This window comes from Spirochaetota bacterium, from assembly GCA_004297825.1.
In the GTDB taxonomy this organism is placed as follows: Bacteria; Spirochaetota; UBA4802; order UBA4802; family UBA5368; genus FW300-bin19.
This window is the reverse complement of the sequence record SCSX01000019.1, coordinates 55,269-112,509: the sequence shown is the minus strand read 5'-3', so window position 1 is coordinate 112,509 and position 57,241 is coordinate 55,269. Positions and strand designations below refer to the sequence as shown.

Sequence of the window (57,241 nt, the reverse complement as noted above, 5' to 3'; positions counted from 1 at the left end):
GTCATGGTGAAATACAGCCCGTAAAACATCGTCACCCCGTGCGGGCCCGATGCCAGTTTTTCCGATCCGGGAAATATTTCATGCGCGAACTTGTGCCCCCACTCAACGTACTTGATGCAGAGAAAGGTGAGCGCGAGGAGAATCGTCACGCCCAGGAGGCCGATCACGAGCTTCCTCGCGTCCTTCCGCATCGCCTCGATCGCGATGGCCGCGGTCAGGCTGCTGGTAAGCAGCACTGCCGTGTTCACCGTCCCCATAACGAGCTCGAGCTCTTTTCCCGCCGCGATAAAATCATTCGTGTATTGATAGTAATACGTCGCGTATATGACGAAGAGCCCGCCGAATAGCATGATCTCGGTATAAAGGAAGAGCCACATCCCGAACTGGACTCCCTTGTGATCGGTATGGACGCTCATCTACGTGCCGCTCCCGGGCTTCATTTTTTCCTTCGCGGTAAAGTCATAGGGGAAAGGAAGCACCACGGGCTCCACGGCGAAATTCTGCACCGGCGGCGGCGAGGGCACCGTCCATTCGAGCGTCGTCCCTCCCCAGGGATCGGGCCCGGCGGGTTCGGCCTTGCGGAAGCTCAGGAGCAGATTCACGAACGTGAGGACGATGCCGGCGACCATGATGTACGCGCCGATCCCCGCGATGAAATTGAGGGGACCGAATTCGGGCAGATAGGTGTAGTACCGCCGCGGCATGCCTTTCAATCCCAGTATGAACATGGGCAGATAATGCATAATGAAGCCGGCGGCCATGAGCACGGCGCCCGCGTAGGCGCGCCTGAAATTGTACATGCGCCCGAAGAACTTGGGCCACCAGAAGTGCAGCCCCGCGAAGAAGGCGAATCCGGTCCCGCCGAACATCACGAAATGGAAGTGCCCCACCACCCAGTGGGTGTCGTGGATGTGCACGTTGGGACCCGCGGCGCCCTGAACGAGCCCGGTGAGTCCCCCGACCGTGAAAAGGAAGATGAAGACCATCGCGAACAGGAACGGCGGCCCCACGTGGATAGAGCCCCGGTACATGGTCGAGACCCAGTTGAACACCTTGACGGCGCTGGGCACCGCGACCGCAAAGGTCAGGAATGAGAATACGAGCACGGCCGTGTCGCTCATGCCGCTCACGAACATGTGGTGCGCCCATACGAAGGAGCCCACGACCGCAATCGCCATCGTGGCGGCCACGATGGACTTGTAGCCAAACACGGATTTTCGCGAAAAAACGGGAAACACCTCCGAGATGATGCCCATCCCCGGAAGGATCATTATGTACACCGCGGGATGGGAGTACATCCAGAACAGGTGCTGGAAGAGAATGGGGTCACCGCCCTTCGCGGGGTCGAAAAGTCCCACACCGAAGAGCCGCTCGAAGATCACGACCAGCAGGGTCACCGCGATGACGGGCGTCGCGAGGAGCTGCACCCACGCGGTGCCGTAGACCGACCAGGTGAACAGGGGTATCTGCATCCACCCCATGTCCCTGTGGCGGAGCCGATGCACGGTCGTGATGAAATTGATGCCGGTGAGCATGGACGACATCCCCAGTACGAACACCGCGAACACGGTAATGGAGACGCCCGTCTTGGTCGTGATGCTGAACGGTACGTAGAAGGTCCAGCCGGTATCGGGCGCCCCCGAGACGAAGAGCGAGATGATCGCGATAATGCCGCCGGCGACATAAAGGTACCAGGAAAGAAGGTTCAGCCGCGGGAAAAAGACGTCCTCCGCGCCGATCTGTATGGGGAGGAGAAAATTGCCGAAAATCGCGGGAATCCCCGGGATGATGAACAGGAATATCATGATCACGCCATGGACGGTGAAGAACGCGTTGTAGGTCTGCGCCTCCATGAGCGTGGAACCGGGCGACATGAGCTGGGTGCGCATGAACAGGCCTGCGGTCACGCCGATCGCGAACCAGAACAGTATCACGACGAGGTACATGAGGCCGATACGCTTGTGATCGGTGGTAAGCAGCCACGCGCCCAGTCCCTTGTAGCGCGCCGGTGACGGCGTATTGAAAAATGATGTCTCTGCGCTCATGCGGCCGGTCTCCTCGCCGAATTCTTTCTTAACAATAGGTACATGATTATCGCCAGAAAGGCGAGCATCACGGTGATCACGATCCTGATCGCGCTGAATTTATAGGTTCCGTTTTCCGGCTCGTACTGGAAGCACAGGCTCACCAGTTTCCGGACCGAAAGCGAGGGAGTGCCCTTCTCCGCCTCGGTGATCGCCATTCCTATATCAAAAGGAAGGAACGTGGGTCCATAGAGATACCGGATCACGGTTCCGTCATGCGCAAGGACTATCAGCACATTGGGATGAATGAAATCCCGTGTGCCCGTTTTTTTGAACCGGAACCCGATCGCATCCGTAAAAGCGCGGATATTCGCGGCGTCCCCGGTGAGGAAACGCCAGTCCCCCTCGGGAAATTCCTTGCGGACCAGCTTGAAATAATTCGTCTTGGCCCGGGTCGCGCTCGCCGGGTCGTCCTGCTCGTCGATACTCAGGGCGAGCACGCGGAAATCCCTGCCCGGAACGAGCGGAACGTCGCCCAGCGCCGTCGCGAGATGACCGAGCATGAGGCCGCACGTTTGGGGGCACGTGTAGTAGAGGGGAAGCACAAGCGTGGGTTTATCCAGGTACGAGGCCAGGGTGAGCTTCCGGCCATTTTCATCCAGGAAGACGGCCTCACCGGGAATCTTCGCACCCAGCTTTTCATCCATGCCCACGTCTTTCCTGTCTGCGGGGGCGCCCCCCGTATCTCCCACGACGCCGGAGCGCTTTTCCTGCATCCCGGGCGAGATGCCGGCCCCTTCATGATCTTCATGTCCGTACAAGGGGCCGCACAGGACCGCGGCCATGAACAGGGGCAGGATTATCGACCAGGTCGATCTCATGGACATCCGCCCACGCTACTGTTTCGCGCTCGCCATGAGCGTATAGGCGCCGGTAGAAAGGTTTATTTTCAGGCGCGCCCGGTACACGTGCTGCTGGGCGAGGATATCGCCGGGACCGTATGCGAGAAGCACCACCGTATCGGCGTTGGCAGTGATGGGCCGGTCGAGGCTGTCCCCGGACTTGAGCGGCATGCTGAAACTGATCTCGGTTTCGTTGTTCTCTTCCTTCCCCGCCGCGTTCGTCACGTAGCTCTTCCCACCAAGGTCCGTCACATTCTTATGCAGGTTCTTCGCGGTCCCATACTGGCTGCTCACGGTGACCTTCCCTTCCTTCACGAGGCCCATGACGAAGTTCGCGTCCTTCATGCTGTCCGTGGGGTTGAAGCCGACGCCCACCCACCCGCTCGTGGGGGCCTTCAGCTTTACGGTGAGCGTTTCGCCCGCCAGGCTCCACTGAAGCTGCATCTTGTCGGCAGCGACCTTGAAGGTGTAACCCTGGTCGCCTTTCGCCGCAGTTCCCGTTTCAAGGGGCTTGTCCGCCGGCTTTTCCTTGCCGCAATTGACCGCCGCAAGCGCGAACAGTCCGATAAACATCAGGAAGAGGATGCGTTTTGCCCTACAGCGTGATTTCATATATAATTTCTCCTTGTTAAATTATGCTCGGCACTATGATGAAACGGTTCTTCCGGGGCTCCCGGACGTGTATCGGCCCCCGGGCCCCCTTATCCTTACCTCGATCCGCCCGTTTGACCGGCGGACCCGTTGCAAGGAACCTGAGCGTGTACCTGTTACCGCGTGCGCCTATCCGAAAATCAACTGCCCGCCGATAAAGCCCATCGCGACTACCGTCAGCAGGTTGAGCAGGTAGGCGAACATGAGAATCTTTTTATCAATGTTTCCCCTGCGATACAGGAATATGGTCCCGAGCAGGAACACCAACAGCACGCACGCGAGAACGATCTTCGCGATAATGAGCCCGTTCAGTACCCCCAGGTACCGGTGCTGCCAGTCCAGCAAACCCAGCACGGCGGTCGGGGGCCAGAATATAAGCGCGAGGAGGAGGCAATAATGCGCCGATTTCGCGAGGTCTTCCCATTTGAAGGAAGCCGCCTGGAAGAAAAACGCGCCCATCACCATTCCCATGGGGATATGGGTCAATGAGGGATGAAGGGGATGGGTAAACCCGATAGCGGCAAGGGAGTTGTAGATGAAGTCGATCATGCGGCAACCTCCTTTTTGTATTTGTATATAAAATACTGAAAATTATATTTTAGTAAAGTAAAAATTCGGATAACGGTCGGGCCTTCGTTAAAAAGAACGACCATGGGATACGGCAATGGGGGCCGATGCGCCTGTACCCGTCCACCGCGCCATGGCCTGAAAGCGATCTCGGAAAAGCGGCCCCCTGAATCCCCCGGAGGGAGCGGAAACCACCAGGCGTGCGTCCGTGCTGGGCGCACCCCAAAAAAAGAAGCGGCGCTTGTGGCGCCGCTCCCTGTTGAAGACATAGTTTACTGTAAGCTTAGAACTTGACTTCCATCTTGGCGTAGAGGGTATCGTCCGTCAGCTTGACGGTTCCATCGTTCGTCGTGATGCTCTGGTATACCAGCATAACCTGAATGTCCTTGTTGAACTGATAACCTATACCGGCATAATAGGTGCTTCCATCCGCTTTTTTCACTGTACTGAGATCGTACTTCGTTTCTCCGGTCGCGTAGCGGGCATAGAGAAGGATTGGCATCCCGGCAACGGCCTGGAGATTGATATTCGCCCACATGTCCATAAGGGTGTAATCAGCCTTATCAGCAGGCGTTTTTGAATCCCTGTTTCCCATGAAGTAGTTGATGCCTACTTTGTATAATTTGTCACTCCATGCAACGCCTGCGCCCTTGTAAGTAACTTCATCGTCATCCTTCGCACCCTGGGAGAGGGCCACGATGTCCCTGTTGTGATAATAGCCGTTCACGAAAAGGCCCTTGATGGGAGTAATGCTCACAATTCCGGTATAGGCCTTGTCCGTCAGCTTCTGGTCTTCAGTGTACTTGAAGCCGTCGCCGTTCGCGTACATGCCGGTGAAGGTAACCATCTTCATCACGGTTACGTCAGCGCGAATACCCATGTCGGCCGAGGCGTAGTCCAAAGAATGTGCGACTTTAGTCGTGCCCCCCCCGGTTCCGAGCAGGTCGTTGCTCTTCTCAAGGTAGTTGTTGTATATCCAACGCGAGCCGGCCATCGAATCCGCCAGGCCGACTACAGGGGTGGACTGGATGCCATAGGTGAGCTTTACATCGATGGGATTGATGCTTTTCTTCATTTCGACGTAGGCGTTTTTTACGTATACAACGCTGCCCTTGGAATTGTTCGTCAGAACGCCATCGCCAGTGCCTTTATCGTACGTTGCATATTTGTCATACCCGGCGCCGTCCAGGGTAACCTTGGCACTCCAGACATCATCGAACTTCTTAGAGAAATTCAAATAGATGCGGTTGAGGCGCATGGTATCCTCACCGGTTTTGCTATTGTCGGAGCCAGCCGACATTTTCGACTGATCGCCCAAAAAATACGCATAATCCAAATACAGAAGGCCGCTTACATCTACCAGCGCCTTGGGCTCCTCGGCTTTAACCGGAGCGACATCTGCTACTTTCTCCGCTGCCTTTTCCTGCGCGAACGCCGCGCCGGAGAACGCGAATACTGCCGCGAGGAGCATTACAGCAAATTTTTTGCTCTTCATCAAGATTCCTCCTAAAAATTTTTGCGAATTATTATGTTCAAGCCGTCCGGAAAGCGACGACTATTTGAACCTAGAAAATAACGCGACGGTAAAATACACGAGTAGAAGACCGGGAGGCAGTCAAGTGTTTATAAGTATAATTTAAAGAAATTGTTAATTAACCGGGTCAATTGTAACTCAATCCTCCTGAGTATTTCTACATTTTTCCCACATTTTGGCACGAAATTAGCTATTTTCCATCTACGGTTAAATGGTATCCCCCGCAGCCCAGCATCTGGTAAGCTAACCGGGGGACGCTTTTCCACTCCCCCGAATGATACGAGGGAATCTCTTTTTCGCGCCCTTTAACCTGCCGTTTCAGCCTGGCAAGCCGGTCGAAGACGAGCTCCACCGCGCCTATTCCGCAGCCTTCCTCCACTTCGAGGACCGCCGCGCTCACGGTAAGGAGCGGAAATTCCCTCCACGTGCCGTACCTGTCACGGGCGCCGTAATACCCCGATGCGATCTCCTGTGCCTCGTAAAAGGTCGCCACGATCAGGTTGAACTCCTCCATGCATTCGGAGACCTTGATCCGCACCGCGTCCGCGGATAAACCCTCATCGCCGCGCACGCCCACGAAGAAATCGTCGCCCCCAATATGCCCCGCAAAACATCCCCCGTCCGTAAAATGTTTTCTCAGGATGTCCCCAAAGAGCACGATCGCCCGGTCGCCCTGCCGGAAGCCGAACCGGTCGTTGAACGGCTTGAAATTGTCCAGGTCGAAATAGATGAACCAGGACCGCACGCCGCGCTCGAGGGTATCCGTGATGAAACGGGTCACGAGGATGTTTCCGGGAAGCTTCGTAAGCGGATTAAGCTCGCGCGCCAAGGCGAGGTTTTGTTCGTTTATGAGGTGCAAGAGCGAGGTCGAGGTGAGAAAGCCCCGGTACTGCAAGTCCTCGGTTATTATCACCCCGTCCGCCCCCGGATTATTCACGAAGACCTCGAGGATTTTCTCCTGCGGGGTATTGATATCGACGATGGGGCATTTCTCCATGAAGCTTTCAAGGTATTGGTGGAGTCGCTTGCGGATGAGCAGGTCGTACCCGAAGGGAGAATACACGAACTTCTTGATCTTCCGCTCGTGCAGGATGCCCAGCGGAAACCCCTGCCCGTCCAGTACCGGGAAGAAGCTGGACCCGGAATTACGGTTAAACCGCTTGAAGATGACCTCCATCCCGTCCCCCGCGCCGATCGTCTCCAGGGGAATCATCTGCCGTCTCAGGCTCCCCGCGTCGCCGGCGGCGGCGCGCCGGTTGCTCAGCGCAAGCTCCCTTACATGTCCATACGCGTATGCCAGCCCGTCCCCCCGGTGCGCCGGTTGCGCGATATAATACCCCTGCACCAGGTCGAAGCCGAGATCGGAACACGCGCGGAATTCCTTCTCCGTTTCGATCCCCTCGGCGATGCTCACGACGCCAAAAAGCCTGGCGAGGCTCAGGATATGCGCGCAGAAGGTGCGCTTCTTCACGTCGGAGTCGATACCGCTTATGAGAAAGCGATCGAACTTGAGGAAGTCGGGCTCGGAATAATAAAAGAGCTCGAATCCCGAAAACCCGGCGCCGAAATCGTCAATCGCGATCTTGAATCCGCGCTTCCGGCACAGCGCCAGGAAATCCATGAATTCGCCGTCCGAACGGACCTTGTACCGCTCGCTTATCTCGAAGGTGATCACGCTGTGGTCGAGATTCGCATCGGCAAGGATTTGCTCGGTGATCCCGCAGGTATAATCGGACATCTCGTGGACCCTGGGGTCGTAATTATAGAAGAGCTTCACCTTGCGATGGAACGAAAGGGCTCCAAAGCGCTCGATCGCGAGTATGCGAAGGCGGATATCAAGGCCAAAGAGCGTCCCTTCGCGAAACGCGGTATCGAACATGTCCTGGATCGAGGCAAAACCCGCCCTTTCGGTACCGCGCACCAGGGCCTCGAGGCCGAACGTGATCCCGGTGAGCGGATTTACGATGGGCTGGAAGGCAAACTCCACCGAATTCATCACGCGCTCCCATTCGGACGGGAGAACCCTGGCCGCCTGATTTACGTAGTATTCCTGTTTCGACAGCATGTTTTCCATCAAGGGCACACTCCCTCCCGCCTCGTTTCATGGTGAACCGTCCTTTCCAAGGTACTCAATGAACAGGATAGTCATATCGTCAAGCTGCGCCTGGGATTTCCTGAACAGGTGCACCGAAGAGATCACTTCGTCTTTCATGCGCCTGAGGCCTTTTTCCCTGAATGCGGCGACAATCCCGCCCAGGCGCGCGATGCCGTATTCTTCGTTCGCGGGGTTGGGCTGCTCCAGGAAACCGTCCGTTACCACGATAAGCACGTCGCCGGCTTTCATTAAAAGTTTCGCCGCCCGCGGCTGGATGTCGGGTCGAACGCCCACGGGAATATTATCATCCTTCGTGGCGATCCTTACCATGGCGCCGTTCCGGAACAGGTATATCTGCGAATGACCCATGTCGAACAGGGTAAGCTCGCCGTTTCGATCGCCCAGGTTGGCAAACATCCCCGTGATGAATTTTTCGGATTCGAATGTCGAGGCTATGAACGCGTTCAATTTCAGCACGAAATTCCGCATTCCCATCGAAAAATCATACACGCTCGCCATCCCCCCGATGATGGCCGATATCAGCGATGCCGCAATTCCCTTTCCCGAAACGTCGCAGAGCATGATTGCCCAGTTTTCCGCATCATACCTGTCCAGGTAGTAGTAATCGCCCCCCACCCCCTTGGCCATTACCGATCCCGCCGCTATGCCCACCCTGTCGCCCTGGAAAGAGAACTCCCCGGGAACCATGCTCGCCTGGAGGCGCCGCGCGAGGTCTATATCCCGTTTCGTAAGCTGAGAAAGGAAAATGAGCATATCCCTGGTGGAAAATATGCCCGCGAAACGGCACGTATTGTCCGCAATGGCGAAGTAGTGATTCTTAGGCCCGTACAGTATGCTGGAAAGCTCTTCTTCCACCGAAAAGATGGTGCGATCGGCTTCGAAGACCGTGCTCGCCCGCATGACGAGGTTCACCCGCTTGTTCTTGTAGAGGTCCCGGCCGAATTGCCTGCCCAGCGTATCGAAAAGCTCCCTCCGCACGATGATTCCAATCGTGCGCAGTGCGCCGTCCACCACCCCGAGGGCGAATACGGATTCCCTGTCGGACAGGTCGTCGGCGAGGTCGGATATCAGGGCGGACTCCCGGACATAAAAAGGGCTGCACGCGATGGTCATGATGCTCATGCTGCGCGCTTTGATCGATTCGATCGTCCTGAGCGCCCTTGGCGCACTGGTGCTGCGATTGGACATACCACCACCCTTCGTCCCCGGGAGGTCCGTTCCAGCGGCCGCATCGGCCAGTGTGCTCACAATAAGCCTCCTGTATATCGGCGACACTGACAGAATGTGTCCACGGGCAGTGAAATTACTGTAAAACCGCTATATTGTTTCCGTGAATTAATCCGCAGGCTGTCCGGGGGATTTATATCTTGACAATGACGATCGGTGCCCTATAGGTGTGCAATCCCGGCCCGTTACCGGACTTGACCGCATTTCGCGCTCCGCTACCACCCGAACTGCTGCGCAAAGGCGCGGAATCGACACTGTGAGGACTCGACAATGGAATGCAGCTGCGGCGGCGTGCTCATCGAGGGCAGGAGTACCTATCGAAAGGGCTCCGAAAACTTCTTTTTCACCCTCGAAAACATACCGGCCTTCCAGTGCATGCGTTGCGGCAAGGTGCTTTTCACCGACGAGGTCGTCGAGAAGATCCGCAAGCTCGAACAGCGGCTGGAACGCGACGCCAACGAGATCGTGACGGGCAAACCCTCCGTACGGCTGGGGGATTATTAGGTAAGCGCCGGGCAGGCCGGAACGCCCGGATGATAGTGCAGGGGCGGCCCGCCGGGCCGCCGGGGAGAGTATACTAATGAGAGTCAGATTCGCGCCAAGCCCCACGGGTTTTCTCCATATCGGGAACGCGCGCACCGCGGTGTGCAACTATGTGATAGCGAAAAAGACGGGCGCGACCTACGTGCTGCGCATCGAGGACACCGACATGGAGCGAAGCTCCCTCGAATCCGAGAAATCCATTCTCGAGGATCTCCGCTGGCTGGGCATCCGCTGGGACGAGGGGCCGGACGCAGGGGGGGACTTAGGGCCCTACCGGCAGTCCGAGCGATTCGACATCTATCGCACCTATACCGAGAAGCTTCTCGCACAGGGGAAAGCCTATCACTGCTACTGCTCCCCGGAGGAGCTCGAGGCGGGACGCAGGAGCGCGACGAGCGAGGGAAGGCCGTTCGTATATCCCGGCACCTGCCGCAACCTGTCGGAAACTCAGCGCCGGAATTTCGAGACCCAGGGACGCAGGCCCACCGTGCGTTTCCTGGTACCCGACGGGGAGACGATAGCCATTAATGATCACGTCAAGGGACGCGTCGTGTTCGCGAGCGAGAATATCGGCGGCGACTTCATCATCGTCCGCTCGGACGGCACGCCCATATATAACTATATAGTGACCATAGACGACACCCTCATGAAGATCACGCACGTGATCCGCGGCGAGGACCATCTGCCCAACACGCCCAAGCAGGTGCTTATCGCGCGGGCGCTGGGGCTCCCCGAGCCGGAATACGCGCACCTGGCGCTCGTGCTGGGGCCCGACCGCGCGAAGCTCTCCAAGCGCCACGGCATCACCTCGGTAGAGATGTACCGCCGGGAAGGCTATCTGCCCGAGGCGCTGGTGAACTATCTTTCCATGCTCGGATGGGCAACCGAGTCCGGCGAAGAGATCATCCCCTTCGAAGAAATCGTCCGGCAGATCGAGCTTGAGCACCTCGCCCGCAGCGCGGCGGTCTTCGATTTCGTGAAGCTGCGCTGGATGAACGGGAACTACATTCGAAGCGCGGACCCGGGACGCATAACCGACCTCTGCATTCCCTACCTCGAGGAGGCGGGGTTCGATACCGCTTCGTTCCCGCGCCCCTGGCTCGAGAAAGTCATCGACCTTGTGCGGGGCAACTGCGAGGTGCTTTCCGATGTCACGAAATTCGCGCCGCCCTTCCTGGCAGAGGTGATGGAACCCGACGCCGAGGCGGACGCGATGCTGCGCGAGGACGATTCGAAAAAGATCATCGCCGAGGCGCAGCGCCTCCTCTCCGGCGAGCTCAACGAAGATAATTTTTCGACCGAGCTCGTCAACCGCATCAAGGCGGGAACGGGCTTGAAGGGCAAAAAGCTATTCCACCCGGTACGGGCGCTGCTCACGGGCTCGCTCGCGGGACCGGAGCTCGACCTGGCGATACCGCTTATCGGCTACAAGAAATGCAGGGCGCGGGCGGAATTCATAAAGGAGAAATACCTGGGCTGATGCGCATCACGAGCGAGTGGGACCTCCTGGGCAAGATCCGGGAACGCGTGGGGAAAACGGGCCTTCCGCATCCCGAATCTCTTTTTAAGGGGATCGGGGACGATTGCGCCGTCTTCGCCGTCGACGATTCCACATTCGGGCTTCTCACCACCGATATCAGCGTCGAGCACGTGCATTTCAGCAGGGACTTCGGCAGACCGGCGGATATCGGCTTCAAGGCCATGATGGGCAACGTATCGGATATCGCATCGATGTGCGGCTCGCCCCGCTTCGCGCTTGTCGCGATCGGCATCCCCGCCGACACGATGGAGGAATACGTTCTGGAGCTGTACGAGGGCATGATAGAGGCCGCGAACCAGTCGGGAACCATAATCGCGGGGGGCGACACCTCAAAATCGGACGTGCTTACGCTTAGCATCGCGCTCTACGGCGAGGTCCCCAGGAAAAAACTCGCTGCGCGCGACGGCGCGGCAGCGGGCGACATCGTCTACCTGACGTCCACGACCGGCGACTCGATGGCCGGGCTCGAGATACTCAAAACCGGCGACCGTGCGCGCATCGGCCGCTACCCGGACCTGGTTCGAAAACACGTGAGACCCATGGCGCGGGTCGGCATCGTCCAGGAAATTTCCCAGGTGTTCGCGCCCACGGCGATGGTGGACGTTTCGGACGGGATACTATCGGACCTCCGCCATATCTGCACGGAAAGCGGCAGGGGATTCGTAATCGATACCGACGCGCTTCCCATCTCCCCCGGCCTCAAGGCGTTCACCCGGGAAACGGGATCCGATCCCCGCACCTACGCGCTCGAGAGCGGCGAGGAATACGAGCTGCTCTTCACCTCGCCGCGCGACCTGAGCGCCACCATGAATGTCAACCTTAACGGGATCCCGGTCACCGCGATCGGCAAGATCACCGACAAGGGATACTCGCTCGTCCGCAACGGCGTAATGGTAAAGGCCGGGACGGGCGGATTCGATCACTTCAAGTAAGGGAAACGCCATGAAAAAGATCGCCGCGCTGTTTTTCGTCCTTGTCCTGCTGGGCCCCGCACCGGGATGCGGGAAGACCCCCGACCGGATTCCCCTGGGCACCTGGAAGTACAAGATGCACACGCGGGGCGTCTTTATCGGCGAGGCGGTGGTCACGAACAAAAGAGAAGGGGACCGATACATCATATCCAGCGACCTTACCATGGGGCTGGCGGACGTGAAGAACACGACCCGGCACATCATGACCGAGACCCTGGACTTCAAGCCGCTCAAATACGAATCCTACAACAAAATCGACACCGGCTCCGCCGTGCAGAACGTCGATACGGTGGCCGTGTTCAAGGGGCGGGAGATCGAGCTCCGGGAGGGCGCGAACAGGGCGGTGATCACGCTGCCCGGGGATTTCATTCTCGATGGAAATTATTTTCTTGCGAAGCTCATCGAGGGCGGATTCAGGAAAGACCTGGAGATAAGCGCCCAGGTTTACGATCCATCCATCGAACGGGACCGGAGCATAAGCATGACCGCGCGTTCGATGGGACGCGAGACCGTGGAGGTGAACGGCAGGAGCATGCGTCTCATCCATGTCAGCCAGACCATAGATGCGGTGAAATTTTCCGACTCCTACATCGACGAGGAGGGCGTCGCGGTGCTCGTCGTGGTCGAAATGCTGAACAACCGGATCGAGCTGGTACGCGCGGACTGACCCATGAAACCGACAGGAAGGATGGTTGCGGGAGCCTGCCTGGCTGCGCTTGTCGTGGGGGGGCTTTTTTTCGGGGCTTCGCGGCGCTCATGGTCGCTTGACCCGGGAAGTTACGTGGTGCCCGTACTGGGGGACTCCGCACGGATATTTTCCGAAGCGGTGACCACTTACACGCTCTCCTCCGAGGACAAGGGATTCTCTCTTCCCGATACGCCATTCCAGAAGGTGCTCGAGGAAAAATCATCAAGCGACAGGAAATTCATCACGTTACGGGCCGGCCTTCTCGAACCCGCCCCCGGTCCCGCATCGGATGACACCGCCGATACCCGCTTCCTGACCATCGCAAGCCCGTCCATTACTAAGCTCGCCGCGCAGTTCAGGGGAAAAACCCCGGAAATCCGGGAAGTCGCACGCTTCGTATATAACTATATAGACCACAAACAGCTGGGGGTACCCTTCCTGCCCGCGGAAGAGATCGCCGCATCCAGAACCGGCGACTGCACCGAACACGCCATGCTTGTAATCGCAATCCTGCGCGCGCGGGGCGTTCCGGCCCGCGCCGTTGTGGGTATGCTCTTCACCGACGAGTTCATGGGCGAGAAAAACGTGTTCGTGTATCACATGTGGGCCGAGGCGTATACGGGGAACCGATGGGAGATCGTGGATGCCACGCGCCCGGACGAGATGCACCCCAACAGGTACATAGCCTTTGCCACGCACCACCTGAAAACATCCATGCCGCTCAATTACCTAAAGGCCGTCAAGGCACTCAAAAACCTGACCGTTCTCTATTCGGGGGATTAGCCTACACCGGGAAGGCGACGCCTTCCCGCGCGGCGTCGATCTCCATGGTGAAGCCGCGCGCGCGCACGCGCTCGTTGTAATGGTACACGAGGAGATCGAGCTCCTCGTCGCTGCGCTGCGGCTCGTGGTGGAAGAAGAAGAGCTTCTTGACCCCCGCCTTGAGCGCCATATTCACGACATGATGGGTGGTACTGTGTCCCCAGCCGCGGTGCGAGGGGTACTCGGCGGGGGTGTACTGGGAATCGGACACGAGCACGTCCAGCCCGCTCACGAACTGGACGAGCTGTTCGTTCATCTCGCCGGTGACCTGCACCACCTCGGGATCGTCGTCGTTGAACACGTTGTAATACGGCTCGTTGTCCCCCAGGTAGGCGAATTCTTTTCCGTTATACGAAATCCTGTAGCCCAGGCACGTGACCGGGTGATTGAGGATATGCGTACGGATATGGAATTTTCCTATATCGAACTCCTCGGCCTTAATCTCTTTGAACGATAAATCCGCCGACAGCTCCGCGGTGCGCACCGGGAAATAAGAATACTTCATCTGCCCGTTTATGACCTCCTCCATGGTGAGCTCGAAGGTGGAGGGACCGTATACCGTCACACGGTTTCCCGGAATGTAAATGGGCGTAAAAAAAGGGAACCCGTTGATGTGATCCCAGTGCGGGTGGGAAATGAGCAGGTGGATGTCGTGTTTCTTCGAAAGGTCGAGCGAGTCGCCCAACACGCGCAGGCCGGTTCCCGCATCGAAAATAATTCGTTCCGGCTCGTCGGAAATCAACTCCAGGCAGGAGGTATTGCCGCCGTACTTGACCGTGGCCGGTCCCGGAACCGGGATGGAGCCTCTCACGCCCCAGAATTTTACCTGGAGTTCACCCATGGCTATTTCAGGAAGAGAACCGCTTTTTCGATCTCGTCGTTGATCGTGGACAGCGCCTCGAATACCATCTCTTCCTTGATGCCGAGCTGGTTCCAGAGCTCATCCGGCATATGCTCGATTTTATAATTTCCGCTGAATCCGACCTTCATGATTTTCACGAAATTGTCCGCCACCGCGGCCACCATCGAAAAAACCGCCGACTCGCCCTGTACTACGGGCTGATGGTGCCTTCCCATCGCGTAGAGGAGGTTGTTCGCGAATTTCCACTTCTTGCCGATCGCGATCCCTATCTCTTCATGCGTGAGACCCAGAACCCTCCGCTCGATCTCGGTGATGCCTTCTTCTTTTTTGAGAGCCTCATCGAGGATTATATTCATCTCCTCGGGAAAGAAATTGTTGATGAGCACCTTGCCGATATCGTGGATGAGACCCGCGATGAAATACTCCTCCAGAAGTTTGGAGTCCACACCCATCTTTCGCGCGATGAGCTTCGAGGCGACCGCTACGCCCAGGGAGTGTTTCCAGAATTCCTCGCCGTTGAGCTTCGTATCCTTGTTGAGCGAAACCTTGCCCAGGAACGCCGAGGAAAGCGCCACGTTCTTGATCGTGTTGAGCCCCAGCATGATCACGGCGGGCTTCAGGGATTTAACCTGCTGCTGGAGGCCGAAATATGCCGAATTCACCATGCGTATCACTTTGGCGGTAAGTACGGGATCGAGCTGAATTACGTCGGTGAGGTCCTGGGCGCTTGACTTCACGCTGTTTGCAACCTCGTTGATCTTGTGAATCACGGGAGAAAGGGAGGGCATGCGCTCGATGGAATCTTTGACCTTATCAACTACGCTTTTCATATCTTTCTTTCATTTCCGCACACGGTAAAGCTCAATGTGTCGCCCAATACAGGATGTCAAGCAGGAACAGGAGCCACAGGAGCGCGGTCAGTCCATACACCGCGCTCCAGGCGATTCGTTTTATTTTTTCCCGTTTCCCCTGGTACGATGGGGCCGGCCCGGATTTTATGGAAGCCGGCGACGTCATTGCAGCAGGACCCTGCCGCGCAGGGCCCGGATGATCATAACCTGCCCGCCCCTGTCGATCTGAAGGGTCACCATGGTCCCGGGTTTGCCGCGAAGCAGATTTATAACAATATATTCATGCTGGAGGCCGGTAAGCTCCTGGCCGTCCACCGAAAGAATCTTATCCCCCGCCTGCAACCCTGCAAGCTCGCCTGTCCCGCCTTTAAAAACATCGCGGATCACATAGGGCCTTTCCTTTGTGACCTTGCCTTCCCCGGTATCCACCTCTATGCCCAGTCCCCCGAACTCCTCCTTGCATGCCAACCCGGCAAGGGACAGAACGAGCGTGAGCGCCAGTAATATTCCACGTAGTTTCATTAAAAAACACCCCGAATTCATTGTTGTGGCGCCGCGCGGGGGTCGTCACGCGATGTACGCGGCGCGCCTTCCCCAATACTATTCATCAGCATCGATTTAAATGCAACAATAATTTAGGTTTTGTAAAGTCGCCCCCGGGCTCAGGGACGCTTTTTAAACTGGTTGATCATGTCGACCAGCATGGCGGTGTGCTCGGCGAGCATGTCCACTGCAATTGAAGCATTACCCAGTTCGGCGAGATTGAGATAAAGGTCAGCCAGCGCCTTACGCAGCCGGGAATCGCTTTCGAATATCTTTTCAAGAAGCTCTTTAGGGTATTGCGATTCCCCATGACTCGTCAGCTCGTTGAGGATTCGCTTGTGCACCTTGTTCAACAGATCGGTATTGTCCATTTATGCGGTATTTATTTCCCGCCGTCTCCTTTCTTTTCTTCTTTCTTATCATCTTTTTTATCTTCTTTCTTGTCTTCTTTCTTCTCCACGGCTTTCGCATCTTTTATCACATCGGTGCCCTTGCCTTCCTTGTCCTTCCCGCCATCCTGCAAGGCTCCCTTCTGCCCTTCCTTCTCCACGAAGTCCTCAACCTTAACCGTCCCCGCGAACGATTCGAGTACCGAATGCCTGGAGAGGCGCCCGTAATTGTCGGTATGGTGCGGGAGGAATGAATCGTAACCGACCGCGGTTTCCTTCGTTTCCTTCCCCCTGGCGGCCAGCACCTCGAAGGTGGCGCGTATTATCTTGAAATTGAAATCCTCCACGTAGTCCCGGATTACGTCCTCGGCCTTTTCGAACTCGGCGTTCAGGAGGTTGGACGCGACGGTCTTCTCATTGCGGAAGCGCACGCGTTTCTCGACTTTTTTCTCGAAACTCGTAAGCTCTTTTCCTTTCGTCTTTGCGGGCTCGGTTTTTTTCCCGGCGGCGTCCTTCGATTCCTCTTTGCGCGCGGGCTCCGCGTCGCCCTCCTTCTCGTACTCCTCGTAGGTCTTGTTGAGTTCCCCAAGGAAGGAATCCCCCGACTTGACCAGGAACCGGCTGTAGAACTGTCCCCCGCCCTCCCGCTCCATTTCGAAGAGATGGTTGAATATCTTCTGCTTTACCTCGTTCGGCTGGCTCTCATACAGGGCGAGGAAACCGTAGCGCTTGGCACGGCGCGCCATGTTGATCGCGTCCACGAACTTGTAGAGCTTGTATGAGTAAAGCTTGGGATTGGACGCCTCGCCGATAGTGAAATAATTCACGGCGACCGCGCGGTCGCGATACGCAAGGGTAAGGTAGAGTTTCGCGCGTGCCTGCTTGGACCGGATGATATCCGGCGCGATCTGGTCCAGTATGTCCTTGGAGTTTTCCAGGTAGGAATTCTTGAGAACGTCCGCCATAAGCTCGGCCTCTTTTTCCTGGCTGCGGTAGACGCGCTTGTATGCCCCCTTGTAATCGGACTGAAGGAAGGAAACCTCGGCGTTGAAGTGGAGCTGGTATATGTCCTTGAACTGCTCCGTCCGGGCCTCGCCGAAATTCGTTATGCAAACGTCCGCGAAGTAGACGAAATACTTGTTCTCGCCCAGAATTCTCTCGGTCGTGGTCTGGTCGGTGGACGCATTGCCGGTCTGCGCCCCCCCGGCGATCAGTGCGATTATCAACGCCAGTTTCAGGAAAATGGACGCCCGTGCTGCATTGCGCATTTGGTTTCAACCCGTAGTTTAATTTACGAAACGCCCGGTCCTAATCCGACACCTCGACGGGGTGCGTCGCGACCACCTTACCGTCGAGCAACGCCTTGATCCTGTACTTGCCCGCCTTGCGAAAGTATTCCTGGGGCAGATACGCCCCCATTTGAGGGAAACTTTTTTCGATCTCGTAGCTCACCTGTTTGTGGTGACGAAACTCGTTGTTTTCCTGCTTCTCGATCTCGATGGTAAAGAGACTGGAATCGAGGTCCTTGCTTATCCTGTTTATGAAAAAGTATATTTTGCCGCCGGTTTTGAACCGCTCGACCACGGGGTCGGAATCCGAGGTGATTTCGCGGTCGGACAGCACGAAATTGGCCTTGCCGTACTGGACCGAGAAGTAAATGAGATAGAACACCCCGATGAAGATGAGCGCCACCAGCGCCACCTTGATCACCAGGCCCAGCGAGCCCTTCTTGCCTCCCTTGACGGGTGACGGGACATTGCTCTGCTCAAACTGACCCTTGCTGTTGATCACTGTGCTACCTCCCCCCTGGGCGCCGCCCGCGGAAAACTTTAGGATGTGCTCCACTGCGGGAACGGCTCCCGATGTCCGTGCCCGAATATAGTATCGTCAAACCATGAAGTCAACAAATACCTTATTTCCGCCTTAGAAAAATAAAAATGATCGCGAACGAGGCCGCGGCGGCGGCCCCGCCAAAGATGAAGGGCGCGGCCGGGGACCACGCATAGAGAAATCCGGCGATCAGGCTCGCGGGGAGCAGGCCCACACCGGTCAACATGCCGAACAGGCCCATGACGGTGCCCCTGGACGCCGCGGGCGCGAGATCGGCGACAAGCGCCTTCTCGATCCCCTCGGTGAGGGCGTAATAGACGCCGTAGAGCGCCCAGAAAAGCCACAGGTAACCGCTGGTGTCGGCGCTCACGAAACCGAACATGATGTAGATGAACGCGTACAGGGCATAGCCGGCGAGGATGATGCGGGTACGGCCGACCCGGTCGGACAGGCTTCCCAGCGGGGTGGAGAGCACCGAGGTGACCAGGTTGAAGAGCATGTACATGACGAGCACGCCCGGCAGGCTCACACCCGCGTCCATGCTGCGCAGCAGCAGGAACTGGTTGCTCGAGTTGCCCAGGGTGAAAATAAAGACCGCGGCGAAAAATATCAGCAGGGAACGGTCCAGCCCCTTGAAGGAGAGCCTGGGCCGCGCCACGGTCCCCGGTTTCCGGGGCTCCCTCTTTTCCCTTACCGGGAACAGGACGAGAACGCCCAGCGCCGCCGGTATGAGCGAAATGACGAAGAGCACGTAAAATGCGTCCAGGCTGGTGATGGTCCGGCTCACCGGGTCGATGAATTCCATGCTTATGAAGTAACATACGATGACGCCTAACAGGGCGCCGGTATAGTCCATCGCCCTGTGGAATCCGAACGCCTTCCCCTTCGCCGCGGGATTCACCGATTCCGTAATGAGCGCGTCCCGCGGCGCGGTCCTGATCCCCTTGCCTACGCGGTCGAAGAAGCGCGCGAGCAGTATGAAGGGCCAGCCGAACCCTGCAAAAAGGTAGAGCAGCTTCGAAGCGCCGGAGAGGCCATACCCGGCGATCGCGAGGGGCTTGCGCCGCCCCAGGCGGTCCGAGATGTAGCCGGAATATACTTTAAGAATGCTCGCGGTCGCCTCGGCGATCCCTTCGATCATCCCGAGGATCGGTCCCGCCATGGTCCGTGCCGAGGCCATGACCAGGGTCACGAAGGCCTGGATGAGCGGGTATATCATCTCCGAGGATATATCGGTGAAGAAGGAGGTGAGTCCCATGAGGATGACGTTGCGTCCAAGACCGGTTTTCTTCGTGCTTTCTGCCATCGTGTCCCCCGCCCGTGGTAGTATCGGACCCACCCCCGATCCTGCATCCTGAGAAGCGTTCGTCAAATAAAAAACAATGGCGCGCACGGGCGGAGGTTCAACCGGCTACTCGCGGGCCGGGGGGCGGCCGTCCTTTCAGGCGAGGGGATGGAGCGCGCGGTAGCGGCTGTCCGCGAGCACGACCGAGGTCTCCACCTGGCGTTCCGGTATGGACCAGTATCTGGCGAGGAGCGCGTTCTTCTCGGCCTCAGGCGTCAGGACGAAACCGTTATTTTGATAGAAACGAACCGCCCAGGTCGCGTCGCGCCACGTCCCGATGAGAATGGGCCCGGTCGCGAGGGGAACGAGGCGGGCGAGCAGCCGCGTTCCCAGCCCCCGCTTCTGCGACGCGGTACGCGTGTAGGCGTGCCGGATGAGGGTCACCTCCCCCCTGTCCTGGATGCCCATGACGGCAAGGATTTCCCCGCCCTCGTCCCAGAGATGAAATTCGACACCGGAGGCGATTTCGCTTTTCAGCTCGTCCATGGGCATGTAGGGCTCGTGCCAGCGGTCCGCCGGGATCACTCCCTTGTACGCGATCGCGGCCTCATTCACCACACGGTATACCTGTTCCAGGTCGGTCTCTACAAATTTCCTGATCATAGCGTTGGTCTCCTTCGCCGCGGGGAAGCGGATTCGATTCGCGCTGCCGCGTGCATGATTGAAGCATGATCGATCGAAGTCGGGGGGTCCGATGCGCCGGCAGGCCCCCCTCGCGCGGGTCGAATGGGCGCACATTGGGACGGCACCCTTCTCTATCCTAAGCAACCGGGCGCGGACGGCGCTCCCCGCGCGTCTACTCCATCCCGCCCCGCGCTTTCCCGCGCCGCGCGAGCGCGCGAACCCGGGCGACCAGGAAGTCGATCTCCTCCACGCCCATGGCCGCGCACAGGGCGAAGTATGTCGCGCCGCCCGCCGCAACGACGACGCCCAGCATGAGCGCGCGCCGCAGGAAGGAGTCGCGCACCCAGTCCGTGTTCCACGATACGGCGAACACGACCGCGACCATTCCAAGGCTCGCCGCGAGGTACTTCGCGGCGGGCACGAACATTTCGCGGAAGCGGATCCTGCCGATCTTCCTTTCGAGAAAATACACGAGAATGCCGACCTGCACGGTCGCGGAAATCGAGTTCGCGAGCGAGAGGCCCGCGTGGCGCAGCGGCGTCTGCATGAGCGCGTATCCCGCCGAGATGTTGAGCACGAACGAGACGGCGGCGGCGTACACCGGCGTGCGCGCGTCCTTGAGGGAGTAAAAGGTCGGCGTGGTGATCCTGAGAAGTGCCACCGGCACGATCCCGAAGCTCGCGCAGAAGAGGGCGCGCGCCGTCATCTCGGCGTGATAGGCGGTGAACTGCCCGCGCATGAACAGCACCGATACGACCGCGGTCCCTACCGCCATAAGGGCCGCCGCCGCGGGGACGGCCAGAAACAGGGACGCGTTCGAGGCGCGTATGTAGAGTTTTTTAAGCGTGACCATGTCGTCCTTCGCCGTGATGCGCGACATCTCGGGAAGGATCACGTTGCCGATCGATACGATGAATATCCCGAGCACCATCTCGGTGAGGCGGTCCGAGTAATACAGGTAGCTGATGCTCCCCGAGGGCAGCAGGGAGGCGATGACGGTGCTCATGAAGATGTTCACCTGGTAGATCGCCGTTCCGAAAACCGCGGCCCCGATCATCCGGAAAATCCTCCTGATGCCGGGATGCTTCAGGTCGAGGGAGAATTTCATCCTGAAGCCCGAGCGCACCAGGTCCGGGACCTGCGTGACCGCCTGGAAAATTCCGCCCAGTATGACCCCCCAGGCCAGGCCGTGGAGCGGCTCGGAGAAGAATCCGCGGAACAGCACCGCCCCCATGATCATGCCAACGTTCAGGAGAACCGGTGAAAACGCGGGCGCGAAGAAATAATTATGCGAGTTGAGGACGCCCATCGCGAACGCGACCAGCCCCACCAGGAACAGGTAGGGGAACATGATGCGGTTGAGCCCCACCGTGAGGGCGAGCACGCCCTCGTCTTCGAACCCGTACGCGAACGCGCGGACGATCTCCGGGGAGAACACGATCCCCAGCGCGACCAGTCCCCCGAGGACGATGAGCATGATGGAAAGCGTCTTCTGTGCGAGCTCGAGTGCCTCGCGTTCGCCCTTGTTGACCAGGTAATCGGTGTACACGGGAATGAACGACACCGTGAGCGCGCCCTCGGCCACCAGGCGGCGCAGAAGGTTGGGTATTCTGAATGCGACGAAGAAGCCGTCGAGCGCTCCCGAAGCGCCAAAGTAGCTCGCGACGATCATGTCCCGCACGAATCCGAGGATTCGGCTGGCAAGCGTCGAAATCGCGACGATGCCCGTCGAACGGACAAGTGAAGAGGGTGCCATGTGCGCTCACTACAGGGCGCATGGCGGGAAGTCAACCCATTTTATCGGCGCATGCCCATTTCCGTCCCGCCGCACGCCGGTTAATTATCTTGACAAATCCCCTCCGCTGCGGATGTATACTTCCCACATGCGAGCGCACACATCCAACATGAAACCCCTGAAAATCCTCTGCATATCAACGATCGCCGCCGTGTCCCTGAGCATTACCGGGTCCGCCTATGCCGGCTACTACGATCAGGGCCTGTACTTTTACCGTGTCAAGAACTACGAGAAGGCGCGGGAGATGCTTATCAAGGCCGGAGAAACATCCAACGACGGGCACTGCTATTTTTTCCTGGGCGACATAGAGATGCAGGAAAACAATTTCGACAAGGCGCTCGAATATTTCAAGCTTTCCGTGAACCGGGTGATATCCCCAAAGTACCTGCGGCTTTCATACGCGAACATCATGATCATCCTCGAGCAGCGCGGCGATTATATGGGCGTCGTGAAGATGAGCAAAGAGATGTCCCTCAAGATGGGCGACGGGGACGCGCGGGTGCGCGTGGAGGCGCTTATCAACAAGTTCCTCTGGACGGACAATCAGGACGCCAAGGCCGAATACGAAAAGGGAATACGCTTCCGCAACCTGGGAAAAACCGACGATGCGGAATCTTCCTTCAAAGCCGCGCTAAAAACGGATTCCGCGTTCCTGGCACCCAAGTTCGAGCTGGGCCTCCTCTACCTGAAAGCGGGCAATACGACCGACGCGGTACGCTGCCTGAACGATGTCGCGGACAAGATCCCTTTTTACGGAGACGTCCAGGTGGTGCTGGGCGACATCCAGTTTCAGAAGGAATCGTACCGGCAGGCGCTCGCGCATTTCTCGAAGGCGCTCGATTACGGGTTCTTCGACGCCGGTACGCTTTACCTGATCTACATCAAGAGGGCATCATCATTCTACAATATCAGGGAATATAAAAAGGCCGGGGAGAGCGTGGCCGAGGCGCTCAAGCTGAATCCGAAATCCATGGAGGCGTTTTTCCTGCTTTCGGCAATCGATATCAAAGAAGAAAACTACGCCGAGGCGCTCAAGACCCTTGAGAGGGCCGAAGCCCTGGAGCCCGACAATACCGAGATACTATTCCAGTTGGGGAGCGTCCACTACAAGACCGCATCGAAAAAATACATCCAGTATTTCGACAGGCTGTTTGACCTGAATGCCGCCCGTCAGAAGGAAACGCCTCAGAAATACCACAAGGCATTTGCACTGCTCGCGAAGGCGTATCATGAATCCTCGCAGGACGCACGCGCGCTCGCCATTGCCGATAAGCTCCCGGAAAAGTACCTGGACACCGAAATGAAGTTCATGCTCGCCAGGACGCACGCCCAGCTTGGCAATACCGATAAGGCTATCGGCTACTTCGAAAAGCTTTCCCTCTCCTCGGACGACGATCGCTACCTGCTCTGCGCCCTCTACGGCCGTGCTGGACAAAAAGATAAGTCGAAGCGGATTCTCCTTGGATTGCCGAAATCATACCTTGAAAGGGCGCGCGGCGACGCTGCGCTCTCGGGAATCGCCAGGGATATCGACGAAGAGCGCCGCATTAAAGAGGAAGAAAAGCTTAAAAAGGAAGAGGAAGCACGCGCAAGGCGCGAAGAAGAACTGCGCATCAAGCGGGAAGCGGAAGCCCGGCAGAAGGCCGAAACCGAAGCCAGGCTGAAGAAAGAAGAGGAGAACAAGCTGAAGCTTGAGCCGAAGAAACAGCCCTGAAACCGGTCACGCGGCGATCTTCGCAGCGGCGCTCGCCGCCGCGTGCGGCGCTGTCGGCTTGAATTGTCTCTTTACCGCGTATTCCGTCCCGCAGATAGCGATGATCACGGCCGGGTCCATGGCATGCCATGTGGCGCAACGGGCCGGTTCCGGAGCCGGTAGCGTCGATTTCCTGGTTTCCGGTGAAACCGCGTTTCAATCCATGGCTGCGGTGATCGCAATCCTTTTCATATCGTCCCTTCCGGCCGTGCTTGTACCGGTAATGGTATGCGTCTCCGTTCTCGCGCGACTCTATCTCTTCCGGTTCCTTTCCCTGCGCCCCCGCGAAATCATATTCACGGGTGCGGTCATGAACGCGGTTCTTTTCCTGGCTCTGTTCTTCCTGACCGCGGCGGGAACCGAGGCGGCGACGCACGCGGCCGGGAACCTCATTCTCGGTTACGGCGCGATGCATACCGCGTCATTCATCGCGCCGGCGCTCGTCCTGGCGGGAATCCTGGCCGGATACATCCTCATTTTCGCCTTCCGAATCGAGATCGCGCTTTTCCTGCTCGGGCCCGACTATTTCGATCTGACCGGTTTGTCGTACGGAAGGGCTCGGACCGGTCACCTTGCGGCAACCGGCGTTCTCTCGGCATGCATGTTCTTCTGCGCGGGCTGGCTCGCGGCTCCCGCATCCGTCCTGTTCGGCCGCGCATCGTCCCGGGGAGGCATGGCGGGGGCTTCGGCGCTGTGTGCGGGAATCGCGCTTACCCTGCTTCTGCTTTTTGTATCGGACCATGCCGACGCCTATTACATCGCCCTCCTGGCCCTGTGCGTTCCGCTGGGACGTATGGCGGTCGACCGCTTTCGAGGCGAGGGTTCTCCGGTATGATGGAGGTCCGCGATCTCACGTACGCCCGCGGCGGCAGGATGATCCTTGATTTCCTGTCCGCGCGGTTCGAGACCGGCGCCGTCACCGCCATCATCGGGCGCTCGGGGTCGGGAAAAAGCACGCTGCTTTCCATTTTGTCGGGGACGCGGCGCACCTACGACGGAGAGGTGCTTTTACATAATCGCCCGATGCGCGCGCTCGGCCCGGCGGAACGTAATCGCGAAACCGTGCTGCACAGCGGCGTCCTCCCCGCGAACCCGGACGAGCGCGTGGCCGATTTTATCCTGCTGTCCCGTGCTCCTTATCGGGGGCGCCTGCGGTCATTCGGAGCCCTCGACAGGGAAGCGGCCCAGGAATGCATCGAGTCCTTCGATCTCGCCATTCATGCCGATAGTTCGCTGGGCGAGCTCCCGGGCGGCGCGCAACGGCGCGCGCTCCTCGCGTTCGCCTTCGCGCGATCGGCCGATTACCTTCTCCTGGACAATCCTACGGATGGCCTCGACCTGCATGGCGCTGCGATCCTTCTCCGTGCCATCCAGCGCTATACCATGAGGGGCGACAAGTCGATCCTGTTCGCGACCGGCGATATCTCGTTCGCCTCCCAGGTCGCCGACAGGATCCTTGTGATGGAAGGGGGCAAATTCGCGGAAGACCTCGCGCCCGACGAACTCGACGCCGATCTCATAAAAAAATATTTCGACGTGGATGTTTTAATTTCGCGCAACGTCTACAGCGGCAGGCCGCAGGTTCATTTCCTCTCGTAGGGCCGCATCAGGTGTAATACTTGAGCTTGAGCTGCCCCTCTTCTATCGTCTCGATGAAAATGAAATGATCGTAGATGTCCAGCGTGTCGGCGGTCTTCATGAGCTCCGGCTTCATGCCCAGGACGAGCACGCGTTTTCCCTTCTTGCGGGCGCTCACGCTCACGTCCACCATGCTCGTGAGCCCCGATACGGTGATAAGGTTCACGCGGGCCAGGTTCAATATCACGTTCGCCTTGAGGAGCAGGTCCTCGACCAATATCTCGAAATCAGCCCTGGTAAGGCTCGAGATGGGGCCCGAGAGATGTACGATCTTCACGTTTTCGCGGTCTTCAATTGAAAAATTGAGCGCGCTCATTGCGTTTCCCCGCGTGGTTTCGGGCGTGCCGTCCGTCAACCGAACAGCGCACCCAGCGTGTGCGCGAGTATACCCTCCTCCACCGGAATGTCGAATACCGGTTTTCCCGGCCCGGCCAGGAGCACCGGCCGTATCGAGCCTCCCGAATTTTTCTTATCATAGCGCATGTGGCGTACGATTTCATCGGCGCCGAAACTCACCCGGGTTTCGGCAAGTCCGAACTTGTCGATAAGGCCGAGCGCCCGTGCGCAATCGTCTTCGCGCAGCATCCCGAGCCTTCGTGAAACCAGGATTTCCGCCTTCATTCCCAGCGCGACCGCCTGGCCATGAGTGATGCCCCTGTACCCGGAAAGCGATTCCAGGGCATGCCCGACCGTGTGTCCGAAATTGAGAATCGCGCGGATCCCCTCCTCTCGTTCGTCCCGCTCCACGATCGAGCCTTTAAACCGCACGGAGTGGTACACGATCTCGTCGAGAACCTCAGGAACTCGCATGTCGGCAGCGCGTGTACGGTCAAATAGTGCGCGCAGCGGCTCGTCGCCGATAAGCGCATGCTTCACGGCCTCGGTGAGTCCGTTTTTTAATTCGAGGTCCGGGAGCGTCGCGAGCAGGGAAATATCGGCCGCCACGAACGCGGGTTGATGAAACACTCCCACGATATTCTTCCCCGCGGAAATATTTACCGCGACCTTGCCGCCCACGCTGGAGTCGACCATGGCGAGCAGCGTGGTGGGAACGTGGATTACCGGAAGCCCGCGCATGAACAGCGCTGCGAGAAAGCCTGAGAAATCCCCGACAACACCTCCCCCCACGCCTATCACCACGGATTTACGGGTGAGGCCCTCGCGCAGCATCCATTCGAAGGCGCCCTTCGCGAAATCGAGGCTTTTATGTTCTTCTCCGTCCGGCATTATAAACACGTGCCGGTCCCATTCCCCAGAGAGGTGAAGCAGGCGCTCCCCGTGCAGGCGGCGCACCGTTTCGGAGATCACGAGGGCCGTCCTCGCTCCCGCGAAGCGATCCATCGCGGCGGCCAGTTCCCCAAGGGCGCCTGAGCCGACGGCCACGTCGTACCCGGAGTCGCCGAGTACCCGAACGCGCCTTACAGGTCCATCCATCGCGCCCCCAGGTACACCCTCCCGTGGGATGAGCGCCCGAGCGCGGCGACAAGCTCGTCGTTTACCGGGGGGAATATCGTCAAATGGGAAACTTGTTCGGCGGTGAAAAAGCCGTAACTGTGAAGCCTGCGATCTTTGCCCAAGGTTATCCTGCCGCCGGCCTTTCCACAATGAAAGCAAATGTTCACGACATGGCGCCCGCTCGCCGGATTGATTGAATCGGACACGAAGGCGATATCGCCCGGCTGCACATCCAGCTGCAACTCCTCCCTGAATTCGCGCGCAAGCGCGTCGGGAAGCGACTCCGTATATTCGACGCCGCCGCCGGGAAGAAGCCAGTAAACCTTGCCGGCTTTTTGGTGCGCGATCAGCAGGACACGACCGCTTTCGATCACGATTCCCGCTACGCGAATCCTGGGACGCTTGCTTTTCCCAAGGATCATGGATTTTCCGTCCCGGCCAGCATCGCCTCAAGGGCCGCGCGCGCCGCTTCCATCTCCGCCTTCCTCTTGCTGCTCCCCGATCCGCTCGATATCCGCACGCCATTGATAATAAGGGTTACGGTAAATTCCTTCAGGTGGTCCGGGCCGGATTCCTTGACTACCTCGTAGACGGGCTTCTCGCGGTATTTTTTTTGAACATACTCCTGCAATGTGGTCTTGGGATCGCGATAGTACGAAGCACTGTCGATCCGCTCGATGTCTTTCTTGAGGAGCGAAAGTACGAATTTCTTGCTTTCCTTCAGGCCCGCATCAAGGTAGAGCGCGCCAATCACCGCTTCCAGGGTGTTCGCAAGAATCGAGTTTCGGCTGCGCCCGCCGCTGATTTCTTCTCCCCTGCCCAGCAGGATAAAATCCCCCAGCTGGATCTCCTTGGCGACCTTTGAGAGGGTGGCTTCGGATACCACGGCGGACTTGATCTTTGCGAGATCGCCCTCGACATATTTTTCGAATCTCTTGAACAGGTATTCGTTCACCACGAGCGCGAGCACCGAATCGCCCAGGTATTCCAGCCGCTCGTTGTCCTTCACGTGCGGACCCGCCTCGTTTATGTACGACCGGTGCGTGAGCGCCCTGTTCAACAGGCGCTTGTCGCTGAATTTCGTCCTGGTATTGTTTTGAAAGTGTGTGAGTTGCCGAACGCGCTGCTTCTTTTTGAGCCTGGGGTCTTTTTCCTCTGTTGTCATGAGCGGGTGGAAGGCTGTGTTCCGCTGACCGGCGTATTACTTGAGCTTGGACTGGATATATTTGAGGGCATCCCCGACGGTCTGGAGCTTTTCCGCATCCTCATCCGGTATCTCGATTCCGAACTCTTCTTCAAGGGCCATTACGAGCTCGACGGTGTCGAGCGAATCTGCGCCGAGATCGTCCATGAAAGAAGCGTCTTCGGTCACTTCGGACTCATCGACGCCAAGCTGATCTACGATGATCTTTTTTATCTTCTCGAAATCAACCGACATGACCCCTCCTCCGCATTCTCTCGTTTCTACCGGCGCGACCCCACACGGGCGCTAAAACCTGCACCAATATACCCATGAAGCATTCGCTGTCAAGCCTTTCTGCGTCATCCGTGGGCAGGGGGCACAGGATGTGCGCAAACGCACCCGGGCTCCCTTCCGCGCGGCGGGTATGACTACTTGGTTTCTTTGGTTCTTATTTTCGGTGCTACTACAAGTATGTCCTTGTAATATCCGCACGAAGGACACACCCTGTGGGGCAGTGCGTACGCGCCGCACTTGGGACAGGGACGCAGGTTCGGAGCACCAATGGCGTCATGTGAGCGGCGCATCCTGCTTTTTGATTTTGATTTTCTTCTCTTTGGAACAGCCACGGCCTAACTCCATATATCTTGATATTTATCGAATGTCGACAGTATGCAATTCTAACCAGGTGGATTGAAAGATAGGTGTAGTTATATTTACGTCCCCATTATGTCAATAGCAATTTATTCAAGGGAAGAAATTTTTGCCGGCACAAGAGACGGAAATTTCTTCAGGGCCGCGTATCCTTCTTCTCCGCGACTCCCAGCAGCATGATCCTCTCCTTGGCTTTCTGCGCGAACGGGGAGCGCGGAAATTCAGAGACAACCTTGTTAAAATACTCGCGTGCCTTGAAATGATCGCCTTCTTGCTCGCTTAATCGTCCGAGATCGTAGGAAATCTGATCTGAAATCGCGCTTTTGCCGTATTCCTTCTCGATCACGACATATATCTGTTTCGCCCCCTTAACGTCGCCCAGGTATTCGCATGAACGAGCCGCCTGCTGGAGTCCCATAGGGGCGAAAAACGATCCCGGGTTTTTATCCGTAAACCTGAGAAAGTAGTCTTTCGATTCCTTGTACCTGCTCTCGGCAAAGAACAGGTTCCCGATTATATAATATCCGAATTCGTGTACGTAGCCCCAGTAAGAAGAATCGACGATAGCAGCGAGCTCTTGTGCAGCCTTGTCAAGGGCAGCCCCACGCTCCCTGTCGTCCGCCGGAAAGCCCGCGCGATACTTGTCAAGCGCCTGTTCGAACTGAACGAGCTCGGTGCTTGCCCTGTGGTCATAGTAAACAACCATGCTCATAACGAAGATGGCGCCGATAAGCGTCCCGGCCGCACCGTATGCCACCTGTTTTCGATGGTGCCTCACGTAGTCCTTGACTGTCATGAGGGCTTTTTCGACGATGTTTCGCCTTATTTCAATTTCCCTGGATTCCATTGTCCGCGCCTATTCTCCCTGCTTCATCTTGATCAGATCGCCGATGGTAACGCGGGAGGAACCGGCGTTATTGAGGATCTTGGAGAGTACTTCCTTTTCTTCGGCCGCCTCGAGCTGCTTTATGCTGAGGGAGAGCCGCTTTCGGTCGACGTCGACGCCCAGGACTACGGCGCTAACCTGGTCCCCGGTTTTGAATTTATCCTCGAGATTCTCTATCTTGCGGCGGGAGACCTCGGATACGTGGACGAGGCCCTCCACATCGCCTTCGAGCTTCACGAATACACCGAACTGCACGACGCCGGAGATGATACCGGATACACGCGACCGGGGCGGATATTTTTCCTTTATCGCCTCCCAGGGAGAACGAGTGAGCTGTTTGATACCGCACGATATCTTCATCTCGTCCCGGCGAATTTCGAGAATCTTGAATTCGACCTCGTCGCCCGCCTTGTAGGAGTGAGCCGGATCCCTCGATGAATCTTCCCAGCTGATGTCGGACTGGTGGACAAGGCCATCGATATCGTCATCTATTCCCACGAACATCCCGAAGGAGACCACCTTTTTCACCTGGCGCTTCAGGACGGTACCTGCCGGGAAGCGCTGCTCAATGCTGTCCCACGGATTCGGAAGTATCTGCTTGAGCCCGAGTGCAAGCTTTCGCTCCCTCGAGTCGACGGACGTGACCATTACCTCGATCACCTGCCCTTTCGCAAACGTGTCCTTGGTGGAAATCATCTTCTTGGTCCACGAAACGTCATGCGCGCCCAGGAAACCCTCTATGCCGTCCTCTATCTCCATGAACACGCCCTGGTTCACAATAGTGACCACCCGCCCGTTCACCCTGTCGCCCACATGGTACTTCTCATCGATATGTGTCCAGGGATCGTCCACGAGCTGTTTCAATCCCAGGGAAATTTTCCCTTCGGGGCGATTGATATCGAGTATCACGAACTCGCGTTCCTCGCCGACTTTAATAATGTTCTTCTTCTTGAAAACACGTTTCCAGGTTATATCGTTCTTATGCAGGAGTCCCTCGACCCCTCCGATATCGACGAACACCCCGAAATCGACGAATTTCGTGACTTTGCCGGTGATCCGGTCGCCGGGTTTGAACGAGGCGGCGAGATTATTCCAGAATTTTTCCTTTTGCTCGTCCAGGTATTCTTTCCGGCTGAGGAGCAGTGATTTCTTTTTCTCATCGACGCTCTTGATCTTGAAGGTGAACGTAAGACCGGCGCTTGCATTGTTTTTTACCTTCACATCACCCGCATGCGAAAAGGGGAGAAAAGCCTGAATCCCCTCGACATCGACGATTACGCCCTTGTTGCTGGAGCTGAGTACGGTCCCCGACACATGCTGGGCGCCGCTTTTCACCAGGTCGACGAACGTCTGCCAGCCTTTTTCCCTGAGCGCGGCCTCGTGCGAGAAGATGTACATGCCGTCAACCATACGGCTGTTCTGCAGCATTATGTCGATAACATCTCCCACGGCCGGACGGTTCTTGAATTCTTCCAGGCTCACCCGCCCGTCGGACTTTGTCCCCACGTTGACATAAACAAAATCGTTGTCTATGGTGACTATTTCTCCCTGTAACATCTTACGGGGCGGGATGGATTCCAGCGCGCTCTTGGCGATGTTTTCCATGCTGATCTGTTCATCGGTCTTTTCACGTGCGTCGCTCATGAGCCGTAACCCTTGCGTCTATAGTGTTGATGAAAAAAAGCGCTGATTCATGGAGATGCTGTTCATCTCGCCCTGCCGGAGATATAATCGACCAGATATTCCACCACTTCGTCCCTGTTCATTGAGGAGGTTTCCAGGTAATGCGCATCGTCCGCTCTGACGAGACGACCGAAGGGACGCGAGGTATCCTCCAAGTCTCTCTGGATAATCTGCTTTCTTATAGCCTCTGCGTCAACCGTTTTTCCCTGTCCCTGATACTCCCTGACCCTCCTCAGAGAGCGTACCTCCGCGGTAGCGTCAAGAAATATTTTAACATCCGCGTCCGGGAAGACCACGGTGCCGATATCCCTCCCATCCATGATGATCGATGCGCTTCCCGCCCAGGATCGCAGAAGCGCGTTAACGAATCCTCGAATGCCGGGATCATCGGACACCACGCCGATATTTTTCGCGATCATTTCACTCCGTATGGGGCCGGATACGTCATCACCGTTCACAAAGGTGCTCACGGTTCCATCATCGTTAAAGCGCTGCGCAATGACGAGGTTTTTAATCTCCCCGGCATAATCGACCCCCGTCCGTAACGAATCCCTGTTTCTCAGGAGGTACCAGGTGATCGCCCGGTACAGCGCGCCGGAATCGATATAGTGCAGATGCAGCCGACGCGCCGCGTCCCTGCACACGCTGCTTTTCCCCGACCCGGCGGGCCCATCCACCGCGACCACAAGACGCCTGCCTTCCATCGCTAAATTCCCTTCCTAAGCTCCCGCGCGCGGTCGAAAAAATCCGCAATCATCCGCGGGTCCCCGTTCGCTTCGATACGGGCGATTACGTCCTCGATAATCTTGATAGTGTCCCGGGCAGCGGCCGCGATATTCGTACCATTTGCCGCGAAGATATCCGCCCACATCTCGGGGGAACCGGCCGCGATCCGTGTAACGTCGCGGAAGCCGTTTCCCATGAAATTAGTCAGGCCGGGCCCCATTGATTCCGCCAGTCCCCCGATGGCATGCATTGCGGAACAAGCCAGGAGATGGGGCAGGTGGCTGGTTCGGGCAACGACGCTGTCATGAAACGATGCCTCCGCCTCGACCACCACGGCCCCGAGAGACCGCCAGAACCCGGCCACCTTTTCTATATCCCCCCGCGCATTGCGTGCGTGCGGGGTGATTATCACCGGTGCCTGGTTATACAAGTCGTGCCTGCTCGCCCCGTATCCCGTCCTTTCCGAACCCGCCATCGGGTGACACCCGACAAACCTGTCGGCCCTTGGGTTGGCCAGGGCCGCTTCGACGATGGGCGACTTGACGCTCCCCACGTCGATCACCAGCGAGGTCGCACCGAGCCCGCTGTCATTCAGGATGGTGTTTAACAATTCGATCGAGTGAAATACCGGGGTGCAGATAATGAGGAGATCGATCCCATCGAGGCGCGCGGCCTCCATCGAGATCACCCTGTCGATGACGCGCCCGCGCAGCGCGTCTCCGAGCTTTCCGGGATCGCGCGCGAATGCGATGATTTCGCCCTGGTGCGATATGCTTCTGAGACCCCGGCAGATCGATCCGCCAAGCAAACCCAGTCCGAAGACCGCGATTCGGGAAAACATCAATAAATATCCCGATCGAGCGCCTGTGCAAGTTTCTTGAGTCCGGCTATAAGGTCAACAAGGGTCTTGAAATCGATTGTCTGCTGGCCGTCCGAATGCGCATCTTCGGGATTGGGGTGCGCCTCCAGGATAAGGCCGTCGGCGCCCGCGGCGATGAAGGCCCGCCCCGCGGCGGGTACGTAATCCTTGATGCCCATCGCGTGACTCGGATCGCACACCACCGGGAGATGGCTCAGGTCCTTGATGATAGGCACGACCCCCGCATCGAGGGTGTTGCGCGTAATATCTTCGAAAGTCCGTATGCCGCGCGGGCAGAGAACGACCTTTTTATTCCCGTTGGACAGAATATATTCCGCGGACATCAGGAATTCATTGACGGTTGCGCTCATGCCCCGCTTCAGGAGCACCGGCTTGTCGATCTTGCCGACCTCTTTTAGCAGGTTGTAGTTCTGCATATTTCGCGTGCCTATCTGCAAAATGTCGGCGTGCTCGGCGACCACGCCGACGTCGCGCGGATCCATAACCTCGGTCACGATCGGAAGGCCCGTTTCCCGTTTCGCCTTCGCAAGAAATTTAAGCCCCTCGACGCCGAAACCCTGGAATGAATACGGTGAGGTCCTTGGCTTGTACGCGCCGGCACGGAAGATGCTCGCCCCCGCCTTCTTTACCATCATCGCATGTTCGATAACCGCCTTCTCGCCCTCGACCGAGCAGGGCCCCGCCATCACCACAATTTTATTCCCGCCTATTTCGACGTCGTCCACCCTGATCACGGTGCGGTCCGGGTGCGTTTCGCGACTGACGAGCTTGAACGGCTTCAGGATGGATTTTACGGATTCGACGCCCGCCAGGGCCTCAAGGGGCTGTTCGCGGAGGACATCCTCGTCCCCGATCACCGTGATGATGGTCCGATGAACACCTTGCGACACATGAGGCTGAAGCTTGAGCGACTTGATTTTATCGACTATATGGTCGACTTCTTCCTGGGAAACGTTCGGCTTGAGTACAATGAGCATATCGGACTCCGGTGGCGAGTGATCCCCGCGCCTCGCGGGCGTGTGCTAGTTTTCGATCGGATATGACCCAAGAATCTTAAGGAATATAAGGTCATCCCTCATTTGTTCGATAACTTTAACGACGTCCTTACTATTCCTGTGACCGATGAAGTCAATGAAAAAATTGTACTCCCACATCTTTTTCTTGTCCGGCCGGGATTCGATCTTCGTCATATTAATCCCCGCATCGCTGAAGGGCTGTAACATGTTGTAGAGCGCCCCCGGCTTGTCCTTGAGGGCGCACACGATGGAGGTCTTGTCTCTTCCCGTGGGGGGATTGTCGGTCCTTCCGATCACCAGGAAGCGCGTGTGATTCTGCTTCGAATCCTCGATGCCGGTCGCAAGCACGTTCAGCCTGTTGATTTCCGCGCTCACCTCGGAGGTAATCGCCCCGGAAAGCTTGTCCCATGAAGCGGTTTCCGCCGCCAGTGCGTTCGAGTTCACGTGATGCAATTCCGCGTTTGGAAGGTTTTTCCTGATCCACTCCTTGCACTGGCCGAACGACTGCGGATGGGAATAAAGCTTCTTGATCGACTTCATGTCTTTGGCCACCGAGGCCAGGCTGTACGAAATCCGAAGGGATTTTTCCGCGACTATTTTCAAGTCGGTATCGAGCAGCTCGTCCAGGGTATAGGTTACCGCGCCCTCGGTGCTGTTTTCGACGGGCACGACGCCGCAGGTGACGCGACCCGTCTCCACCTCGGTGAAGACGTCGTGTATCGTCTTCATGGGAATCGCCTGTGCCGTTTCGCCGAAAATATCGCGCAGGGCCAGGTGGGTGAAGGTCCCTGCGGGTCCAAGATAGGCGATTGTCACCGGCTTCACGAGGTCGGAGGCGTGCGTCAGGAGCTCCGTGTAGATGCGCTTGAACAGCTCGCTCGAGAGAGGTCCCTTGTTCATCGATTCGATCATTTCGAAAAGCCTGCCCCTGTCGGCGGGCGCGAAAAGCTGGGAGGCATCGGCACCGGTCCGCTTCAACTCCTCGATGTACGCGGCGAAACGCCGCGATATGAGGTCAATGATTTGTTTGTCAAGATCGTCGTATCCGTCGCTCATTTACTCCTCGCTTTCGAACGAGAATTCTTTGATTTCCGAGAGACGCGGAAGGTCGGAGAGCTTGTTGAGCCCGAAGTAACGGAGAAACTCGTCGGTCGTCCCGTAGGCGAGCGGCCGTCCGGGCAGCTCTTTCCGGCCCACCGGCTTGATCAGGTTCCTCTTCATCAAATTTGCGACCATCATTCGGGACGAGACCCCCCTGAGCTCCTCGATCTCCGCCATCACCACCGGCTGCTTGTAGGCGATGATGGACAACGTCTCGAGCATGCCCTTGGAAAGACCCTCTTTCCTGGTAAAGCCCATTATCCGGCGGAGCTTTTCCGCATAACGGCTATCCGTGACGAACTGGTACCCGTTCGAAATCTGGACGAGCTTCAGTCCGCCGTGACGATCCTCGAATTCGTCGACCAGGGAATCAAGGATTATCTTGGCATGGGTGGAATCGACCCCCAGGTTTTTCACAAAAAACGAAAGCGGCAGGGGGTCGTTGGAAAGGAACAGGACCGCCTCGAAGAGCCCGTGCATCTCGGCCTCCTCGCTCTCCGCGGCCGGCTCCTCGTCCGCCACAATGACCGGGCGGTCTTCACGCGACCCGGCCCGGCCCGGGAGGTCCTTCTTGTCGCCCTTGCGCATTTCCGTATCCACGGTGCCGGGCATGTCTTCGTCCTTCGGGGTCTCTGTTTTTTCGTTCATTCTGTTTTATCTTCTGCGAGCCGGTCTTCCGCCGCGGGATCAAAATTCCTTACAATTCGGATGTCACCGAACACCCGGTGCTGCATCACCCGGATACGCGCGGTCTTCGCCATTTCCAGTATCGCAAGGAAGGTTGCCACGATCTCGCCGCGGCTTGGCCTGTCGGGAAATATATCGAGGAAGAGTATCTGTTCGCTCTTCCGAAGCATGTCCATGATGAATATAATCCTGTCGCTGACGAGTATTTCGTCAAATACAATTTCTTTCTGCTCAATTTCGCCCCGCGAATCCATGATATCCGCGAATGCGCTCAGGAGATCGAAAAGGGAAACCTCGATCAGTTCTTCTTCCCGGAACATGCCCTTGAGCTCGTTTTCCCGCACGTAGGAATCGGCCTGCATCTCGAAATGTGTGCGCAGTTCCCGCGACGCGGTCTGGTATTTCTTGTATTCGAGCAGTTTCTGGATAAGTTCCGGAGGCAGGGGCGGGACAAAGTATTCGTCCTCCAGGTCGCCCCCCGGGAGCAGGGCCTTGGACTTGTAATAGAGGAGCTCGGAGGCCATGACGATAAAATCGGCCGCGACCTGTATGTTCAGCTTCTCCATGAGCTTGAGGTATTCAATATATTGCTCGGTTATGCCGGATATTGAAATCTCGGTGATGTCGATCTTCGCCTTTTTAATGAGGCTCCAGAGCAGGTCCAGCGGCCCATCGAAATTCTCCACGTGGATGACATATCCCCCGCCGGGGGCGTCTTCCTGTGTCACCTCGATTTCTTCGGTATGTTCACTCATTGCGCGTTTTTTCAATCCTGGAATACCATAAACGGAGAGGTAATCTCTCCGTTCTTTGCAACACTTTTATTTTTCCTGTCGGGAAAAGCAGTCGGACGGGCCGCGGGTCGTTCAGGCGAGGGCTTTCTCCGCCGCCTTTTGAAGTCTTTCCGGCGGGAATGGCTTCACGACAAAATCCTTTACGCCGATTTTAATGGCCTTCGTGAGCAGGTTCTCCTGGCCCAGGGCGGTAACCATGATTATCCGGGCCTTCTGGTCGAGCACCAGTATCTCCTCTGCGGCCTGAATGCCGTCTTTCTCCCTCATGGTGATATCCATGGTGACCAGATCGGGCTTAAGCTTCTTATAGAGCTCCACGGCCTGATTGCCGTTCTCCGCTTCCCCTATCACCTCATGGCCAAGGGGTACGAGAGCGTCCTTTACCAGGGTCCGCATGAATTTCGCATCATCAACTATCAGGATCGTCGCCATTGCCCTTCTCCAATTTCAGAGATATGTCACCGCAGGGAAAACAGGCCAAGAATCGCATCTCGCGGATAACAGTGTAATCCCCTCATGTTCAGTATTCAACTAAAATTTATCGGGCCCGGGTAAATAATTCACGCAAGCCTTATTTTATTATAACGCCCCTCTATAAATGTTCAACTATTTTGCCGGGTATCTCGACCAGGGGAACGATATCGGCCACCGCTCCTATCTGTACCGCCACCCTGTTCATCCCGTATACGACCGAGGTCTCCTCATTCTGTGCAAGGGTGAAGCCGCCCTTCGTCTTGATCCTGAGCAGGCCGTCCGCGCCGTCCCTTCCCATGCCCGTCATGATTACCCCCACCGAGTTCCGGCCGAAGGCATCGGCGACCGAATCAAAAAGCACGTCAATGGACGGCCTGTGGCCGTTCACCTTGTCCGACTGGAATACGCGCAGGATATGCGCACCCCCCGCGGATTCGACGCGCATGTGGGAGTGCCCGGGGGCGATATAGCCGCATCCCGGCAGGACGCGGTCTCCCTCCTCGGCTTCTTTCACCTTGAGATGAGAGTTGTTGTCAAGGCGCTCCGCGAACGCCTTGGTGAATCCTTCGGGCATATGCTGAACGACCAGAACCGCGCTCGGCATTTTTTCCGGCAATCGCTGGAATATGCTGAGCAGCGCCGAGGGGCCGCCCGTGGATGTACCGATCGCGACGATCTTGTCGGACTTTCCGGGAGGTGCGGGCAGGGGTGCGAGGTGCAGTTCCGTCCTGGGGGTTGAAGGGTCGTGGCGCGCCAGCGCCGGGTGTCCGGGATGGGGCGCAATCTTCGAGCGCCATACCGATTTCACCTTGGAAATGAGAAGCTCCGCGATATCATCGACCGTAAGTGAAAGCGATGTGGAGGGTTTGGGAATGAAATCCACCGCGCCATATTCCAGCGCCTTGAACGTGGCCTCGGCGCCGTACTGGGTGAGCACGCTCATCATTATTACCGGCTTGGGCTTTGTCGTGATGATTTCTCGCAAAGCCTCCAGGCCGTCCATGATGGGCATCTCGATGTCCATCGTGATGACGTCCGGGTTCAGCGTTTCGTTCTTGATGACCGCGCTCTTCCCGTTGTTGGCGGTACCCACCACTTCAATTTCCGGGTCGCGCTGCAGCACGTCGCTGATTATCTTTCGAACCAGGGCGGAATCGTCAACGACCAGTACCTTGATCTTTTCTCCCATGGTTAAGCTATCTCAGCTTTTCGACCAGCTTTCTCAGCGATTCCGCCTCCGGCATGATGAGCAGCTTGCCCATGACCCTGTCATCCTGGTAATAGAATTGCGTATCCATGACCAGGGCGTAGTCATTGGAAATGTTGTGCATGACGAGTATCGAATCCAGGATCGACTGCATGTAGTCATGCACCACGGTGGGCACGTCGGGCTTGATCGGGATTCCGGTCTTTTCGGAAAAAGCGTTGATGACCGATGAACCTACGATATTGGTGACTTCCTTGAGTGCGGATTCGCCGTCCTCGTTGAGTTCGGTCGTCCCGCCTATGCCGTAAAGCATGTCGATGAGCTCGAAACCGGACCCGTCCTGAAGGCTGAACAGTATGGTTCCCCTGATGTCGCCCTTGAGCGGCATGTAGACGCCGATATACGTGCTGTCGACTTCACCCACCGACTCGGGAATTTTCTCGACCGGCATCATGGAAACCTCGGGAATGGAGAGATCCACGCGCTTGTTAATGATCTTTGAGAGCGACTCGGCCGCACTGGTTATCCCCATGTTCGCGAGGACCCTTATGCGCTCGATATCCGACGCGTCGATGCCGAGCTGCCGCGATATGTGATCCTCCATGGCGCCCCCGGTCGACTGGGCCTTGATGGCGTCCTTGAGCTCATCCTTGAAGCTTTGAAGTACATCCTTCACCCTCGCGTCGACCTCGGCGGCATCGAGCGCACGCGCCGTGCCGGATTCTTCCACCGGCAGGAATTGGTCGCTGCGGTTCTTGTCGAATATGATGTCTTCTTTAACCGCCTCGCGCGCGGGCACCGGATCCGCGTGCTTCGGTTCCGGGGCTTTGGTGTCGATAGCGGAACGCAGGTTTTCGCGCGTTTCCACTTTTAATTGGGGAGTATCTTCCTTCTTTGCGAGTGCGCCCTTATCGGCGCGCGGCGCTTCCTGCTTTACCCCTGCCGCTTTGACCGTGAAATCGCCCACATCCTTAACCACCTCGATGTCGGCTTTCCGGACGTCCTGCGCCCTGTGGCGCTGAATGCGGGAAAGACGGTCCTGTTCCAGGATGACCTTGTTTATCATGGACGCGATATCAAGTATAAGACAGATGCTCCCGTCTCCCAGGATGGAAGCGCCGGCAAGGCCTTCCACCGTCGAGTAATTCTGTTCCAGGGACTTGATCACGATTTCCTGTTTGCCCTCGAGGAAATCGACGACCATGCCTATCTTCCGGTTGCCGTAACCAACCACGACCACCGGGACCTTCTGCCCCTCCTCGAGCACGCTGTCCACGCCCACGAACTCGTTCAATCGTATGAGCGAGAGGATTTCGCCGCGCAGGTTAATGACCTCGTGGCCCTCTATCGTGGTGATGTCCGCGAGGGAAATCTTGATAGTCTCGATCACGTCGGAAAGGGGAATGGCGAACAGTTCGCGGCGTACCTTCACCATGATGGCCGGGATGATCGCCAGCGTGAGCGGGAAGGCCAGGATGAATCGCGTTCCCATCCCCGGCTCGGTCTCGATGTTCACACTGCCGTTAAGCTCCGACACGGTTTCTTTTACCACGTTCATCCCCACGCCCCGGCCGGAAATATCCGATACGACGTCGGCCGTCGAAAAGCCGGGCTGGAAGATGAAGTTGTGGATGTCCTCGTCATCCATGTTGGCGAGCGCCTCGGGACTCGCGAGATTCTTTTCGAGCGCCTTCTTGCGAATCTTCGGTGCGTTCAGGCCCCGACCGTCGTCGGCTACCTGGACAAGGATCTGGTTCCCGGACTGGAATGCGACCAGTTGCACCGTGGCGGTTTCAGGCTTGTTGATCTTGCGGCGCTCCTCGGAAGGCTCGATACCGTGATCGATCGCGTTGCGTATCAGGTGCATGAGCGGCTCGCCCAGCACGTCGATTACCTTTTTATCAAGCTCGGTCTCCTCGCCGCGCACCTCGAGCCGGACATTCTTCCCGAACTCCTTCGCGAGATCGCGCACGAGCCGCGAGAACCTGGAAAAGACCTGCCCCACGGGTACCATCCTGGTCTTCATGATCCCGGTTTGCAGATCTTTCGCGATCCGGCCCATCTGGTCCATGCGGTTTTTGAATTCGTTCGTGACGGTCTTGTTGATGCTGCTCGCCCTGAGATCCTCGTACAGGCGGTAGAAACCGGAATTCGCGATCACAAGCTCGCCCACGTTCGAGAGCAGCTGGTCCAGCTTATCGACCGACACCTTGACTATTTTCAGCGAAACGCCCTTCGTGTCCTCGCGCTTTTTCGCCGACGTCTCGGATTTGTCTATATCTATGTCGACATCGCCTTCGTCCTCGTCCTCGTCTTCCTGGAGGAGGGGGGCAGTATCCGCGCTCGCTGCGTTCCGTTTCCCCGCTGCGGCTTCGGGCTTGCCCATGGATTCCTCGAGCAGCGTTTCGCGCTCGTGGAACTTGAGCACCATCTTGTCGTCTTTTCTCATGAGGCTCATCTTTCTCAGGTCGACCCGCTGGACCTGGTCGATATCGCAGGCCTTTCTCACCTCTTCGAGCGAATTCGCCGTCACGAGGATTATTTTCATCCCGTCCTTAACCGACTCATCGGTAAGTGAATCCGCCGCGGGCTTGCTCGCCAGTACCGTGCCGGTGCGCTCCAGGTTCGCCATTATGAGCTGCGCCTTCACCCATTTCATCTGCGCCGCGGGCTCCAGGGTTACGGAAATCTCGCAGCAGGAGCTTCCGTTCTGGAGGGCGTCCCGAATCTGCTTCATGTGAGCCGCAGTGAGCTGTATCTTGGTATCGTCGCGCGCAGGCGCCGCATCGGTTGCGGTCTTTGCCACGGGGGGGGCGTTCGTGGCGGACTTCCCGCTGCTCACCCCGATGATGCGTTCCATAATCTCGCTGAAATCCACGTCGGGTTTCTTGCCGGAGCCCACCTGGTCAATGACCGCGCTTATGACGTCGAAACAGTTGAAGATCACCTCGATGATTTCCGGGGTGACCTGCATCGTGCGGTCCCGGATGCCCTGAAGGAGATTTTCCATCTTGTGCGCCAGGTCGCTCAGGTCGTTCAGCCCCACAAAGGCCGCGGAACTTTTCAGGGAATGCGCGGCCCTGAAGATATTATTGATCACCTCCAGGTCGTCCGGGTTTTTTTCCAGGTACAGGAGGTTCTGATTCAACTCCTGCAGCTGCTCGTCCGCCTCTTCCAGGAAGATGTCCTGATATTCACCAAGGGAAAACGCCATCGCAGTGACCCCGCTTCATTTATAGTGTAATGGTACGCGCCGTACCCGGCCCTTCGATAATCGATACCGCTCAGGCGATCGCTTCCTCTTCGCGCTCGGCCTTCGAGAAAAGCATGCTGTCCAGCTTGAGAATGATGATGAGCCTGTTCCTCAATCGTCCGATCCCCTCGATAAACTCCTCGGAAATTCCCTCGATGAGCTCGGACGGCTGCTCGATGTGGCTGAGGGGAAGCCGTACCACCTGGTAGACATTGTCTACAAGAAGGCCCACGAGTTTTTCGCCGATCTCGATCACGATGATCCTCGTCAGATCGGTCACCTCCACCCTTGAAAACCCGAAGCGTTCGCGCACGTCAACCACGGGGATCACGCTGCCGCGAAGGTTGATCACACCCTTGATAAAATCCGGCGTGTTCGGGAGCCGTGTGATCTCCGGCATGCGGATGATCTCATGAACCTTGAGAATATCGATCCCGTACTCCATTTCGTCGAGAAGGAAGCTCACCAACTGGACGATGTCGCCCTCCACCTGGTCGGTATCCTTGTTCTCCACGTCCTCACTCATGGTGAGATGGTTCTTTCCTTTAAGCAATTCGTGAATATTCATAAGAAAATCCCCGCTTGGGTTTAATAGGCCTTACGGACGTTTCAACGTCCATTCATATCCGCGAATCCAAGGCAATTCAAGAACTTTTTTAACGTATTAATAATAGCCCCTTTCGGCCGGATTTGACGAATTATTCTTGCGTTTGGGGGGGGTGCGGCGTGATACACTGAGCTCATGTTCGTGGGGATCGATATAGGCTCTATCAGCGCGAAGATGGCGGTGGCCGGCGCCCGGGGGGATATCCTCTATGCCGACTACCGCTTCCACCGCGGAAACCCGGCGGCCTGCCTGTCCGATATGCTTGCGCGCGCGAGAGAGAGCGGTCACCGCTCATGCAGGGCCCTCTGCACCACGGGCTCCGGGCGGACCTATGCGGGCGCGCTCCTGGACGCCGACATTGTCAGGAATGAGATTACCGCGACCTGGATTGCCGCTGCCCGTGTCGAGCCGGCCGTACGCACGATAATCGAGATCGGGGGGCAGGATTCCAAGCTTATTACCCTCGAAAACGGCGGTATCCGGGATTTCAGGCTCAACTCGGTATGCGCCGCCGGAACCGGCTCGTTCATCGAACAACAGTCCGCGCGCCTGGGTTTGACGCCGGACGGGCTCTCGGACCGCGCGATGGGGGCACGCGAAAATCCCGCGCGCTTCACCGGGAGATGCACCGTTTTCGTGGAAACCGAGATGATTAATCTCCAGCAGCGCGGTTACGGCGTGGAATCCATCGCCGCGGGCCTTTTCGACGCGGTTGTGGAGAATTACCTGAACGACCTGTCGCCCGGCGTGCGGATCGCGCCCCCCGTGCTCTTTTGCGGAGGCGTATCGCAGCTTGAAGCGGTGAAACGCGCGTTCGAGGCCCGGCTGTCCCTGGAGGTCCGGGTCCCGCCCGCGAATACCATCATGGCGGCGTACGGGGCCGCCCTCCTGGCTTCCGAATGGAGCGGGATCGAGACGCCGGGTCCCGGGCGCGGGCTTTCCGTACGCATCGATCAGGAGGGCATACCGCGCCCGGAATCGTGCACCCGCACGGACTGCCTTGAATGCGGGAACTGCATGCCGGGAAAATCGGACCGCCTTTAAGCCCGTCCGGCATCCCCCCGTGTTTCGGGCAACGCAGCGTTCCCCGCACCGGGGACCGCGCGCATCGAAAACGTGCCGACCGGTTCCTTCTGTGAGAGGTATATCGGCGCCCAAAAACAAAAACCCTCCCGATCAGCCGGGAGGGTTTCTTGATATGACTGAAGTTTTGTCTACCGCACCAGGAAGCGGTTGAAGGAAATTATCTGGCCGCTGTCAAGGCCCAGATAAATCTCGTTTCCCGTGATGCTCGCCGCCGTGTTTATCCGCGCCTGCGTCGCGTAGTTCCATTGCACGCGCCCGTCGCGATCCAGCGCGTAGAGCGTCTTATCCGCCGATACGTAAATCGCCTCGTCCGTATACGTCATATTGTTGCGGACCTGGGCGCCCAACTCGCTGACATAGAGCGGGGCCCCGTTCGCGAGCGCGAATGCCGCCACCCGGCCCTTGACCCCGGCAACGATAATCCGGTCGTAGAGCACCAGCGGCTGGACCGCCACCGATTCCCCAGCCTCCTTTTTCCACAGCACCGAGCCGTTCACCGCGCTCAGGCCGGACACGGCCCCGTAATAGCTCACCGCGTAGATGACGTTATTGGCAAACACGAACTTGAACTTGCTTCCCATGTCGGCGGCCCAGTTCTGGCGGCCGTTCGCGGCGTTCAAGGCGTACAGCATGCCGTCGGCCCCGGACACGAAGAGCGTCCCGTTCGCGAGCATGGGCGTTTCATACACGCCCGCGTCGAGTTTGCTCGTCCAGTTGACCGCCCCGTACTTGTTTATCGAATAGACGTTGCCCCGCGCGGTGGCCGCGAGCACCTCTAACGGGGTGACGACCGGCACCATGTTGTTGATTATCGCGCCCTCGAGCTTTTGCGTCCACAGCACCTGTCCGTCGTACGTGGCGACCGCGTGCAGGTTCTCGTCGGCGGTCGCGAAATAAAGCACATTGCCGTCGGCGATAATGCCCGAGGAGATGGGGCTGCCCATGTCACGCTCCCAGCGCTTGACCGCGGTGACGCGGTTGATTGCCGCGAGCATCCCCTTGTTCGTCGCGCTGATAACGTCCATGCCCCAGTAGATTACGCTGGTCACCGTCTCGCGAACGTCAAGGTTCCAGCGCAGCCGGTTGAGCGGCAGCGGACGCTGTAATGCCACCAGCTTTTCGAGCGTTTCGCCGGATTTGATTTCGTACTCATACTGCGCGTCCTGGTAACCTTCCGCCTGGATTTTCACCGTGTAGGTTCCCGGCTTGAGCTCCATTTTAATCTCGCCAGTCCCCGCCATCTCGCCGTTCACGAAAATAGACGCGTTCCCCGGATTGGCCTTGAGCCTGAGTTCGGATTTGACGACCTTCTGTTCGACAACCACCGGCTTGACAGGCTCCGCGACCTTGATCGTCTCGAACTCTTTTTTAAGCTCCTTGTTCGCCGGTGTCTCCTTTATCTCGGCGGTCTTAATGGACTTCTGGGAAGCCACCTCTTCGATCACCTTCGCGGTTTCGGCCTGCTGGAATTCCTGCTGGAGCTCCTTCTTCATCTCGGTCTTTTTCTCTTCGGTGACCTGGGCTTTCTCCACCTTCTCGACCTTATCGACGATCTTCTCGACCTTCTTATTGGTCTCGTCGACGGCCTTCGCCTCGACCTTGCACTCCTTGTTCTCGGTCACCGTAACCGCGCTCTTCTCCACCTGCTCTTCGAGCTTTTTGATCACCTCGGAGTCTTTTACCGTGGAATCCTGGATGCTCTCAAGTGCGGGAATGCGCTTTGCCACCTGCACCTTCCCGTCCATCACCTTGATCGTGGTGTCCCTGGCCGGGTCCGCCTCTACGACGAACATGGTGCCCCTCACGCCCGCGACCGCGGTCGGGGTCTTCACCGAGAAACTGTCTCCCTTGGCGAGCTTCTTGGGTTTGGCGAGGAGCGTGCCCACGGCCAGGTCGAGCGTGTTTTCCTCCAGGCCGGTTTCCGAGTTTTTATACATCCTGGCGAGCGTTACCTCGCTTGACTCCTTCACCCTGACGAGGCTCTCCCCGATCTGAATGTCGACGGAGGCCTCGGGCGCGGTTTTGATCCGGTCGTTTTCCCTGAGCGATCCGCCCATCTGCAGCGGCGCCCAGTCGTTGTTTTTAAGCTGGAACGCCTCCCCGACTATGAATGTCACCTGCGCAAGGACCTGGGGGACCTCTTTTTTCGCGCAGGAGAACGGGAACGCGAGAAGTGCGCTAACCAGCACTATGCTCAATTTCTTCATCTTGTGACCTCCTGGATGCTTGATGCCATCTTTATATACTATCTCCTCAGGCGGATAATTCCATTTCCTTCGGTTCCAAAATACACGTTGTCCGCAGTGAAAGCAACACCAGACGACGACGGGGAGGGAATCACGAACGACCATTTCACCGAGCCTTCCGCCCCGTCAAGGATGTAGTACGCCTTATCGGCAAGCACATGAATCCCGCGCCCGTCGACCTGGAGGTTGCTTTCGATCCCGTTCCCCGTGACCGCTTTCCACATCTTCTGTCCCTTCAGCGAAAACCGGAAAACCTCCCCGCCCGCCGCGGCGACAAAAAGCGCATTGTCTGCCAGGAGCGGATCGGTGACGATGGGGCTCCTCACGTTCGTCCGCCACTCGATTTCGTCGCGCTCGTAATTATAGCATAGTACATCGCCGTGAATCGTCGCGGCGTAAACCTTCCCGTCCGCAACCGCGACCGAAGCCCCCGCGGTCTTTCCCGCCTGGAACTTGAAGATGACGAGGTGCAGGTTGAGGTCTACGCCGTACACCATGCCGTCCGCGGAGGGGACGAAAATGAGCCGGCCGCTCACGGCAGGGGCGGAGCTCACCGGCGCCGGGAGCGCCATCATCCAGTCAAGCCAGCCGTTGGAAGTGAAGCTGTACAGGTACCCCTTCGCCGTTCCGGCGATCACCCGCCCGGGGGTCAGCGCGAGCCGTGACCCGGGGGAGAGCGCCCCTTCTATCCGCTGCATCCAGCGAAGGGAGCCGTCGGCGAGCGAAAGTGCGATGAGGCGCTCGTCGGTCGCCGCTACGTAGAGCAATTCGCCGTCGGAGACCGGCTGGTTATGGACGGGCGACGCGCAGTCGAATTCCCATTCAAGACGGCCTTCGGAAACCGCGGCGATGCGTCCCTGGCGGCTTACGCTCACGAGCATGCCCCGCCCGGTCGTCAGCACGAACGCGGCCCTGGACCCCGCGAGCCACTGCGCCAGATCAAAATTTCGCACCTCAATCTTTTCAAGATCGATCCGCAGCGCGTCCCCGGCTCCCACGGAGTGCTCGATCCTCTTCGGGTGGTAGCCGGCCGCGCGAACCTCTATGACGTGCATGCCCTCCGTGGTTACCACCGCCGCCGCGCCATTACCCCTGCGCTCGCCGTCCATGAGTATCTCCGCGGTAACGGGGACCGTGCTGATCTTCAGGGTCTTGAGCGCGGGCGCGCTGTCCCGAACGGTCGAGGAGCGGCTCAGGTCCCGAAGCTCGGAGAGCATTACCGGGTTGCCGAATTCCTTCTTATAAATCCGGGGGACCGATGCGCTTCCGGCGATCTCCTTCATGCGCACGGGATCGACGGGACCCGCCCCGGCTTTTTCGTCCAGGAGCGCTTGTATCCGCTCGGTCAGCCGCTCATGATCCTTGTTGTCCAGCACGCAAATTTCATTCTGACCCACGACGACGGCGCTTTGCTCCAGGTAGGTGCGAAGCGAATCGGCGGATTTACTTTTAACGGCCGCGGATGGAACCTCCAATCGTTCCGGGGGACGATTCACGACCGCGATCTTGCCGTCCAGCACCTCGTAGCGCACCGAGTCGCGATCTACCGATACGCCGAAACTCGTTCCGCGAATTCCCGCGACCGAGGTGGGCGTCTTGACCCTCGCGCTGTCCCCGTGCGCGAGCTTTCTGAAATCGAGGAGGACAGTGCCGCGGGTTAACTCCATTTCGCTCGAGAGCACCCCGTGTGCGGCGCGGATCATTTCGGAAATAAGCAGGCGTGCATGTTCCTTGACGCGTATCTTGACCTCGTCGCGGTATGCCAGGTCGGCAAAGGAAGCCTCGCCGGTCACGATCGTGTCGCCGGGCAGGAGTGTCTCGCCCCCCTGGAGGAGGGTTTCCTTTCCCTCGCGCACCAGGCGCGTGTCACCGTACGCGAGCTGGACCGACGTGCCGTCGGGCCGATCCACGGAGGGGACCACCAGATACGCCGCGGCGATCGCGCCGAAAACCAGGAGGGCGGCGAAAGCCGCACGGGTCCGGGTAACTACAAACAACGGTGAGCGGCGGGAGCGGAAGTCTATGCTTTCGTTGAGCCGCGCGCGCTCGCGCGGGGGATCGAAGGGAGGCAGCGGCTCGCCGAACCTGGAAAACATGGTTTCAAGCTTTGCCCTGTCGATGTCCGGGTAGCGCCCGCCCGCGGCGAACCCCCCCAGGATCTCCCGGATTTCCTGTATGTCTTTTCTCTCAGACATCCCCTTCACCTTCTTTTTATCAGGATGCGCGTGCGACCATGCGCACCCCGCGCGCCTAAACGATCTTCTCGTCCTTCAGCCTGTCAACGATCTTCTCCACCGCTTTCTGCATCCTCCATTTGGCGGTGCGTTCCGGGCAGTTCAGTATCGCCGAGATCTGGCCATACTGGAGCCCGTGGTCGAAGCGGAGCAGGAAGACTTCCCGGAACTTGTCCTTGAGGGAACCTACTGCTTCATAGAGCGCCTTCATATCCTCCTGCTTGAGGAACTGCTCCTCGGGAGAATCTTCCGAGGCCACCCCCTCGGCTATCAGCTGATCGCTGTCCCCCAGCATCACCTCGTAGCGGTACTTTCGCTTGAAGTTCTTGCTGCAGTTGACGGCGATCTTGTATATCCAGGAGGAGAAGACCATATCGGTCTTGAACGAATTGATGTGCATGAATACCCTAAGGAAGACATCATGGAGCACATCGCTCGACTCCTCCGCATTGCCCAAATAATAGTAAATGAGTCTTTTCAGCCGGGCCGCGTATCGTCCGTACAACTCATCGAAAGCCTTCCTCCGGCCCTCTTTGAAAACCCTGACCAGGTCCTCATCACTGAGCTGTTTCAGATCGCTATCCATTGTGTAGTACTTTGCCGGCCGATAAAAGTGTAAAAATAAACTGGAAGGATTATAACGTGTCGCGAAAGTAAAGGCAAGCTAATTTGTCCCTGCGGGTATTACCCCGCGGGGGGCGGTGCGGGGAACCCCGGCTCACATGTGCCGATGAAACCCGCTCTCCTCCCTGCGGGAAGGCTCGTACCGGGAGAAAATATCGCCGATAAGGCCTTCGTCGAGCATGGAGATAAGCGCATGGGTTTTCTGTTCCAGGAGGTGTGTGGAGGTCATCCTCTGCTTTTTCAGCTGGAAGTGCTCGTCGGCAATATTGAGAGCCGTGAGGATCGCGATCTGCACCGCGTTGCCGTTTTTTACGCTTTCGGAAACCTCTTCCATGCGTTCGTTCACGAACGATGCGAGTTCACGCATGTAGTCAGGGGCCGCGTCCCCCTGGATATTGTAGGTGTGGCCGAAAATCGTGATTTTTATCTTGTTGGTTTCCATAATCGGGCGCCTCGATAATGCGGGCGCGCCGCGGGGGCGCGCCTATTTGTCCTCCTCAATTATGAGGAAATCGTCGTCGCTCTCAAGCACGTCGAACGATTGCTTCTTCTTGGGGGGCTCGGCTTTTTTCGGGGCCGGCTTTTCGGTCTCGTCTATGATTACCGATTCGCGGTCCACGTCGTCTATGATGATATCCTCTCCCGCATCGTCGATAAGTATGATCTCGTCCTCGGGCTCGCCTTTTTTCCTCGCGGGCTCGATCGCGATATCGCCGTCGGCCATCGCCGTATCGTCGTCGATGATGATAATGTCGTCGTCCTTATCGGCGGCCGCCATGTCGTCGCCGGCCTTAACCACCTCGACGTTGACATCCCGGAAGGGCTCTCTTTCCATCTCGGGCTCGGCGGCGACGCGTGCAGTTGCGGGCGAAGGAGCGCTCTTTTCGGCGGCGCGGGGCTCCGGGGCGGGCCTGGACGCCGGGGTTGCGGGCGATGATCCCACCTTGAGCGTGTCCATCTTTCCCAGGAGTTCTATGAGTTTCTTCTCGAGCACTTCTTCCTTGTCCTTGAGGGCGGCGAGTTCCCGCACGGTGTCGTCAAGTTCGCGCTGGATGCGCACAATTTCCTGCTCTTTTTCCTCGAGGCTGAGTTTCGCCTCTTCGGCAATGGATTTCAGATTCTCGTTGTCCGATTCCAGGCGGGAGTTTTCGACGCGCAAGTCGCCTATCAGCTGAAGCGCCTTAATTATCCTGCTTTCGAGCTCCTCAAGCTGCTGCATGGTTATCATCGCTGCGTACCTCCAGAGAATAAATGATCAATCGACCCGGTTCAGCCACTCTGTCTCCGTGAGTAGGGGCGCGCAGCGTGCTTCCTGCGCGCATGGCCTTTGCGCCTGCTGTAATTTTCGGCGCATTGCGCCTAAACATGTACCAAAAAAGCCCGCGCGTACGAACCGGCAATGGAGATGCGCATTGCATCCCCGTTGACTTAAATTGTATACTCCGATGACGATGGAATCAAGCTTTTTATTTTCAGAACCATGCGGCCATTTCAACGCCCGCGGTCTCCCTGAAGCGCGTCCCTCCCGGCAGCGGGTTCGCGATCGCGTATGCCCCCGCAAATACGCCTTGGGAAAAAAAATACCGCAGGCCAAGCCCGGCGAGCAGTGAAACACGGCGGGACCCTTCGATGCCGAGCCCCCGGGTCTCACGGTCAGGGGAAATCCCCCGGGAGGCATATAGTTCGATGAACGGGATAAAGGGGTATGCGCGGGAGGTGTTCACCGCGCAGGCCACAGCGAGGTAATCGTTACCCAGAAGCGCCGGGTCCAGAAATGAACCGCGCGCCGCGGGATTGAGTCCCAGCGCCCTGGTAAAGAACTCCTTGTCAAGGGGATTCAGTCTCAGGCGGTCATAAAAGCCCTCCCGGTCCCTCTCCCGGAACGCATAGAAAAGGTTGGCATGGAAAAATTCGTGTCCCGCGTCATATTGCATGACCGGGCCGATTTTCAGCTCGTTATTGCCGTAGGCCATGTTACGCCATATCCGGTCCTCGTACACGTTCCTTCCCGTGGGTATCCGAAAGTAAGTAAGCAAGCCCGTGTGCAGCCTGTCCCCGAGATAGTCCCCCGTATCCATCCAGAGCCTGATAAACGCATCGCCGATCTCGCCCTGCCCGCCGTATCCCCCGTCGCCATGCAGGTAGGTGAACCGGAAACCCAGGTTGAGCCAGGGAAGCGCCCCCAGGTCTATCCCCGCGTATTCTCTCCTCCTCCCGTCCTTCGGGGTAAAAAACTCCTCGCGGATGGAGAAGCCCGCTCCTCCCTCCGGCAGGGTCGCGATGGTTTCGGTGAGGGGCATGGATGCGCGCGCCTGCGGGAGGGCGCCTGAAAACAACACAAGCGCCATGAGCATGGCGCTTGTCAATGTGCCGAGCGGGTTTCCCTGACCGGCGGAGTTCGCGGAACCGGGCCTATTTCGCCTTTGCCGCATCAACGAGCTGTTTGAACGCCTTGGGATCGCTTACGGCCAGGTCGGCCATGATCTTGCGGTTCACCTCGATGCCGGCCTTGATGAGTCCCGCGATGAGCACGCTGTAGGACATTCCGTTCAGGCGGGCAGCCGCGTTGATCCTCGTGATCCAGAGCGACCTGAATTCGCGCTTCTTACGGCGGCGGTCAATGAACGAGTTTTCGAGCGCGCGTCTGCGGGCGTCCTTCGCGGTCCTGAAAAGGTTTTTCCGCGCGCCGAAAAATCCCTGAACATCCTGTAATATCTTCTCGCGTCTTTTGTGGTGAATCCTTCCGGTGGTTGCTCTGGGCATGACGTTACCTCTTTAATATCAATACTGATAGATTTCGTAATTCATTAAAACGCATACGGCATCATGCGGCGGATCTTATCGACCTCGGAATCGTGCACGAGGGTCGCCTTGCCGAGCTTGCGCTTCCGTCCGGAGGACTTGGCCTCGAGCAGGTGGCTTCTCCAGCCGTTCGCCTTCTTGACCTTCCCGTTCTTGGTCACCTTGAAGCGCTTCTTCGCGCCGCTGTTCGTTTTAAGCTTCGGCATATCCCGTCTCCTCGTTATGAAAGTCCGCGGAACAGGCCCGCGTACGTTTATTTCACTTCTTCTGGCCGCTCGCCACCACGGGCGAAACGATCATGGTGATATTCCTTCCCTCGATTGATGGCGACTTCTCTATCAGCACGAGCTCTTTCAGGTCGCTCTTGATATTGTCCATCACCTTGAAGCCCAGGTCATTGTGCACGATTTCCCGTCCGCGGAACATAAGCGTGAACTTAACCTTGTCGCCCCTTGACAGAAACTCCTTCGCGTGGTTCACCTTGTGCACGTAGTCGTGCTGGTTGATGGAAGGCCGGAATTTGATCTCCTTTATATGGATGATCTTCTGCTTCTTTTTCGCTTCCTTGGCCTTTTTTATCTGCTCGAACCTGAACTTGCTGTAGTCGATTATCTTCGCTACCGGGGGGTCCTGGTCGGGTGAGATTTCCACCAGGTCCATTTCCCTGCTCTTCGCGAGCGTGATCGCCTCATCCAGAGGCACGATGCGCGGCCCGCCCTCTTCTCCCACCAGGCGAACCTGCGAGGCCCGTATCTGGTCATTAACCCTGTACCGCTTTGAATCCGACTTGTCGAGAGCCAACCACCCTCCTTCCCGTGCAACTAAAGTTTTATGACCGGCCAAACGGGGGAAACGAAAAAAAAGCGCATGTGCGCTTCTGTCTTACCTTCATATCCTCGATATGAAGCCGGCGCTGATAATGTGCCACATTGGCCCTATATGCCGTTATTAATCAACCAAAATTAATAGGCAGCTATTTTTTTCGGGCCGATTCTTCCTTGATGAGAAGGGAGAACTCTTCCCGTTTCATGACCGTGCTCTGCTGCTCACCCCGCCTTCGCACCGAAACGGTATCGTTCTCGATCTCCTTTTTGCCCACCACGCCGATGAAAGGAACGCGCTTCTCGATGGCGTCCCGGATCTTGTAGCCTATGGTTTCCTCGCGGATATCGGCCTCGGCGCGGATACCTTCCTGCATGAATTCGTTGCGGAGGCGGCTTACCCTGTCCGCCGCGTCCTCGGTCACGCTGAGAAGCATCACCTGGACCGGGGCGAGCCACAGCGGGAAGCGCCCCTCGTAATGCTCGATGAGTATGCCGATAAAACGCTCGAGCGAGCCCATGAGCGCCCTATGGATCATGTAGGGCCGGTGCTTCTTCCCGTCGCGGTCGATGTAGGTGACGTCGAAGCGCTCGGTCATATTGAAATCGAACTGGATCGTGGAGCACTGCCACTCGCGGCCCAGGGCGTCCTTTATCTTGATGTCGATCTTGGGCCCGTAGAAGGCGCCGCCGCCCTCGTCGACCTCGTAGCCGATTCCCGCCCGCTTCAGGGACTCCTCGAGCGCGCGCGTCGCATCGGCCCATTGCTGGGGTTCGCCCACCGATTTCTCGGCAGGCCGGGTCGCGAGGTACAGCGTGAAGTCCTCGAAACCGAATGCGCGCAGCATCGACAGGCAGAAGGCGAGTACCCGGTCTATCTCCTCGGGCATCTGGTCCGGACGGCAGAAGAGGTGCGCGTCGTCCTGCGTGAAGCCCCGGACGCGCAGCAGCCCGTGCAGAACACCGCTGCGTTCGTATCGGTACACCGTCCCCAGTTCCGCCCATCGCAGGGGCAGGTCGCGGTAGGACCAGGACCTGTTCTTGTACATGACGATATGGAAGGGGCAGTTCATGGGCTTGGTAAAATACTCCTGGCCGTCGATATCCATAGGCGAGTACATGTTCTCGCGGTAGAAGCCCAGGTGGCCGCTGATCTCCCAGAGCTGACTTTTCCCTATATGCGGGGAGAACACCAGGTCGTAGCCGTTCTTGTAGTGTTCCTCGCGCCAGAAGTTTTCGAGTATGTTGCGCAGGCGCGCGCCCTTGGGGTGCCAGAGTATGAGGCCGGCCCCGGTTTCGTCATGAACGGAAAAAAGCTCGAGCTGTTTTCCGAGCCTGCGATGGTCCCGGCGCTCGATCTCGTCCAGTTTTTTCAGGTGGGCGTCCAGCTGTTCCTTCGAGGCCCAGGCGGTGCCGTAGATGCGCGAGAGCATCGCGCGCTTCTCGTCGCCGCGCCAGTACGCACCCGCGATGGAGAGAAGCTTGAAGGCCTTGATCTGCGAGGTGCGCCGGACGTGCGGCCCGCGGCACAGGTCCACGAACTCGCCCTGGCGGTACAGGGATACGGAATCGCCCTCGATGGTTTCGAGAAGCTCGATCTTGTAGGTTTCGTTCTGCGATGCGAAAAGCTCGCGGGCCTTCGCCAGCGGCATCTCCTCACGCACGATCTCGATGTCCTCCTTCACGATCTTTTCCATTTCGGCTTCGATCTTCGCGAGGTCCTCCTGGACGAAGCCGCGGGGGGCCTCCATGTCGTAATAATAGCCGTTTTCAATCGAGGGGCCAATCGCGAATTTAACGCCGGGAAACAGCCGCTTGATCGCCTGCGCCATGAGGTGTGAGGCCGAATGCAGCAGCGCGTCCTTCCCCTCGGGGCTATCGAAGGTGAAGACCTTCAGGGCCGCGTCCCCCTCGATTTTCGCGTTCAGGTCCATCGTCTTCCCGTTCACGCCGGCGACGAGCGCCGCGCCCTGGAGCCTTTTCCCGATCATACCTATGATGTCGTAAACCGAGGTTCCTTTTTCGACCGAGAGGGTGGAATTGTCGGGGAGGGTGATTGTTACCTGGCCGCTCATGTGTACCCCTTGAAATAAAAAAATTGGGCGATACTGGACTTGAACCAGTGACCTCCTGCGTGTCGAGCAGGCGCTCTAACCAGTCTGAGCTAATCGCCCAATTGCCTAGATACGGGTTGTATTCTGCAGCGCACTCACCATGCGGCGCGCGTCCGGGCATTGTCAACAAAAATTTTTAGGATGCGCGCCATTCTCCAAACCTGACCTCAAGGACGGGGAGATGGGGGGATTCGAACCGACTATTGATTGACCCGCTCGACTACACCGGCGCCGCTATCGGGATCCACACCTATGATCTCCGCGTATTCGACGGATGGCCCGAACATGGTTTCAGTGGCCTTGATGAATACCCTTTGGAATATGCAGTTCTTTCCATTAATAATCATGTGCGCGACGGCCTTCCCTTCGGTGATTTCAATCGTGATTTTTCTTTGTGAGAATTTCGACAGCGCCATTTCGAGGGTTGCCGCACCCTGAACATGCTGATACTCGATCCCATAGGCGCTCCTTTTTTCCATCCAGGTCATCGCCCTTGTGCTGCCGCTCGGCCTGAGCCAGAAGCCGTACACGGGCTCTCCTTTTTCTATCTTGAAGTCGTCGCTAAGTTCGATGACGTATACCGCCTTGCTGGTGATCATGCTGTTCTCAATGGAAAACAACACCTGAGTTTGCGCCGCAAAGGCATCTGAGGAAAAGGCGACAGTCATGATTGTTGAAACGATCAACGCTTTTGATAATTTCATGGCATCCTTCCGGTTATTCCATCCTTGGGGATAATCAAGGTAACTACATATACTTATACAACAAAGCGCTCAAGCATAAAAAAGCGTATCTACCTGAATAGGACATCCTCTTCATTGTCACTCATGGCGATACTACGGAAGATGCCCCGGCCTTTTCACTGCGGCATTGCAGAATCTGCGCAATGATACCGATATCGACAGCGATGCCCGGAATCGATTGGCAACGTTAACTGATGCGCTTAACCATTTCAGATCATCTGGCCAACGCTCTCATAATAAAATCCATAAGCACTTTAATATTGGCTTTTCTGTTTATTTCATCTCCTTCCAGAGTCGATGTTCTGGCATAAGTAAACGCCTGGAACAGCTTGAAAATCATATATCCGACTATTTTAGGATCGATATTCCTGAATAGGTGTTTGCGTATGCCATCTTTTATAATCTCAGATATGATCCGTATTGTTTCTTCCTCCGTCTGTTCAAGGAAACTTTTTTTAAGATATGGAGTATAGAGTGCCCCATTGTCTTTAAGTACTTTTACCATGAAGTGCTGTTCGTTAAAATTGTCTCCTATGACGCCTGATAACCTAATAAGTTTCTCCCGGGGATCATCCATATCTTTAATCTTTGTAAAAAGGTATTCACGGGCACTAAGCGCCTCTCTTATAAAGAGAGACACAAACAAATCTTCTTTGTCGGTAAAAAGTTCATAGAGAGTTTTTTTAGAGATTTTCGCATCGCTGCTAATTTCATCCATCGTCGTTTTTTTATACCCGAACCGGTCGAATCGCAGCTTGGCGACATCAAGTACATGGTTTTTCTGATCCATAGTTACATTCCATATCCTGAATTGGCGATTTAATTTTAATAAAATATCGCTAACGCAAAACAAACTTATAAATCATCTATATCTGATACGCTTGTGTCAATGAACAATTGGACTTGTTGCGAAACTGCCGTCTCACGCGCGCAGGGGACCCCTGCGGGGGGCTTTTAAGGGGCTTCGCCCCTTATGCCCCGTAAAAAATGGAGTTATGCGACAACTCTATTACGTATCACGAGATGCAACACTACGCAATCGTGGTTGGCGGCTATCAAGTGAATGGTTCCTGAATCCGCTGCAATTCTTCAAGAGGATCGACGATGATCAACAGGTAATCCCGGCATTGCGGCATGTTCCAGGGAAAATGAATTCATCCAGTTATGAATTTCATTCACCGCCAGTTCAATATTGCCGACCTGACAATGCTGTTCACCGCCTTCTTCAGCCGTGAATACTCTCGTGGTGATGGATTTAGCATTCCGCAATTTTTTTTTCATCTTTTGCAATGTCCCTGCGGGAACAAGATGATCCCTCTCTCCGGCAAGCAATAATACGTCTTGCGTTACTCTGCCCCCAATTGCGCCGAAATCGTGTTTCGATAGTGCCTTGAAAAAATCATAAGGGGTATCCGTTCCCGTGATGTACATACCATGACTGATCCCCCAGTCGGCGAGCGGCTTCTTTTTACGAGCCCAACGGACCAGTCGATTTACCGCCGTCTTCGCTCCGAGTCTGAACATCGCCTTAAGGAATAGTTTGCCGCCTTTTGGCATCGCATTGGTGATAAAATCCATTCCATTATAAAACACATCGTATGAAACAACCCGCTTGATTCTGGCATCAAACGCGGCTGCCCTCTGTGCGAGATAGCCGCCCCACGATATTCCGATAAGGGTCACAGCCTCCATATCGAAAAAATCCAGTACAGCCGAAACTGGTTCCTCCCACTTGTAGGTGAATTTAAATCCATTTTTAAGCGCAGCCCCCTGCCCGGGACCCTCGAACATGATTACGGTATACCCCAATTCCACCATACGTTTTGCGGTAAGATAAAACTCCTCCATATAGGAATCATAGCCTCCATGAATCAGGATGATCGCCCTGGAAATACCGTTCGGAGATAAAATCATAGCAGGAATCGACCCTCCCATAAATGGGACATCCTTAAATGCAACACTGTGGTCACGCCCGATCGCCCTGGAAAAGTTTTCCTTGCATTTTACATATGAACTAAGCTTCTCCTCCTTGTCGTCGGTAAGAAAAAACTCCGCCATACGATAATAGAATGCCGCATGAAAGTAACGTTTCTCTCTTTCAGCCTTTGCTGCCAGAATAATCCATTCATTATACCATGTGTCAAAGTCGTGTATCTTTTCGCAGATATCACGGACTTCATTTATATCCGCAGCATTTTCTCCATAGGTAAGGATCCTGTTGACAGAGAAATTCATCTGGGGTTCGTCGATTAATTGATGAAATGCCATCGAGACTGCCTCCTCATAATGAATCGATCCGCCCGCCCAAACGCGGAATGAACGAATCGGATTCAGTGTTAATAAGATGTGCCAACCAGGGACGGTTCATGACCCGGCAAAATATAGCCCGGTTCGACCTTTGAAGCAAGGGCCTTGACCCTGTCAACACTGTCATAGAAACTGAAAAGGTCGTAGATTATGCTGCTGGGCACCGCTGGACCGAGTGTGGGAGGAGCCGCCGGTATTGAATGATGCTTCCCGTTCATTTCCACTACTTCGGTGGTTCCCGGGAAAATCATAAAATTAAAAAGACAGAGGTCTCCGATAAGAACGACAACACCTTTCTCGGTGGCAACTGAGATTGCCTGGCTGCCCTTGCTGTGGCCGGGTATTTTAAACGCCTTAATGCCGGCATCAATATCAATGTCGCCGCTAACCTGAACCGTGTTGAGGCTTTTAATAACTGGGGCGATACCAAAATCGTAATCTCCCCT

At 57.1% G+C, this 57,241-nt stretch carries 57 protein-coding genes and 1 tRNA gene (2 of these 58 only partly in view); 8 read left to right on the top strand and 50 right to left on the bottom strand.

Annotation, left to right across the window (positions count from 1 at the left end; genetic code table 11):
* The 8 genes from EPN93_04520 to EPN93_04485 form a co-directional block, all read right to left on the bottom strand.
* A protein-coding gene (locus tag EPN93_04520) for a cytochrome c oxidase subunit 3 family protein (protein TAL38740.1) crosses the window boundary here: on the bottom strand, positions 1 to 416 show its 5' portion. The gene continues 181 nt to the left of window position 1, outside the view; only the first 416 of its 597 coding nucleotides appear in the window; its start codon is at positions 414 to 416; its stop codon lies beyond the left edge, outside the window.
* On the bottom strand, positions 417 to 2,045 hold the full coding sequence (locus tag EPN93_04515; protein TAL38739.1) for a cytochrome c oxidase subunit I: 1,629 nt from the start codon (positions 2,043 to 2,045) through the stop codon (positions 417 to 419).
* Positions 2,042 to 2,905 carry an SCO family protein gene (locus EPN93_04510; protein ID TAL38738.1) on the bottom strand — a complete coding sequence of 288 codons (864 nt, stop codon included), beginning with the start codon at positions 2,903 to 2,905 and terminating at the stop codon, positions 2,042 to 2,044. Before EPN93_04510 ends, EPN93_04515 begins: the two co-directional genes overlap by 4 nt.
* A gap of 15 nt (positions 2,906 to 2,920) precedes the next feature.
* Positions 2,921 to 3,538: a DOMON domain-containing protein gene (locus EPN93_04505; protein ID TAL38737.1), complete on the bottom strand. Its 618-nt coding sequence runs from the start codon at positions 3,536 to 3,538 to the stop codon at positions 2,921 to 2,923.
* A gap of 168 nt (positions 3,539 to 3,706) precedes the next feature.
* Positions 3,707 to 4,126: a hypothetical protein gene (locus EPN93_04500; protein ID TAL38736.1), complete on the bottom strand. Its 420-nt coding sequence runs from the start codon at positions 4,124 to 4,126 to the stop codon at positions 3,707 to 3,709.
* Between the two features lie 301 nt (positions 4,127 to 4,427).
* Positions 4,428 to 5,639, bottom strand: coding sequence for a hypothetical protein (locus tag EPN93_04495; GenBank protein TAL38735.1), 1,212 nt, complete (start codon positions 5,637 to 5,639; stop codon positions 4,428 to 4,430).
* Between the two features lie 229 nt (positions 5,640 to 5,868).
* Positions 5,869 to 7,752 carry a GGDEF domain-containing protein gene (locus tag EPN93_04490; protein TAL38734.1) on the bottom strand — a complete coding sequence of 628 codons (1,884 nt, stop codon included), beginning with the start codon at positions 7,750 to 7,752 and terminating at the stop codon, positions 5,869 to 5,871.
* A gap of 27 nt (positions 7,753 to 7,779) precedes the next feature.
* Entirely contained in the window at positions 7,780 to 9,042 is a 1,263-nt protein-coding gene (locus tag EPN93_04485) for a hypothetical protein (GenBank protein TAL38733.1), read from the bottom strand.
* Positions 9,043 to 9,291: 249 nt separating this feature from the next.
* Between EPN93_04485 and EPN93_04480 the strand changes: the two genes are divergently transcribed.
* The 5 genes from EPN93_04480 (at position 9,292) to EPN93_04460 (ending at position 13,546) form a co-directional block, all read left to right on the top strand.
* Positions 9,292 to 9,525 (top strand): YgiT-type zinc finger protein, encoded by a 234-nt coding sequence (locus EPN93_04480; protein TAL38732.1) that lies wholly within the window; start codon positions 9,292 to 9,294, stop codon positions 9,523 to 9,525.
* Positions 9,526 to 9,601: 76 nt separating this feature from the next.
* Positions 9,602 to 11,044, top strand: a complete 1,443-nt coding sequence (locus EPN93_04475; protein TAL38731.1) for a glutamate--tRNA ligase — start codon at positions 9,602 to 9,604, stop codon at positions 11,042 to 11,044.
* Entirely contained in the window at positions 10,999 to 12,036 is a 1,038-nt protein-coding gene (gene thiL, locus EPN93_04470) for a thiamine-phosphate kinase (GenBank protein TAL38730.1), read from the top strand. Before EPN93_04475 ends, thiL begins: the two co-directional genes overlap by 46 nt.
* A gap of 10 nt (positions 12,037 to 12,046) precedes the next feature.
* A complete protein-coding gene (locus EPN93_04465; GenBank protein TAL38729.1) occupies positions 12,047 to 12,742 on the top strand; it encodes a hypothetical protein in 696 nt (231 codons plus the stop codon).
* Between the two features lie 3 nt (positions 12,743 to 12,745).
* The gene (locus EPN93_04460; GenBank protein TAL38728.1) at positions 12,746 to 13,546 is read left to right on the top strand and encodes a hypothetical protein; all 801 of its coding nucleotides are present in this window, start codon (positions 12,746 to 12,748) and stop codon (positions 13,544 to 13,546) included.
* Position 13,547: 1 nt separating this feature from the next.
* On the opposite strand, the gene EPN93_04455 is transcribed toward EPN93_04460, so the two are convergent.
* From EPN93_04455 to murJ, 9 genes are all read right to left on the bottom strand, one after another.
* A complete protein-coding gene (locus tag EPN93_04455) occupies positions 13,548 to 14,426 on the bottom strand; it encodes an MBL fold metallo-hydrolase (GenBank protein TAL38727.1) in 879 nt (292 codons plus the stop codon).
* 2 nt (positions 14,427 to 14,428) lie between these two features.
* Positions 14,429 to 15,277, bottom strand: coding sequence for an HDOD domain-containing protein (locus tag EPN93_04450; protein TAL38726.1), 849 nt, complete (start codon positions 15,275 to 15,277; stop codon positions 14,429 to 14,431).
* Between the two features lie 183 nt (positions 15,278 to 15,460).
* A complete protein-coding gene (locus EPN93_04445) occupies positions 15,461 to 15,841 on the bottom strand; it encodes a PDZ domain-containing protein (GenBank protein TAL38725.1) in 381 nt (126 codons plus the stop codon).
* Between the two features lie 119 nt (positions 15,842 to 15,960).
* Positions 15,961 to 16,212: a hypothetical protein gene (locus tag EPN93_04440; protein TAL38724.1), complete on the bottom strand. Its 252-nt coding sequence runs from the start codon at positions 16,210 to 16,212 to the stop codon at positions 15,961 to 15,963.
* Between the two features lie 11 nt (positions 16,213 to 16,223).
* Positions 16,224 to 17,498, bottom strand: coding sequence for a hypothetical protein (locus tag EPN93_04435; GenBank protein TAL38723.1), 1,275 nt, complete (start codon positions 17,496 to 17,498; stop codon positions 16,224 to 16,226).
* A gap of 40 nt (positions 17,499 to 17,538) precedes the next feature.
* The gene (locus tag EPN93_04430) at positions 17,539 to 18,021 is read right to left on the bottom strand and encodes a hypothetical protein (protein TAL38722.1); all 483 of its coding nucleotides are present in this window, start codon (positions 18,019 to 18,021) and stop codon (positions 17,539 to 17,541) included.
* A gap of 121 nt (positions 18,022 to 18,142) precedes the next feature.
* Positions 18,143 to 19,366: an MFS transporter gene (locus EPN93_04425; GenBank protein TAL38721.1), complete on the bottom strand. Its 1,224-nt coding sequence runs from the start codon at positions 19,364 to 19,366 to the stop codon at positions 18,143 to 18,145.
* Between the two features lie 135 nt (positions 19,367 to 19,501).
* Positions 19,502 to 20,008 (bottom strand): GNAT family N-acetyltransferase, encoded by a 507-nt coding sequence (locus EPN93_04420; GenBank protein ID TAL38720.1) that lies wholly within the window; start codon positions 20,006 to 20,008, stop codon positions 19,502 to 19,504.
* A gap of 193 nt (positions 20,009 to 20,201) precedes the next feature.
* A complete protein-coding gene (gene murJ / locus EPN93_04415; GenBank protein ID TAL38719.1) occupies positions 20,202 to 21,785 on the bottom strand; it encodes a murein biosynthesis integral membrane protein MurJ in 1,584 nt (527 codons plus the stop codon).
* Between murJ and EPN93_04410 the strand changes: the two genes are divergently transcribed.
* Together EPN93_04410 and EPN93_04405 are read left to right on the top strand one after the other, a co-directional pair.
* Positions 21,700 to 23,538: a tetratricopeptide repeat protein gene (locus EPN93_04410; GenBank protein TAL38718.1), complete on the top strand. Its 1,839-nt coding sequence runs from the start codon at positions 21,700 to 21,702 to the stop codon at positions 23,536 to 23,538. The two genes, murJ and EPN93_04410, sit on opposite strands and share 86 nt — an antisense overlap.
* A 267-nt stretch (positions 23,539 to 23,805) precedes the next feature.
* A complete protein-coding gene (locus EPN93_04405) occupies positions 23,806 to 25,176 on the top strand; it encodes an ABC transporter ATP-binding protein (protein ID TAL38717.1) in 1,371 nt (456 codons plus the stop codon).
* 7 nt (positions 25,177 to 25,183) lie between these two features.
* Here EPN93_04405 and EPN93_04400 read toward each other — a convergent pair whose 3' ends face one another.
* The 18 genes from EPN93_04400 to EPN93_04315 all read right to left on the bottom strand — a co-directional run bounded on the left by EPN93_04400 (position 25,184) and on the right by EPN93_04315 (position 41,737).
* A complete protein-coding gene (locus EPN93_04400; GenBank protein TAL38716.1) occupies positions 25,184 to 25,531 on the bottom strand; it encodes an STAS domain-containing protein in 348 nt (115 codons plus the stop codon).
* A 35-nt stretch (positions 25,532 to 25,566) separates the two neighbouring features.
* The gene (gene aroB, locus EPN93_04395) at positions 25,567 to 26,649 is read right to left on the bottom strand and encodes a 3-dehydroquinate synthase (protein ID TAL38715.1); all 1,083 of its coding nucleotides are present in this window, start codon (positions 26,647 to 26,649) and stop codon (positions 25,567 to 25,569) included.
* Positions 26,634 to 27,092: an NUDIX hydrolase gene (locus tag EPN93_04390; GenBank protein TAL38714.1), complete on the bottom strand. Its 459-nt coding sequence runs from the start codon at positions 27,090 to 27,092 to the stop codon at positions 26,634 to 26,636. The genes aroB and EPN93_04390 overlap by 16 nt, the downstream gene beginning before the upstream one ends.
* Entirely contained in the window at positions 27,089 to 27,835 is a 747-nt protein-coding gene (rnc, locus tag EPN93_04385; GenBank protein TAL38713.1) for a ribonuclease III, read from the bottom strand. The genes EPN93_04390 and rnc overlap by 4 nt, the downstream gene beginning before the upstream one ends.
* A gap of 36 nt (positions 27,836 to 27,871) precedes the next feature.
* Positions 27,872 to 28,108 carry an acyl carrier protein gene (locus tag EPN93_04380; protein ID TAL38712.1) on the bottom strand — a complete coding sequence of 79 codons (237 nt, stop codon included), beginning with the start codon at positions 28,106 to 28,108 and terminating at the stop codon, positions 27,872 to 27,874.
* Positions 28,109 to 28,281: 173 nt separating this feature from the next.
* Positions 28,282 to 28,479, bottom strand: coding sequence for a 50S ribosomal protein L32 (gene rpmF / locus EPN93_04375; protein TAL38711.1), 198 nt, complete (start codon positions 28,477 to 28,479; stop codon positions 28,282 to 28,284).
* Positions 28,480 to 28,640: 161 nt separating this feature from the next.
* Complete coding sequence (locus EPN93_04370) at positions 28,641 to 29,351, bottom strand: tetratricopeptide repeat protein (GenBank protein ID TAL38710.1); 711 nt, start codon at positions 29,349 to 29,351, stop codon at positions 28,641 to 28,643.
* A gap of 9 nt (positions 29,352 to 29,360) precedes the next feature.
* Entirely contained in the window at positions 29,361 to 31,034 is a 1,674-nt protein-coding gene (locus EPN93_04365) for a S1 RNA-binding domain-containing protein (GenBank protein TAL38709.1), read from the bottom strand.
* A gap of 62 nt (positions 31,035 to 31,096) precedes the next feature.
* Entirely contained in the window at positions 31,097 to 31,777 is a 681-nt protein-coding gene (cmk, locus tag EPN93_04360) for a (d)CMP kinase (GenBank protein TAL38708.1), read from the bottom strand.
* A 2-nt stretch (positions 31,778 to 31,779) separates the two neighbouring features.
* Entirely contained in the window at positions 31,780 to 32,640 is an 861-nt protein-coding gene (locus EPN93_04355) for a prephenate dehydrogenase (protein TAL38707.1), read from the bottom strand.
* Positions 32,640 to 33,656 (bottom strand): 3-deoxy-7-phosphoheptulonate synthase, encoded by a 1,017-nt coding sequence (gene aroF, locus EPN93_04350; protein TAL38706.1) that lies wholly within the window; start codon positions 33,654 to 33,656, stop codon positions 32,640 to 32,642. The genes EPN93_04355 and aroF overlap by 1 nt, the downstream gene beginning before the upstream one ends.
* Positions 33,657 to 33,701: 45 nt before the next feature.
* Positions 33,702 to 34,751 carry a prephenate dehydratase gene (pheA, locus tag EPN93_04345; GenBank protein TAL38705.1) on the bottom strand — a complete coding sequence of 350 codons (1,050 nt, stop codon included), beginning with the start codon at positions 34,749 to 34,751 and terminating at the stop codon, positions 33,702 to 33,704.
* Positions 34,752 to 35,276, bottom strand: a complete 525-nt coding sequence (gene scpB, locus EPN93_04340; GenBank protein ID TAL38750.1) for an SMC-Scp complex subunit ScpB — start codon at positions 35,274 to 35,276, stop codon at positions 34,752 to 34,754.
* A 164-nt stretch (positions 35,277 to 35,440) separates the two neighbouring features.
* Positions 35,441 to 36,238 carry a ribulose phosphate epimerase gene (locus EPN93_04335; GenBank protein TAL38704.1) on the bottom strand — a complete coding sequence of 266 codons (798 nt, stop codon included), beginning with the start codon at positions 36,236 to 36,238 and terminating at the stop codon, positions 35,441 to 35,443.
* Positions 36,239 to 36,349: 111 nt separating this feature from the next.
* Positions 36,350 to 36,709: a response regulator gene (locus EPN93_04330; protein TAL38703.1), complete on the bottom strand. Its 360-nt coding sequence runs from the start codon at positions 36,707 to 36,709 to the stop codon at positions 36,350 to 36,352.
* 160 nt (positions 36,710 to 36,869) lie between these two features.
* Positions 36,870 to 37,940 carry a chemotaxis response regulator protein-glutamate methylesterase gene (locus tag EPN93_04325; GenBank protein TAL38702.1) on the bottom strand — a complete coding sequence of 357 codons (1,071 nt, stop codon included), beginning with the start codon at positions 37,938 to 37,940 and terminating at the stop codon, positions 36,870 to 36,872.
* A 7-nt stretch (positions 37,941 to 37,947) separates the two neighbouring features.
* Complete coding sequence (locus EPN93_04320; protein TAL38701.1) at positions 37,948 to 41,172, bottom strand: hypothetical protein; 3,225 nt, start codon at positions 41,170 to 41,172, stop codon at positions 37,948 to 37,950.
* A 70-nt stretch (positions 41,173 to 41,242) separates the two neighbouring features.
* Positions 41,243 to 41,737: a purine-binding chemotaxis protein CheW gene (locus EPN93_04315; GenBank protein TAL38749.1), complete on the bottom strand. Its 495-nt coding sequence runs from the start codon at positions 41,735 to 41,737 to the stop codon at positions 41,243 to 41,245.
* 216 nt (positions 41,738 to 41,953) lie between these two features.
* Here EPN93_04315 and EPN93_04310 point away from each other — a divergent pair, with 216 nt between their 5' ends.
* Entirely contained in the window at positions 41,954 to 42,862 is a 909-nt protein-coding gene (locus EPN93_04310; protein ID TAL38700.1) for a 2-hydroxyglutaryl-CoA dehydratase, read from the top strand.
* A gap of 170 nt (positions 42,863 to 43,032) precedes the next feature.
* Here EPN93_04310 and EPN93_04305 read toward each other — a convergent pair whose 3' ends face one another.
* The 15 genes from EPN93_04305 to EPN93_04235 form a co-directional block, all read right to left on the bottom strand.
* Complete coding sequence (locus EPN93_04305; GenBank protein ID TAL38699.1) at positions 43,033 to 45,255, bottom strand: PEGA domain-containing protein; 2,223 nt, start codon at positions 45,253 to 45,255, stop codon at positions 43,033 to 43,035.
* Positions 45,150 to 47,345 carry a hypothetical protein gene (locus EPN93_04300; protein ID TAL38698.1) on the bottom strand — a complete coding sequence of 732 codons (2,196 nt, stop codon included), beginning with the start codon at positions 47,343 to 47,345 and terminating at the stop codon, positions 45,150 to 45,152. Before EPN93_04300 ends, EPN93_04305 begins: the two co-directional genes overlap by 106 nt.
* A gap of 55 nt (positions 47,346 to 47,400) precedes the next feature.
* A complete protein-coding gene (locus EPN93_04295) occupies positions 47,401 to 47,970 on the bottom strand; it encodes an RNA polymerase sigma factor (GenBank protein ID TAL38697.1) in 570 nt (189 codons plus the stop codon).
* A gap of 132 nt (positions 47,971 to 48,102) precedes the next feature.
* Complete coding sequence (locus tag EPN93_04290; GenBank protein TAL38696.1) at positions 48,103 to 48,450, bottom strand: cell division protein ZapA; 348 nt, start codon at positions 48,448 to 48,450, stop codon at positions 48,103 to 48,105.
* 42 nt (positions 48,451 to 48,492) lie between these two features.
* On the bottom strand, positions 48,493 to 49,236 hold the full coding sequence (locus tag EPN93_04285; GenBank protein TAL38695.1) for a hypothetical protein: 744 nt from the start codon (positions 49,234 to 49,236) through the stop codon (positions 48,493 to 48,495).
* Between the two features lie 244 nt (positions 49,237 to 49,480).
* The gene (locus EPN93_04280; protein TAL38694.1) at positions 49,481 to 50,356 is read right to left on the bottom strand and encodes a hypothetical protein; all 876 of its coding nucleotides are present in this window, start codon (positions 50,354 to 50,356) and stop codon (positions 49,481 to 49,483) included.
* Between the two features lie 64 nt (positions 50,357 to 50,420).
* Entirely contained in the window at positions 50,421 to 50,771 is a 351-nt protein-coding gene (locus tag EPN93_04275) for a 50S ribosomal protein L20 (protein TAL38693.1), read from the bottom strand.
* Between the two features lie 44 nt (positions 50,772 to 50,815).
* On the bottom strand, positions 50,816 to 51,016 hold the full coding sequence (locus tag EPN93_04270) for a 50S ribosomal protein L35 (protein ID TAL38692.1): 201 nt from the start codon (positions 51,014 to 51,016) through the stop codon (positions 50,816 to 50,818).
* Between the two features lie 52 nt (positions 51,017 to 51,068).
* Positions 51,069 to 51,611 carry a translation initiation factor IF-3 gene (locus EPN93_04265; protein TAL38691.1) on the bottom strand — a complete coding sequence of 181 codons (543 nt, stop codon included), beginning with the start codon at positions 51,609 to 51,611 and terminating at the stop codon, positions 51,069 to 51,071.
* A gap of 172 nt (positions 51,612 to 51,783) precedes the next feature.
* Complete coding sequence (thrS, locus tag EPN93_04260) at positions 51,784 to 53,706, bottom strand: threonine--tRNA ligase (GenBank protein ID TAL38690.1); 1,923 nt, start codon at positions 53,704 to 53,706, stop codon at positions 51,784 to 51,786.
* 24 nt (positions 53,707 to 53,730) lie between these two features.
* Positions 53,731 to 53,805: transfer RNA gene (locus EPN93_04255), tRNA-Val, on the bottom strand.
* A gap of 140 nt (positions 53,806 to 53,945) precedes the next feature.
* A complete protein-coding gene (locus EPN93_04250) occupies positions 53,946 to 54,449 on the bottom strand; it encodes a DUF4833 domain-containing protein (GenBank protein ID TAL38689.1) in 504 nt (167 codons plus the stop codon).
* Between the two features lie 253 nt (positions 54,450 to 54,702).
* Entirely contained in the window at positions 54,703 to 55,278 is a 576-nt protein-coding gene (locus EPN93_04245) for a TetR/AcrR family transcriptional regulator (protein TAL38688.1), read from the bottom strand.
* A 299-nt stretch (positions 55,279 to 55,577) separates the two neighbouring features.
* On the bottom strand, positions 55,578 to 56,756 hold the full coding sequence (locus EPN93_04240) for an alpha/beta fold hydrolase (GenBank protein TAL38687.1): 1,179 nt from the start codon (positions 56,754 to 56,756) through the stop codon (positions 55,578 to 55,580).
* Between the two features lie 68 nt (positions 56,757 to 56,824).
* Positions 56,825 to 57,241, bottom strand: partial view of an N-acyl homoserine lactonase family protein gene (locus tag EPN93_04235; GenBank protein ID TAL38686.1) — the 3' portion only. 411 nt of this gene lie beyond the right edge of the window; the window shows 417 of its 828 coding nt (coding positions 412-828); its start codon lies off the right edge, out of view; the stop codon is at positions 56,825 to 56,827.

Excerpts from the sequence above, each read along its gene's own strand:
- EPN93_04450 (TAL38726.1), bottom strand. The coding sequence starts at position 15,277 with ATGAAAAGCGTAGTTGATAAGGTCAAAGATTCCATCGAGCGCATGCCC.
- EPN93_04250 (TAL38689.1), bottom strand. The coding sequence starts at position 54,449 with ATGAAATTATCAAAAGCGTTGATCGTTTCAACAATCATGACTGTCGCC.
- EPN93_04295 (TAL38697.1), bottom strand. The coding sequence starts at position 47,970 with ATGGATAGCGATCTGAAACAGCTCAGTGATGAGGACCTGGTCAGGGTT.
- EPN93_04275 (TAL38693.1), bottom strand. The coding sequence starts at position 50,771 with ATGCCCAGAGCAACCACCGGAAGGATTCACCACAAAAGACGCGAGAAG.
- EPN93_04330 (TAL38703.1), bottom strand. The coding sequence starts at position 36,709 with ATGGCGACGATCCTGATAGTTGATGATGCGAAATTCATGCGGACCCTG.
- EPN93_04435 (TAL38723.1), bottom strand. The coding sequence starts at position 17,498 with ATGCGCAATGCAGCACGGGCGTCCATTTTCCTGAAACTGGCGTTGATA.
- EPN93_04465 (TAL38729.1), top strand. The coding sequence starts at position 12,047 with ATGAAAAAGATCGCCGCGCTGTTTTTCGTCCTTGTCCTGCTGGGCCCC.
- scpB (TAL38750.1), bottom strand. The coding sequence starts at position 35,276 with ATGCACGGGCTCTTCGAGGCGGTCCTGTTCCTTTCCAACGACCCCCTG.
- EPN93_04410 (TAL38718.1), top strand. The coding sequence starts at position 21,700 with ATGTCCCGCACGAATCCGAGGATTCGGCTGGCAAGCGTCGAAATCGCG.
- EPN93_04420 (TAL38720.1), bottom strand. The coding sequence starts at position 20,008 with ATGATCAGGAAATTTGTAGAGACCGACCTGGAACAGGTATACCGTGTG.
- EPN93_04500 (TAL38736.1), bottom strand. The coding sequence starts at position 4,126 with ATGATCGACTTCATCTACAACTCCCTTGCCGCTATCGGGTTTACCCAT.
- EPN93_04490 (TAL38734.1), bottom strand. The coding sequence starts at position 7,752 with ATGGAAAACATGCTGTCGAAACAGGAATACTACGTAAATCAGGCGGCC.
- EPN93_04475 (TAL38731.1), top strand. The coding sequence starts at position 9,602 with ATGAGAGTCAGATTCGCGCCAAGCCCCACGGGTTTTCTCCATATCGGG.
- EPN93_04300 (TAL38698.1), bottom strand. The coding sequence starts at position 47,345 with ATGTCTGAGAGAAAAGACATACAGGAAATCCGGGAGATCCTGGGGGGG.
- EPN93_04310 (TAL38700.1), top strand. The coding sequence starts at position 41,954 with ATGTTCGTGGGGATCGATATAGGCTCTATCAGCGCGAAGATGGCGGTG.
- EPN93_04405 (TAL38717.1), top strand. The coding sequence starts at position 23,806 with ATGCGTCTCCGTTCTCGCGCGACTCTATCTCTTCCGGTTCCTTTCCCT.
- EPN93_04240 (TAL38687.1), bottom strand. The coding sequence starts at position 56,756 with ATGGCATTTCATCAATTAATCGACGAACCCCAGATGAATTTCTCTGTC.
- EPN93_04245 (TAL38688.1), bottom strand. The coding sequence starts at position 55,278 with ATGGATCAGAAAAACCATGTACTTGATGTCGCCAAGCTGCGATTCGAC.
- EPN93_04460 (TAL38728.1), top strand. The coding sequence starts at position 12,746 with ATGAAACCGACAGGAAGGATGGTTGCGGGAGCCTGCCTGGCTGCGCTT.
- EPN93_04440 (TAL38724.1), bottom strand. The coding sequence starts at position 16,212 with ATGGACAATACCGATCTGTTGAACAAGGTGCACAAGCGAATCCTCAAC.
- EPN93_04510 (TAL38738.1), bottom strand. The coding sequence starts at position 2,905 with ATGAGATCGACCTGGTCGATAATCCTGCCCCTGTTCATGGCCGCGGTC.
- EPN93_04390 (TAL38714.1), bottom strand. The coding sequence starts at position 27,092 with ATGATCCTTGGGAAAAGCAAGCGTCCCAGGATTCGCGTAGCGGGAATC.
- EPN93_04280 (TAL38694.1), bottom strand. The coding sequence starts at position 50,356 with ATGGCGCTTGTGTTGTTTTCAGGCGCCCTCCCGCAGGCGCGCGCATCC.
- thiL (TAL38730.1), top strand. The coding sequence starts at position 10,999 with ATGCAGGGCGCGGGCGGAATTCATAAAGGAGAAATACCTGGGCTGATG.
- EPN93_04270 (TAL38692.1), bottom strand. The coding sequence starts at position 51,016 with ATGCCGAAGCTTAAAACGAACAGCGGCGCGAAGAAGCGCTTCAAGGTG.
- EPN93_04480 (TAL38732.1), top strand. The coding sequence starts at position 9,292 with ATGGAATGCAGCTGCGGCGGCGTGCTCATCGAGGGCAGGAGTACCTAT.
- EPN93_04325 (TAL38702.1), bottom strand. The coding sequence starts at position 37,940 with ATGGGAGAAAAGATCAAGGTACTGGTCGTTGACGATTCCGCCCTGGTT.
- cmk (TAL38708.1), bottom strand. The coding sequence starts at position 31,777 with ATGGAAGGCAGGCGTCTTGTGGTCGCGGTGGATGGGCCCGCCGGGTCG.
- EPN93_04320 (TAL38701.1), bottom strand. The coding sequence starts at position 41,172 with ATGGCGTTTTCCCTTGGTGAATATCAGGACATCTTCCTGGAAGAGGCG.
- EPN93_04455 (TAL38727.1), bottom strand. The coding sequence starts at position 14,426 with ATGGGTGAACTCCAGGTAAAATTCTGGGGCGTGAGAGGCTCCATCCCG.
- EPN93_04515 (TAL38739.1), bottom strand. The coding sequence starts at position 2,045 with ATGAGCGCAGAGACATCATTTTTCAATACGCCGTCACCGGCGCGCTAC.
- EPN93_04305 (TAL38699.1), bottom strand. The coding sequence starts at position 45,255 with ATGGTCGTTCGTGATTCCCTCCCCGTCGTCGTCTGGTGTTGCTTTCAC.
- EPN93_04380 (TAL38712.1), bottom strand. The coding sequence starts at position 28,108 with ATGTCGGTTGATTTCGAGAAGATAAAAAAGATCATCGTAGATCAGCTT.
- EPN93_04370 (TAL38710.1), bottom strand. The coding sequence starts at position 29,351 with ATGGAATCCAGGGAAATTGAAATAAGGCGAAACATCGTCGAAAAAGCC.
- EPN93_04505 (TAL38737.1), bottom strand. The coding sequence starts at position 3,538 with ATGAAATCACGCTGTAGGGCAAAACGCATCCTCTTCCTGATGTTTATC.
- EPN93_04315 (TAL38749.1), bottom strand. The coding sequence starts at position 41,737 with ATGAGTGAGGACGTGGAGAACAAGGATACCGACCAGGTGGAGGGCGAC.
- rnc (TAL38713.1), bottom strand. The coding sequence starts at position 27,835 with ATGACAACAGAGGAAAAAGACCCCAGGCTCAAAAAGAAGCAGCGCGTT.
- thrS (TAL38690.1), bottom strand. The coding sequence starts at position 53,706 with ATGAGCGGCCAGGTAACAATCACCCTCCCCGACAATTCCACCCTCTCG.
- aroF (TAL38706.1), bottom strand. The coding sequence starts at position 33,656 with ATGCTCATTGTACTCAAGCCGAACGTTTCCCAGGAAGAAGTCGACCAT.
- pheA (TAL38705.1), bottom strand. The coding sequence starts at position 34,751 with ATGAGCGACGGATACGACGATCTTGACAAACAAATCATTGACCTCATA.
- murJ (TAL38719.1), bottom strand. The coding sequence starts at position 21,785 with ATGGCACCCTCTTCACTTGTCCGTTCGACGGGCATCGTCGCGATTTCG.
- EPN93_04335 (TAL38704.1), bottom strand. The coding sequence starts at position 36,238 with ATGAGTGAACATACCGAAGAAATCGAGGTGACACAGGAAGACGCCCCC.
- aroB (TAL38715.1), bottom strand. The coding sequence starts at position 26,649 with ATGGATGGACCTGTAAGGCGCGTTCGGGTACTCGGCGACTCCGGGTAC.
- EPN93_04400 (TAL38716.1), bottom strand. The coding sequence starts at position 25,531 with ATGAGCGCGCTCAATTTTTCAATTGAAGACCGCGAAAACGTGAAGATC.
- EPN93_04285 (TAL38695.1), bottom strand. The coding sequence starts at position 49,236 with ATGATAACCATGCAGCAGCTTGAGGAGCTCGAAAGCAGGATAATTAAG.
- EPN93_04355 (TAL38707.1), bottom strand. The coding sequence starts at position 32,640 with ATGTTTTCCCGAATCGCGGTCTTCGGACTGGGTTTGCTTGGCGGATCG.
- EPN93_04425 (TAL38721.1), bottom strand. The coding sequence starts at position 19,366 with ATGGCAGAAAGCACGAAGAAAACCGGTCTTGGACGCAACGTCATCCTC.
- EPN93_04495 (TAL38735.1), bottom strand. The coding sequence starts at position 5,639 with ATGAAGAGCAAAAAATTTGCTGTAATGCTCCTCGCGGCAGTATTCGCG.
- EPN93_04290 (TAL38696.1), bottom strand. The coding sequence starts at position 48,450 with ATGGAAACCAACAAGATAAAAATCACGATTTTCGGCCACACCTACAAT.
- EPN93_04365 (TAL38709.1), bottom strand. The coding sequence starts at position 31,034 with ATGAGCGACGCACGTGAAAAGACCGATGAACAGATCAGCATGGAAAAC.
- EPN93_04445 (TAL38725.1), bottom strand. The coding sequence starts at position 15,841 with ATGAATTCGGGGTGTTTTTTAATGAAACTACGTGGAATATTACTGGCG.